Consider the following 57,671-nt stretch of genomic DNA (forward strand, 5'->3'; position numbering starts at 1 on the left):
GCCGCTGCGCCACTCGGCGCGGTTGAAGCGGAACGGGCCGCTGCCGATGGTCTCCGTCACCGGCTTCATCGGGTCGGTCGCCGCGTCGCTCTCGCGCATGATGACGGGGATCTGGCCGACCGCCGAGCCGAGCGCGAAGGGCACCATGCCGGTGGGCTTCCTGAGCTTCAGCGTGAAGCTGCGCTCATCCTCGGCCTCCAGCCCCGCGGTGTATTCGGCGAGCTTCAGCCCCACCGTGTCCCGCGCCATCCAGCGCTTCAGCGAGGCGATGACGTCGCGCGTCGTCACTGTCTGGCCGTCGTGGAAGCGCAGGCCGTCGCGCAGGCGGAAGCGCCAGGCGAGGCCGTCCTCCGAGGTGGAGACGCTCTCCACCATCTGCGGGTGCGGCTGCAGCTTCGAATCCCAGGCGAACAGCGTCTCGTAGATCATCAGCCCGTGCATCCGGGTGATGACGATGGAGCCGAAGACCGGGTCCAGCGTGCGCAGATCGGCATGCGGCGCCACCCGCAGCGTGCGGTTCGGCGCCGGCTGGGCCTGGCCCGCGGCGGGCAAAGCGAGGGCCAGGGGCGCGGCGGTAAGCAGCAGGCCGGCGAGGCGGAGGCGGGTCATGCGGCGGTCCCGGAATTGTTGCAGGGATGGAAATGCAACACCCGCGCGCGGTGGCTGGCAACCCGCAGCGACCCGTCCGGCTGCAGCCAGAGGCAGGGGCGGTGGGTCCAGGGGCCGTGGCTGAGGCTGGCCAGCGCCCGGCCGCCGGGCAGCGGCGTCAGCGCCGTCTCGCGCCCGAGATCGCCCGCCCAGGGGAAGCGCGCCGTGCCGTCGGCGCGGATCGAGAGGCCGGCGCCGAAGCTGGCCTCGCGCCACTCCCCCACCAGCGCCGGGTCCAGCGGCAGGCCGGGCGGCACGCGGTGCAGCCGCCGCGCCACGCCGCCGATGCGCCCGGCCAGCACATCCCCGCCTTCCGCGCGCAGGCGGATGTCGAGATAGGCCGGCAGGCTGCGCGCCTCGCCGGGCGTGCCGGTCTCCACCAGCGCCTCGTGCCCGCCCATGACGCTGAGGGCACCGGCGGTGAGCTCGGCCCAGAACGGCCCCTCCGCCGCCGCGAACAGGCCCGGCGCGGCGAGGGTGGCAGGCGGTGGCACCGCTTCCCCCACCAGCGCGGCCAGGATGCGCAGCGCCGGCTGCAGCGCGTCCTCCTCCCGGTTGGTCAGCAGCACCACGCCGCAGCCGAGGCCGGGCGCCATCAGCAGGTGGTTGCGGTAGCCGGGCAGGGAGCCGCCATGCGCCACCACCTCCACCGTGCCGAGCCGGGTGCAGACCAGGCCAAGGCGATAGACGCTCGGCGTGCCGTCGGCGAAGGCGCGGGGCGCGGTGAGGCGCTCCAGCATGCCCGCCAGCGGGCCGCGCCCGGCCAGCAGCGCCGCGCCCCAGCCCGCCAGCGCCGCGGCGCTGCCCGCCATGCCGCCCGAGGCGGAGAAGTGCATGCCGTAGCGCCCGCGCCGCCATGCGGTGCCGTCGCGCCAGTAGCCGGTGGCGAGGCCGGGCACCGGCTCCTGCTCGTCCTCCGGGAAATGCAGCGGCAGGCCGAGCGGCTCCAGCAGGCGGCGGCGCAGCGCCTCGGCGTAGGAGACGCCGCGCTGCGCCGGCAGCACCGACTGGCCGAGCCGCCAGCCGGTGTTGGAATAGGCCATTTCCTCGCCGGGCGGCGCGTTCACCCCCGGCAGGCGGTGGGCGACGGCCATCACCTCGGCGGCGGTGAGACTGGCGGTGTAGGGCACGCCCTGCTGCCAGAGCACCTCCATCATGTCCGGCAGGCCGCCGGTCATGTCCAGCGCCCGCGCCAGCGGCACGGCGCCGATGGCGGGGGGCAGCCCCTCCAGCAGCGTGCCGAGCGGCGCCTCCAGCGGGATTTCCTCCAGCAGCAGCGTGGCGGCCAGGAAGTGCTTGCTGATGGAGGCCAGGCGGTTGGTGGTGTCCGGCGTGAAGGGCAGGGCGTGCTCGAGGCTGGCGAAGCCGCCCGCCGCGGCGTGGCGGATGCCGCCGGTATCGAACAGCACCACCGCGCCCCCCGGCCCCTGTGCCTCGGACCAGGCCCCGGCGAGGGCGGCGGCTTCGGCGGTGGCGCGGTTCCAGTCGGGCATGGCGGGGCTCCTCCGAGGATTCGCCGGAAAGCTTAATCGTCTTCGGCGAAACGTCATCGCCGCCGCGCCAGGCCTATGTTAACGGTTGCATAACATTCGCAACAATGCACGCGGCCGGTTCGCACCGTCCGCCCGGAAGATGCCATGTCCCGAAAGCGCCTGACCGCCCTGGCCCTGGCCGATGCCCTTCAGGGCACGGAGGGGGATGACCTGCTGACCGGCACGGCCGGGGAGGACACGCTGTTCGGCGGCCTTGGCCACGACACGCTGCTCGGCCGCGCCGGGATGGACTGGCTGGAGGGCGGCGCCGGCAACGACACGCTGGACGGCAATTCCGGCGCCGATCGCATGATCGGCGGCGCGGGCGATGACCTCTACGTCGTCGACGACGCCGCCGATGTGGTGGTGGAGGCGAGCGGCGAGGGTACCGACACGGTGCGCAGCAGCCTCTCCTTCTCGCTGTCCAGGCAATACATCGAGAACCTGACGCTGACCGGAATCGACGCCATCAGCGGCACGGGCAACGCTCTCGCCAACACGATCATCGGCAACATCGCCGCCAACCGGCTGGTGGGCGGCGGCGGCAACGACGTGCTCGACGGCCGCGGCGGCGCCGACATCATGGAAGGCGGCACCGGCAGCGACACCTATCACGTGGATACGCCCGAGGACCGCGTGATCGAGGTGGCCGGCGAGGGCACCGATACCATCGTCACCGGGCTGCAGCGCTACTCCCTGGAGGGGCTGGAGACCGTGGAAAGGCTGAACGGCACGGGCACGGAAAATGGAACTTTCGTGGGCACCGGCAACGCGCTGGACAATGTGCTGGAGAGCAGCGCCTCCCATAGCCGCCTCTATGGCGGCGCGGGCAACGACACGCTGACCGGCGCCACGGGCAATGATGAGCTCTCTGGTGACGAGGGTGACGACACGCTGAACGGCGCCGCGGGCAATGATCGCCTCTATGGCGGCGAGGGCATCGATACGCTGCATGGCGCCGCGGGCGATGATTACCTCGATGGTGGGGCCGGCGCGGACAGGATGAAGGGTGGCGATGGCAACGACGTCTATGTCATCGACCATTCGGGCGATGTCATCGTCGAGACGCGCGGCGCCGGCACTGACCGTGTGATCGTCTCGATCGATTTCAGCATGAGCGGCCGCTACGTCGAAGCCCTGGAGATGAGCGGCAACGCCGACCTGACCGCCACCGGCAACGCGCTGGAAAACGAGATGCGGGGGAATGCGGGCCACAACACCCTGCGCGGCATGGAACGGAACGACATCCTGTACGGGGGCGAGGGGAACGACCGGCTGGATGGGGGCGAGGGCAATGACTGGCTGTATGGCGAGAACGGCAATGACGTGCTGTATGGCGGCGCCGGCAAGGACAAGCTGTCCGGTGGCGCCGGCATGGACCTCTTCCACCTCGACGGCGTGGGCGACAGCATCGAGGATTTCCGGCACGGGGTTGACCTGATCGTGGTCTCCGCCGCCTGGCTCGGCGGCGGGCTGGAAGCCGGGCTGGAGGTCGGCATCAACGGCTTTTTTGCCAGCGGCACGGCGGCGAGCGGCACGGGGCATGGGCAATTCGTCTTCCTGCCGGGGACCGGCTGGACCCACAACCCTCATTTGTATAACAGCCCGGCACAGCTGATCTATGACGCCAACGGTGCCGAGGCGGGCGGCGAGACCCTGGTGGCCACGCTGAACTACAATGCCGCCGTCACGGCATCGGACCTCGTCATCGTCGCCTGAGGCGAGGGCCCTCCCGGGGGGCATGCCCCCGGGAATTTCCCCGCTTCCCTCAGGCGGGCACCGGCTCCCTGAGCAGCCCCGCGACCAGCGGCATGCCGATGGTCCCCGGATCGGTCATCAGCGATTCCGGATGGAACTGCACTGCCGAGAGCGGCAGCGTGCGGTGCTCGATGCCCATGATCACCCCGTCCTCAGCCTCCGCCGTGGCGAGCAGCGCGGCCGGCAGCGCGACGCGCCGCGCGTGCAGCGAGTGGTAACGCCCGACGGTGAAGCGCTCCGGCAGCCCGGCGAGCAGCCGCCCGCCGAGGTTGCGCACGATGGAGGACTTGCCGTGCATCGGCCGCGCCAGCGTGTCCAGCGTGCCGCCGAAATGCTCGACCATGCCCTGCAGCCCGAGGCAGACCCCGAAGCCCGGCAGCCCGCGCCGGAGGATGAGGTCCAGCGTCTCGGACATGGCGAAGTCGGCGGGGCGGCCGGGGCCGGGGGAGAGCACCACGAGATCGGCGCCGCCACCCTCGCGCAGCGCGGCGCGGGCCAGTTCCGGCCGCAGGGTGCGCAGCTCCGCCCCCGCCGCGCGGAAATAGCCGCCAAGGGTGTGAACGAAGCTGTCCTCGTGGTCGACCAGCAGCACGCGCGGCGCCGGCCCCGCCGGGCGCGGCAGGGCGGGCAGGGTGGCGGCGGGGCCGGGCGCGTCGCCACGGAGGGCGGCGAACATGGCGCTGGCCTTCAGGCGGCACTCCGCCTCCTCGGCGGCCGGGTCGCTGTCGTGCAGCAGGGTGGCGCCGGCGCGCACCTCGGCCACGCCATCCTTCAGCCGGATGGTGCGCAGCGTCAGGCCGGTGTTCATGTTGCCGTCGAAGGTCATGCGGCCGATGGCGCCGCCATACCAGCGGCGGGCGGAGCGCTCCTCGGCCTCCACATGGCGGATGGCCCAGCTTTTCGGCGCCCCCGTCACCGTCACCGCCCAGGCATGGGAGAGGAAGCCGTCCAGCGCGTCGCGCTCCGGCAGCAGGGTGCCCTCCACATGGTCCACCGTGTGGATCAGGCGGGAATACATCTCGATCTGCCGCCGGCCGATGACGCGCACCGTGCCGGGGACGCAGACGCGCGACTTGTCGTTGCGGTCCACGTCGGTGCACATGGTCAGTTCGCACTCCTCCTTCTCGGAGTTGAGGAGCGCGCGGATGTTGGCCGCGTCCTCCAGCGCGTCCCGCCCGCGGCGGATGGTGCCGCTGATCGGGCAGGTCTCGATCCGCCTGGCCTCGACGCGGACGAACATCTCCGGGCTGGCGGCGACGAGGAACTCGCCCTCGCCCAGATTCATCAGCGCGCCATAGGGGGCGGGGTTCACGCGCCGCAGCCGGTCGAACAGCACGCTCGGCGCCTCGGCGCAGGTGCCGGCGAAGGTCTGGCCGAGCACCACCTCGAACAGGTCGCCCCGTGCGAAGGCCTGCTTCGCCCGCTCCACCATGGCGGCGTATTCGCCGGGGGCGTGGTCGCTCTCGGGCGGGGCGGCGCCCTGGCCGATAGGAGTGGGGCCAGTGCGGAACGGGTCGGCGCAGGTGGCGCGGGGCTGGCCCTGCGTCGTGCGGCCGAGGGCGGTGAAGTCGTAGCGGTGCAGGGTGGCGGCGCCGCGCAGATGGTCCACCACCAGGATCTCGTCCGGCAGGTAGAGCACCAGGTCGCGCTGGTCCGGCGCGCGCGGCAGGCGGAGCGGCACCGGCTCGAACTGGAACACCAGATCGTAGCCGAAGGCGCCGTAGAGGCCGAGATGCGGGTCCTCGGGGCTGGCGAAGAGGTCGCGCAGCGCCCGCAGCACCGAGAAGACGGAGGGCAGGCGGGAGCGTTCCTCCTCCGGCAGCGCCGCCTCCGGCGCACGGACGCAGAGGGCGATCTCGTCGGCGCTCTCGCTGAAGGATGCGAGTTCCGGCATCGGCCGCAGCGCGGCGGCGATGGCCGGCAGCAGCACCCCGCCCCGCCCGTTCAGCGCCAGGATGCGCACGGAGCGGCCGCGGGCCGTGACCATCAGCGGCGGGTCGGCGAAGCCCAGGTCCCAGCGCGTGTAGCGGCCGGGAAACTCGAAGGAGGAGGAGAGCAGCACGCCGCGCTGCCGGTCCAGCCGGCGGGCCAGGGCCTCGCGGGCGCCCTCGGCCTCGGCTGCCTCGGCGTGGTGGTGGACGGTGATGCCGCCCCGGGTCTGGTAGGGGGTGTGGTCTGCGGTCTGCATGGTCGCCTTCGGGCTTTGGGGGCCACGGGCTTCCGGAGGCAGGAGGGAGAGATCACGAAAAAGGCCGCCCGGAGATCCGTGGCGGCCGTGTGGAGAAGAATACGCGCGGGCCGCCTATTGCTGCGGCCACCACCAGGACTGGGCTGGAAAGCGCGTGATCATGGGGGAAGCCTAGCGCCGGGTCGGGCGGGGATGCAAGCACTGTCCGGCAGGGAGGGGCGCGGAGGAGATGCGCCGCTTGATTCCCCTGGCCGGGGAGTCTAGAACCCTGCATCCGGCTCTGTCCGGACCCTTTTGGTCGGCGCCTCCCGGAGAGGCCCGGCTCCGTCGCTCCGCGAAGGCTCGCGCAGCGGCGCGTTTTGTTATGGGCGGGCGGTTGGCCCGCATGGAAGGAAGACGGCGGCCACGATGTTCGAGGCTTTGTCGGGCAAGCTGAACGGGGTTTTCGACCGGCTGCGCCGCCGTGGCGCGCTGTCGGAGGCGGACGTGTCGGAGGCGCTGCGCGAGGTGCGCATCGCCCTGCTCGAGGCCGACGTGGCGCTGCCGGTGGTCAAGGACCTGGTCAACAAGGTGCGCGAGCGCGCCGTCGGCCAGGAAGTGCTCCGCTCCGTCTCCCCCGCCCAGCAGGTCGTCAAGATCGTCAATGACTGCCTGGTGGAAGCGCTGGGCGGCGGCGAGGGCGTCGAGTATGTCGCCGGGCTGGACCTGAACGCGGCGGCGCCGGTCGCCATCCTGATGGTGGGCCTCCAGGGCTCGGGCAAGACCACCACCTCCGGCAAGATCGCGCTGCGGCTGCGCACGCGCGAGAAGAAGAAGGTGCTGCTGGCGAGCCTCGACGTGCACCGCCCCGCGGCGCAGCTCCAGCTGGAGACGCTGGCGCGGCAGGCGGGCGTCACCAGCCTGCCCATCGTCCAGGGCCAGGGGCCGCTCGAGATCGCGCGCCGCGCATTGCAGGTGGCGCGCGGCGAACTGTACGACGTGGTGATCCTCGACACCGCCGGCCGCCTCTCGATCGACGAGGCGCTGATGGCGGAGGTGGCCGAGGTCAAGGCCGCCACCAAGCCGCATGAGAGCCTGCTGGTCGTCGACGCCATGACCGGCCAGGACGCGGTGAACACCGCGCGCATCTTCAACGAGCGCGTGGGCCTGACCGGCATCGTCATGACGCGGGTGGACGGCGATGCGCGCGGTGGCGCGGCGCTTTCCATGCGCGCCGTCACCGGCGCGCCGATCAAGCTGCTCGGCGCCGGCGAGAAGCTGGACGCGCTGGAGGATTTCCACCCCGACCGCATCGCCGGCCGCATCCTGGGCATGGGGGACATCGTCTCCCTCGTCGAGCGCGCGGCCGAGACGATCGACAAGGCCGAGGCGGAGAAGCTGGCGGCCAAGATGCAGAAGGGTCAGTTCGACCTGGAAGACTACGCATCGCAGCTGAAGCAGATCGGCAAGATGGGCTCGCTCTCGGGCATCCTGGGCATGCTGCCGGGCGTCGGCAAGATGAAGGCTCAGCTCGAGAACGCCAATCTCGACAACAGCATCCTCAAGCGCCAGGCCGCCATCATCGGCAGCATGACGCCGAAGGAGCGCCGCAACCCCGAGATCCTGAAGGCGAGCCGCAAGAAGCGCATCGCCGCCGGCTCGGGCACCACGGTGCAGGAAGTCAACCGGCTGCTGAAGCAGTTCGACGACATGTCCGCGATGATGAAGCGGATGAGCAAGCTCGGCCAGAAGGGGCTGATGCGCGGCGGATTGGGCGCGCTTCTCCCCGGTGCCGGGGGCAAGCGCCCCTTCTGAGAACGAAGAACGGCCGAAACCCCTTCTGATCAACCGAACCACACTAAGGAAGCCATAGATGGGCCTGAAGATCCGCCTCGCGCGCGCCGGTGCCAAGAAGCGCCCCTACTACCACATCGTGGTGGCCGACAGCCGCTCCCCGCGCGACGGCCGCTTCATCGAGAAGGTCGGCAGCTACAACCCGATGCTGCCCTCCGACCATGCCGAGCGCGTCCGCCTGCAGGACGACCGCATCAAGCACTGGCTGAGCAACGGCGCCGTGGCGACCGACCGCGTGGCCAAGTTCCTCGGCCGCGCCGAGCTGGCGCCGATGCCGGTGTTCCGCGAGCAGCCGAAGCAGTCCGCGCCGAAGAAGAAGGCGCAGGAGCGCGCCGCCGCCGCCGCCGCGGCCGGCTGAGCCAGCCTCCAGGCCTGAGCGTCGCACAGCCATGCCCGTGGAACGCATCCTGGTGGGGGAGATCGGCCGGCCGCACGGTGTCCGTGGGCTGGTCCGCGTCCAGTCCTTCACCGCCGAGCCGGCCGACATCGCCGCCTATGGCCCGCTCTCGGATGAGAGCGGGGGGATGCGGTACGCGCTGCAATGGCTGGGCGGCGGGCTGGCCCGGATCGAGGGCGTCGCCGACCGCGACGCCGCCGCGAAGCTGACCGGCACCCGCCTCTACGTGGCGCGCGACCGCCTGCCGCCGCCCGAGGAGGAGGAGTTCTACCTCGCCGACCTCATCGGCCTCGCCGCGCGCGATGCCGAGGGGCGGGAGATGGGGCGCGTCGCCGCCGTCGAGGATTTCGGCGCCGGCACCATCCTCACCCTGCGCGACGAGCAGGGGCGGGAGACGCTGCTGCCCTTCACCCGCGCCGTGGTGCCGGTGGTGGATGTCGCCGGCGGCTTCGTTACCGTGCAGCCGCCCGAGGCGGTGGTGGTTCCCCCCGGCGAAGGCGATGCCGAGCCGGAGGCCGCCCTGCCCGAGCCGGTCCGCCCGCTGCCGCGCCGGCAGGATGCGCCCCGGCGCACCGGCCCGCGCGGCGTGCGCGGAGGTGCCGCGTGAGCTGGCGCGCCACCGCCCTGACGCTGTTCCCGGAGATGTTTCCGGGCACGCTCGGCCATTCCCTGGCCGGGCGCGCGCTGCGCGAGGGGCGGTGGAGCCTGGACACGCTGCAGATCCGCGACTTCGCGACGGACCGGCACCGCACGGTGGACGACACCCCCTGCGGGGGCGGAGCCGGGCTGGTGATGCGGCCGGATGTGGTGGACGCCGCCTGCGCCGCCGCCCTGGCCGGGGGGCCGGACCGGCCCCTGGTCTACCTCACCCCGCGCGGGCGCCTGATGGATCAGGCGCTGGCGCGGGAGCTGGCCTCCGGTCCGGGCGTCGTCCTGGTCTGCGGCCGCTACGAGGGGCTGGACCAGCGGGTGATCGAGGCGCGCGCCATGCGCGAGGTCTCGGTGGGCGACTTCGTGCTGTCGGGCGGGGAGCCGGCGGCGCTGCTGCTGCTCGATGCCTGCGTGCGCCTGCTGCCGGGGGTGATGGGCGGCGCCGACAGCGCGGCGGAGGAAAGCTTCTCCGACCCGCGCGGGGCGTTGCTGGAATACCCGCACTACACCCGGCCGGCGGTGTGGCAGGGGCGGGCGGTGCCCGATGTGCTGCTCTCCGGCCACCATGCGGCGGTGGGGCAATGGCGGCGGGACCAGGCCGAGGCCGCGACGCGCGAGCGCCGGCCGGATCTCTGGCGCCGGCTGCGTGAGACACAGGATTGAACGGGCGGCCCGCGCCGCCTAAACGGATTGTCGAGAGGACCTTTAACAATGAACCTGCTGCAGCAGTTCGACGCGGAGCAGCTCTCCCGTCTGGTCGAGGCCCGCGCCGTGCCGGCCTTCGCCGCCGGCGACACCGTGCGCGTGATGGTGAAGGTGGTCGAGGGCGAGCGCACCCGCACCCAGGCCTATGAGGGCGTGGTGATCGCGCGCTCCAACAAGGGCCTGCACAGCAACTTCACCGTGCGCAAGCTCTCCTACGGCGAGGGCGTGGAGCGCGTCTTCCCGCTCTACTCGCCGAACGTGGCCGAGATCGCCGTGCTGCGCCGGGGCAAGGTGCGCCGCGCCAAGCTGTATTACCTGCGCGGCCGCACCGGCAAGTCCGCCCGCATCGCCGAGAAGGCCGCGCCGCGCGCCGTCAAGGAGTGAGCGGCCGGCGGGGGTGAAGGCCCCCGCCACCGTGGTCCCGGCGCCCTGCCGGGAGGAATTCGGCCAGGAGGGGTTTCCCCCGTCCTGGCCGCTTATAATATGTGAAGACCGGCGGTGGCCCGGCCGAGGATGACTCCCTCGCGCCCCACCGGAACCGGCGGGAGTTCCGGGGGATGCCTCCCCTCGTGACGCCAAGGCGCCCTCCGTGTGGCGCTGGGCCCCAAAGCCCCAGGCCATGCGGGTGTTCGTATCATCTGCCACGAGGACACCACCATGTCGGCCACGAAGCCGCGCACGCTCTACGACAAGATCTTCGACGCCCATCTGGTCGAGACGCTTCCGGACGGCACCGCGCTTCTCTACATCGACCGGCACCTCGTGCACGAAGTGACGAGCCCGCAGGCCTTCGAGGGGCTGCGCATGGCGCGCCGCCCGGTGCGCCGCCTGGACGGCACCATGGCGGTGGTGGACCACAACATCGCCACCGACGCCTCCCGCTACACCGGCATCGACGACCCCGAGAGCCGCGTGCAGGTCGAGACGCTGGAGCGTAACGTCGCCGAGTTCAACGTCCCCTACATCCCGCTGACCGATGCGCGCCAGGGCATCGTCCATGTCATCGGGCCGGAGCAGGGCCTCTCGCTGCCCGGCATGACCATCGTCTGCGGCGACAGCCACACCTCGACGCATGGCGCCCTCGGCGCGCTGGCCTTCGGCATCGGCACCTCCGAGGTGGAGCACGTGCTGGCCACCCAGACCCTGCTGCAGAAGCGCGCGAAGAACATGCGCGTCACGGTGGAGGGCGAGCTTCCCGCCGGCTGCACGGCGAAGGACATCGTGCTCGCCGTCATCGGCAGGATCGGCACGGCGGGCGGCAATGGCCATGTCATCGAGTTCGCCGGCAGCACCATCCGCGCGCTCGACATGGCCGGGCGCTTCTCGATCTGCAACATGTCGATCGAGGCGGGCGCCCGCGCCGGCATGATCGCACCGGACCAGACCACCTTCGACTATGTCAGGGGCCGCCCCTACGCGCCCCAGGGCGAGGCCTTCGACCACGCCGTGGAATGGTGGAGCACGCTGCCGACCGACGAGGGCGCGGCGTTCGACAAGGAGGTGTTCCTCGACGCCGCCGAGATCGTGCCGATGGTCTCCTGGGGCACCAGCCCCGAGGACGTGCTGCCCATCACCGCCGCGGTGCCGGACCCCGAGGCGGCCTCGGACGAGGCACGCCGCGCCCAGCTCCGCCGCATGGTGGAATACATGGGCCTGACGCCGGGGCAGAAGCTGACCGACCTCAAGGTGGATGTCGTCTTCATCGGCTCCTGCACCAACAGCCGCATCGAGGACATGCGCGCCGCCGCCGCCATCGCCCGCGGCAAGCGCGTGGCCGAGGGCGTGCGCGCCATGGTGGTGCCCGGCTCCGGCCTGGTGAAGCAGCAGGCGGAGCAGGAAGGGCTGGACGCCGTGTTCAAGGAGGCCGGCTTCGAGTGGCGCGAGGCGGGCTGCTCCATGTGCCTCGGCATGAACCCGGACAAGCTGAAGCCCGGCCAGCGCTGCGCCTCCACCAGCAACCGCAACTTCGAGGGCCGGCAGGGGCCGGGCGGGCGGACGCATCTCTGCTCCCCCGCCATGGCCGCCGCCGCCGCCGTCACCGGCCGCCTCACCGACGTGCGCGAGATCGCCCAGGGGAAGCACTGAGCCATGGACGCCTTCACCAAGCTGACCGGCATCGCCGCCCCCCTGCCGATGGCGAATGTCGATACCGACAAGATCATCCCCGCGCGCTTCCTCAAGACCATCGCGCGCACCGGGCTCGGCAAGTCGCTCTTCGCCAACCTCCGCTACAACGAGGATGGCAGCGAGAACCCGGATTTCGTGCTGAACCAGGAGCCCTACCGCCGCGCGGAGGTGCTCATCGCGCACGAGAATTTCGGCTGCGGCTCGTCGCGCGAGCACGCGCCCTGGGCGCTGCTCGATTTCGGCATACGCTGCGTCATCGCGCCGGACTTCGCCGACATCTTCCACAACAACAGCTTCAAGAACGGCATCCTGCCCGTGCGCCTGCCGCGCGCGGTGTGCGACCAGCTGATGGAGGATGCGCGCATGGGCGAGAATGCGCGCATCACCATCGACCTGGAGCGCCAGGTTGTGGTGCGGCCGAATGGCGAGGAGATCCCCTTCGAGATCGACCCGCTGCGCCGGCACCTGCTGCTGAACGGCCTCGACGATATCGGCCAGACCATGCAGCGCGCCCCCGTCATCGACGGCTTCGAGGCGAAGCAGCGCGCGGCGCAGCCCTGGCTGTACCGCTGAACCAAACTCCACCGGGAAGGGATGAGACGAAGGACATGACGGCGAACAAGAGGCTGCTGGTTCTGCCCGGCGACGGCATCGGGCCAGAGGTGATGCGCGAAGTGCGCCGCGTCATCGACTGGATGGACCGCCGCCGCCATGTGAGCTTCGCGCTGGAGGAAGGGCTGGTCGGCGGCGCCGCGCTGGAGGCCCAGGGCTCGCCCTGCCCGGACGTGACGGTGGAGCGGGCGCTGGCGGCCGATGCCGTGCTGTTCGGCTCGGTCGGCGGCCCGAAGTGGGATTCGCTCCCCTTCGACAAGCGCCCCGAGCTCGGCATCCTGCGGCTGCGCAAGGAGCTGGGCCTGTTCGCCAACCTCCGCCCCGCCCTGGTGCTGGAGCCGCTGGTCGATGCCTCCAGCCTCAAGCCCGACGTGGTGCGCGGGCTCGACCTGATGATCGTCCGTGAATCCACCGGCGGCATCTATTTCGGCGAGCCGCGCGGCGTGGAGACCATGCCGAACGGCAAGCGCCGCGGCGTCGACACCGAGGTCTACACCGAGGACGAGATCGCCCGCGTGGCGCGCGTGGCCTTCGAGCTGGCGCGCAAGCGCACCGGCAAGATGACCAGCGTCGAGAAGGCGAACGTCATGCAGTCCGGCCGCCTGTGGCGCGCCGTGGTCAGCGAGATCGGCGCCGCCGAGTTCCCGGATGTGCAGCTCTCGCACATGTACGCCGACAACTGCGCCATGCAGCTCTGCCTGCGGCCGAAGCAGTTCGACGTCATCCTGGCGAGCAACATCTTCGGCGACCTGCTCTCCGATCTCGCCGCGGCGGCCACCGGCTCGCTCGGCATGCTGCCCTCGGCCACGCTCGGCGCGCCGGATGCCTCCGGCCGCCGCCACGCGCTGTACGAGCCGATCCACGGCTCGGCGCCGGACATCGCCGGCAAGGGCATCGCCAATCCCTGCGCCCAGCTGCTCTCCTTCGCGATGCTGCTGCGCTGGTCCTTCGGCATGGAGGAGGATGCCGCCATGATCGAGGCGGCGGTGGAGAAGGTGCTGGCCGGCGGCCTGCGCACCGCCGACATCATGGGCCCCGGCACCGCCCGCGTCGGCACCAGCGTGATGGGCGACGCCATCCTGCGCGAGCTGGACAAGGTGGCGGCGTAACGACCACCGCGGATGCCTTGCCGGCGGGAAGGCCTCTGGCTAATTCCCGCCGGCTCGCTGGCTGGCGCCCGTAGCTCAACTGGACAGAGCACCAGACTACGGATCTGGGGGTTGGGAGTTCGAATCTTCCCGGGCGCGCCAGCCTTTCTCCTTGAGCGACAAGGAGAGTCCGAGAAAGCCCGGCCCCCGCGCCGGGCTTTTCGCGTCTGGGCGTCCCACGGACGTCCCACGGGAATGGACATGGCCATGCTCTGGACTTGGTTCGCGCCAGCGGGTGGACTGGGTGCCCCTTCCCGTTCCGGCGCTGACGACCAAATCCCGGCAGCACGAGAGGCGAGGCACCGATCACATGCCGCTTAAGCGGCGCACTGTCTGTCTGGTGCTGACGACCAAACTGGTGCGGCTGAAGGCGGCGGTTCTGGCACCGTGAAGCCCCGCCCGGGCTGCGCAGGCTGGGGGTGATGGCCGCCAGCAGCTGCTAAGGCGGCAGGATATTGCCGCCATGCATGCGTCGTGTCGCCTCACTCCAGCTTCGTGCCGGTCACGCGGACGATCTCGCCCCAGCGGTCGTAATCGTTACGCACCACCCGGGCAAATTCCTCCGGTCCCGCCGGGTCCACCACCGCGCCCATCTCCGCGATGGCTTGGCGGAAGGCCGCATCCGCCAGGATCTTTTCGACCTCGGCGTGCAGCCGCTGGACAATGGACGGTGAAAGGCCCGCCGGGGCGAGCATGCCGAGCCAGGCGCCACCTTGCACGCCAGGGTAGCCGGCTTCTGCGGTGGTCGGCACGTCCGGTGCGATCAGCACGCGGGCCTTGGTGCCCACGGCGATGGCCTGCACCCGGTCGTCCCGCGCGAAGGGCAGCGTGCCGATCATGGTGTCGAAGGTGATGTCCACCCGGCCGGCCATGATGTCGGTGACAGATTGTGCCGTGCCTCGGTAGGGCACATGCGTCATCTGCACGCCCGCCTCCTTGACCAGCATCGCCATCAGCAGCTGCGAGGTTGTCCCATTGCCGGTGGTGGCATAGGTCACCGCGCCCGGGTTGGCACGTGCCTTCGACACGATGTCATCCAGGCTGCGGAAGCCGGTGTGCTTGCCCGCGACCAGCATGTAGGGCAGCTGCACCAGCTGCTCGATCGGCGTGAAGTCCTTGCGGGGATCGTAGGCCAGGTCGGGATAGATGTGCGGATTGATCGCCTGCGGGGCGGAGGCGCCGATGGTGAGAGTATAGCCGTCGGCCGCCGCGCGGGAGACGATCGTGGCGCCGATCGAACCGCCCTGGCCGCTGCGGTTTTCGATGATGAAGCGCTGCCCGAGGCTGCGCGAAAGCCGGTCGGCGAGCAGGCGGCCCACGCTATCCGTGGCCGTGCCGGGTGGGAAGCCGATCACGATGGTGACGGTGCGGTTCGGCCATTCCTCGGCGCGGGCCGGCGCGGCGCGCCAGGCCGCCAGGGCGGCCAGGGCTGTGCCCGCTGCGGTCAGGCCGCGGCGGCGGGTCAGGTGCTGCATGGACTTCTCCCCAGTCTGGCCCTGCGCCTGTGCCGGCGCATCGGGCCTGTTTGTTCAGTTCGCGCGGCCCAGCAGGCCACGCGCGATGACCTGTGCCTGGATTTCCGCTGCGCCCTCGAAGATGGACAGGATGCGGGCGTCGCAGAGCACGCGGCTGATCGGATATTCCAGCGCGTAGCCGTTGCCGCCATGGATCTGCAGCGCGCCGTCGGCGTTGGCGAAGGCGATGCGCGCGGCGAGAAGCTTTGCCATGCCGGCTTCCATGTCGCAGCGGCGGCCGGCATCCTTCTGCCGCGCGGCGAAGTAGCTGAGCTGGCGCGCCATCATGGCCTCGGTGGCCATCATCGCGAGCTTGGCGTGCACGCGCGGGAAGCCGAGGATCGCCTTGCCGAACTGCGCCCGCTCCCGCGCATAGCGTAGGCCGAGCTCCAGCGCGTTCTGCGCCACGCCGAGCGCGCGCGCCGCGGTCTGGATGCGCGCGCTCTCGAAGGTTTCCATTAGCTGCTTGAAGCCCTGGCCTTCGACCCCGCCGAGCAGGTTCCCCGCCGGCACCTCGAAGTCGTCGAAGGAGATCTCGTATTCCTTCATGCCGCGATAGCCGAGCACGGGGATCTCCGTGCCGGTCATGCCGGGGGCGGGAAAGGGGTCGGCCTCCGTACCGCGCGGCTTCGGCGCCAGCAGCATGGAGAGGCCGCGATAGCCGGCGGCCTCCGGGTCGGTGCGCACCAGCAGCGTCATGAGGTCCGAGCGCGCGCCATGGGTGATCCAGGTCTTGGCGCCATAGACCTTGTAGACATCGCCCTCGCGCACGGCGCGGGTGCGCAGGCTGCCGAGGTCGGAACCAGTATTGGGCTCGGTGAAGACGGCGGTGGGCAGGATCTCGCCGGTCGCAATCCGCTCCAGCCAGTCGGCCTTCTGCTGCGCCGTACCGCCCAGGCGGATCAGCTCGGCCGCGATCTCGGAGCGCGTGCCGAGCGAGCCGACGCCGAGATAGGCCCCGCTGAGCGCCTCCGAAACCAGGCACATCGCCACCTTGCCGAGGCCGAGCCCGCCGAATTCCTCCGGCACGGTCAGGCCGAAGACGCCCATCTCGGCTAGCTTCTCCACCAGCGGCAGCGGGATCAGCGCGTCACGCGCGTGCCAGCCCTGGGCATGCGGCACCACTTCAGCGGCGGCGAAGCGGAGGAACTGCTCCCGCATCGCCTCCAGCACGTCGTCATACAGCCCCAATGCGCCAAAGCGGCCCTCGTCCAGCTCTGTGGCCAGGGCGCGGCGCGCCGCCTCCAGTGCCGGGCGGGCGGCCAGCGCGGCGAGTGCCGGCTCGGCGGCGTAGCGGGCGATCTCCGCCTCCGGCACACCCATTTCGGCCGGGCGGATAACTTCCGACTGGCTCATGGCGATGCCGCCCGCGAACTGCGCGCCGTATTCCGCGAAGCCGAGATGCAGGATGGCGCGCTCGGCCACGCCCAGGGCGCCTTTGGCCTCCAGCGCCCGGGCCCAGGCCAGGGTCTGGCGCAGCGCCTCGACATAGGTGGCCTGCCAGGAGAGGCCATGGGCAGCGTATTGATGCGTCTCCAGCCTGGCCGCGTCGGTCTTGCCGCCGGTGGTCACCAGCGCCGCCAGGGCATGGCGCGAGGCCTCGTGCAGGCGCTCGGCCGCGCCGAGCAGGGCGGCGCAGTCGGCCAGCAGCGTGGGAAGGATGGGGGTGTCCGGCATGGGCGTCCTCACCGTGCCTGAGGGATATCGAAAGGCACGGGGCCGGCGACGGTGCCGGCATCGTGCAGCTTGCCGATGGCGGCGGCGGAAAGACCCAGCACCTCGGCCAGTACTTGGTCGGTGTCCTGGCCCAGCATGGGCGCGGGTCGCGGCGGCAGGCGCTCCATGCTGGAGAAGCCGAGCGGCCCCGCCGGGGCCAGGATGTTGCCAATCCCCGGCTGGTCGATCCGCCCGAACATCGGGTTTGTCTCGGAGCAGCGCGGGTCCTCCGCCAGGAGCTGGCCGAAATCCTGGTACGGACCCCAGAGCACACCGCTGCTCGCGAAGGCGGCGGCGATCTCGGCCAGGCTGCGCGCCGCGCACCAGTGTTCCAGCAGGGCGAAGATGGCGCCGCGTGCGTAGAAGCGGCCGCCCTCCGTATCGAGGTCCACCTCCATCATCGGCCCGATCATGGCGAACTTCTCGGCTAGCCCGGTGGCCTGGCCGACGGCGCGCCACTGCCGGTTGGAAATGGCGACGATCATCACCGAGCGCCCGTCGCGCGTCGTGAAGTCCCGCCCCAGCGCACCGTAGAGGTCGTTGCCCATGGGCGGGCGCACCGTGCCGTTCACCTGCACGTCGGCCAGGTAGCCGAGGTTGCCGACACTGGCGAGCATCACGTCGGACAGGGCGAGCGTCACCTCGCGGCCCTGGCCGTCCTTCCGCCGCGCGCGCTCGGCCGCCAGCAGGCCGGTGGAAAGATAGAGGCCGGCCGCGATGTCCCAGGCCGGCAACACATGGTTCACCGGCGCCGCGTCCCGCCCCGTGGCGACCGGGAAGCCGGAGGCGCAGTTCACGGTGTAGTCCACCGCGCCGCTGCCGTCGTGGTTGCCGGTCAGGCGTAGCATGATCAGATCCGCCCGGTGGCTGGACAGGGCCGCATGGCTCATCCACCCGGCGGCGGGCAGGTTGGTCAGCAGGATTCCGCCTTCCCGCCCGCCGGCTCCATCCGGCCGGGTGATCAGCGCGCGGGCGATCTCCTGCCCTTCGGGCCGGTTCAGCGCGAGGGCGATGGAGCGCTTCCCGCGGTTCAGGCTGGTCCAGTAAATGCTGCTGCCCGAGGGGGCCAGTGGCCAGCGCCGGTAATCGATGTTGCCGCCGATGGGGTCGATGCGGATCACCTCCGCGCCGAGCTGCGCCAGCGTCATGCCGCCGAGCGGCGCGGCGATGAAGGCCGAAACCTCGACGACGCTCAGCCCCTCCAGGATGCCCCCGCTCATGCCGCACGGCTTCCCGTGAGAGCGGCGGCGAAGGCCTGCTCCAGGATGGCGTCCTGCTCCTCGTCATGCGTGCCGTGGAAGCTGCCGGCGGGCGACGGTGAAGCCGAACGGCCGACATAGGCGAGGCGCGGGTGCCGGCAGCCCGCTTCCGTCGCGATGGTTTCAAGCTGACGGTCCAGCCATCGCCAGGCGCCCATGTTCTCCGGCTCCTCCTGCACCCAGAGCAGCCGGGCGCGTGGCCAGCGGCGGAGCTGCGCGGCGATCTCAGCGGCGGGCAGCGGATAGAGCTGTTCCAGCCGCAGGACGGTCACTCCGGCTGCCTCGCGGGCGGCGCGCATCGCCTCCAGCTCATAGGCGATCTTGCCCGAGCAGAGCAGCACGATCTCCACAGCCTCCGGTGGCCCCTCTGGAGCGAGGGCTAGGAGCGGGCGGAAACCGGTGCCGGGCAGGAAGTCGGCCAGCGGGGAGAGGGCCTCGGGCAGGCGCAGCAGCTTCTTCGGGCTCATCACGACCAGCGGGCGGTCGTGGTGGCCGAGCGCCTGCTCGCGCAGCAGTTGGAAGTAGTTGGCCGGGGTGGAGGGCTGCATGATCCGCAGGTTCTCCCCCGCCGCCAGTTGCAGGTAGCGCTCCAGCCGCGCCGAGGAATGCTCCGGCCCCTGTCCCTCCAGCCCGTGCGGCAGCAGCAGCACGAGGCGCGAGGGGGCGCACCACTTCGCCTCCGCGGCGGCGATGAACTGGTCGATGATGATCTGCGCGCCGTTAGCGAAGTCGCCGAACTGCGCCTCCCAGATCACCAGGGCGTCCGGCCGCTCCAGGCTGTAGCCGTATTCGAAGCCAAGCACGGCATACTCGGAAAGGGGGCTGTTGAAGGCCTGGAAGCGCGCCTGGTTCGGCGCCAGGGCATCCAGCCCCACATGGCGCGCGCCGCTGGCGGCGTCGGCCAGGGCGAAGTGGCGGTGGGAGAAGGCGCCACGCACCACGTCCTGGCCCGAGAGCCGCACCGGCACGCCCTGCCGCAGCAGGCTGCCGAAGGCCAGCGCCTCGGCCAAGGGCCAGGGAATGCCCGCCGGCTCCAGCGCCCGCTGGCGCAGCACGCGGCCCATGCGCGGGTGCAGCGCCATCCCCTCCGGCGCTGCCGTCAGGGTAGCGGCGATCTCCTCCAGCATGGGCGCGGCGACGCCGGTCTCGGCGGCCCGGCGCGGCGGGCGGGGCGGATAGCCGCTTTCATTGCTGCGATAGCCCGCGGCCTCCTCGTAGCCGGCCTGGAAGCGGGCGCGCGCCGCCTCGGCGAGTGCGGCCACCTCCGCCTCCGTCACCACGCCCTCGGCCACCAGCCGGGCAGCGAAGGCGCGGGCCACCGGCACCTGCTCGGCGATGCGGGCATAAAGGCGCGGCTGGGTAAAGCCGGGCTCGTCGATCTCGTTATGGCCGTTGCGGCGGTAGCAGACGAGGTCCACCACCACATCACAGCCCTGGCTCTGGCGCCAGGCGAAGGCGATGTCGGCGGCACGGGCCACGGCAACAGGGTCGTCGCCGTTGACATGCAGGATGGCGCTGTCCACCGCCTTCCACGGCCCGGTACAGTGGCGCGAGGTACGCGCCTCCTGCGGCTCGGTGGTGAAGCCGATCTGGTTGTTGATGATCAGGTGCACCGTGCCGCCGACCGAATAGCCGGCAGGGCCGCCAAGCTGGATGCACTCGGTCACCACGCCCTGGCCCACCACGGCCGCGTCGGTGTGAATGATGATGGGTAGCACAGTGCCGGGACCGCCCGCCGCATCCTGCGCCGCGCGGGCGCGGCCCAGCACCAGCGGATTCACCGCCTCTAGGTGCGAGGGATTGGCGAGCAGGGTGACGGTGATCGGGTACCCGTCCAGCACCAGCTCCGCCTCCTGGCCGAGATGGTAGGGCACGTCGCCCGGCCGCGGCGGGTCGGCGGGGAAGGGATGCGCGCCCTTCACCTCAGCCACCAGCCGGGCGAGGGCGCGGCCCAGCACGTTGGCCATCAGCGACAGCCGGCCGCGATGCATGGTGCCGATCACCGCGCGGGACACGCCCTCGGCCGCCGCGCGGGCGAGCACACGGCGCAGCAGCGGCAGTACGGCCTCCGCCCCCTCGGCGCCGAAGCGCTTCTTGGTCGGGAACTTCCGGCCGAGCAGGGTCTCGAACTCCTCCGCCGCGATCAGCTCCGCCAGCAGCGCACGCGGATCGGCCGGCAGCGGCAGGCCCGTGCCCTCCTCGACGGCGTCGCGCAGCCAGGCGCGGCGCGCGGCATCGTCGATATGCGCCGATTCCACCGCCAGCGTGCCGGCATATAGGGCCTGCAGCGGCTCGGCGGGCAGCGTCCGGGGCGCCAGCGGGTCGAGCTGCGCCCGCAGGTGCCCTCGCTCGCGCCATTCCGCCGCCGCCAGCGCCCGCGTGGCCGCGCCCTCGCCGGCCGATACCTCCGCCTCGGCCAGCACCTGGAGAAGGATGCGCCAGCTTGGCTCCACCGAGGCAGGGTCAGCCTCGAAGGCGCGCTGCATCGTCGCGAGGTAGGCATAGCTGATGCCGGACAGGGGCGATGACGGCATGGACGGTCCTCAGAAGCGTTCGCCGGTGCCCACGGGCCCGGCGTTGTGGCCACGATACCATCGCGATTTTGGCAACCCATGCGCAAAACCATATAAAAGCTATAACCCAGACGTTGGATCTGGCGAGGCAGGGGAGGCCGGAGGCATGGATCTGCTGGAGATTCGCTATTTTATGGAGGTCGCCGCCGCCGGCAGCCTGTCGCGGGCGGCGGTGCGGCTGGGGGTGAGCCAGCCCGCGCTGAGCCGGCAGATCGGCCGGCTGGAGGCCGAGCTGCGCGGCCCGCTCCTCTACCGGCACGGCCGTGGTGTCTCGCTGACCGCGGCGGGGCAGCGCTTCCTGGAGGTCAGCCAGAGCGTGGTCCAGCAACTCTCCGACGTGCGGGAGGAGCTGGCCGCCGGCGCGCCCGACGCGGTCGGGCAGGTGACGCTCGGCATCCCGCCATCGCTCTCGGCCAGCATGGGCGCCGACCTAGCGCTGTGCTTCGCCGCCGAGTTCCCGCGTGCCCGGCTGCGCATCCGCGAGGCGTTCAGTGCCGTGCTGCTCGAATGGACCGAGGCGCAGCGCATCGACCTCGCCGTGCTCTACGACGCCCGCAGCAGCCCGAGCCTGATCGCCACGCCGCTGCTGCTGGAGGATCTGTTCCTCGTTGAGCCGCCTGCCGCCGCCGGGCCGGAGGCGGCGCCCGGGCCGCCGGTGCGGCTGGCCGAGCTGGCCGGGCGGGACTGCGTGCTGCCCGGCCCCGAGAACGGCCTGCGGCGCGTGCTGGATTCCGCCTGCGCCGCCGAGGGCGTGCGGCCGCGCGTGCTGACCGAGGTCGATTGCGTCGCCGCGCTGAAGCAGCTTGTGGAGCGCGGCGTCGGCACCACGGTGCTGCCCTTCGGCGCCGTGCACCGCGAGGTGAAGGACCAGCGGCTGCGCGTGCGCCCCTTCGCCTCGCCGGCGATGCGCGCCCTGCTGGTGATCGCCACGCCCTCCAACAAGCCGGTGACGCCGCTGGTGCGCGCCGCCGTGCGCATCATCCAGGCGGAGGTGGAGCGGCTGGTGCCGCTCGACGTGCTGCGCGGCGTGACACGCAACCTCGACGGCTCGCCGCTGCGCCCGCGGCAGGGTGGGGTTGAGGAGGGCGGCGCCGCCCCCGCCGCTGGCGCGGCGCCCTGACCCCGGCCCCGCCAGGCCGGTTATAGCTGATATCAGGCCACCCCGGATGGGAAGCGCCGGCGGCGTTCAGGATGATGCCCGGCGCCGGGCCCCGCCCTCCCTCCCTGTGGCGGGCACGAAGGAAGGGGAGGGGCGCCGCAGCGGCGCCCGCCCCGTGAGGAGGAGCTGACGAGCCATGCCGGACACCATCCCCGCGCCGCCTGCCGGCCGGCCGCGCCGCAGCCTGACGACCGATTCCGCCCGCTTCGCGCGGGAGGTGCTGGAGCCGGTGCGCGCCATCGTGGGCGAGCGCGGCCTCCTCACCGACCGCGACGCCATGCAGCCGCTGATGGTGGCTTGGCGCGACAACTGGGAAGGGCGCGTGCCGCTGGTCGTCATGCCCGCCAGCACGGAGGAGCTAGCCGCGGTCGTGGCGGTCTGTGCCCGCACCGGCACGCCGATCGTGCCGCAGGGCGGCAATACCGGCCTGACCGGCGCCAGCCAGCCGCATGGTGACGACACGGAGATCGTCATCTCCACGCGGCGAATGAACCGCATCCGCGCGATCGACCTCGACAACGACACCATCACTGTCGATGCGGGCGTGGTGCTGCAGACGATCCAGGAGACGGCGCGCGCGCAGGGGCGCCTCTTTCCGCTCAGCCTCGGCGCGGAGGGGAGCTGCCAGATCGGCGGCAATCTTTCCACCAATGCCGGCGGTGTGCAGGCGCTGCGCTACGGCACGGCACGCGCACTGGTGGCGGGGTTGGAAGTGGTGCTGCCCGATGGCCGCGTCTGGGATGGTCTGCGCGGCCTGCGCAAGGACAATGCCGGCTACGACCTCAAGCAGCTCTTCATCGGCGCCGAGGGCACGCTCGGCATCATCACCGCCGCGACCCTGAAGCTGCTTCCGCTGCCCACCGCCTCCGCCACCGCCTTCCTGGCCACGGCCTCGCCCGCCACGGCGGTGGCCTGGCTGCGGCGCGCCAAGGCGCTGCTGGGTGAGAGCATCACCACCATGGAGCTGATGGAGCGTCGCTGCGTCGACATCGCGATGCGTCATAACGGCGCCATCCGCGACCCGCTGGCCGATCGCCACGACTGGTACCTGATGGTGGAGATCGCCGACCAGGGCGAGCAGGCACCGCTGGAGGCGCGGCTGCTCGCCGCCTTCGAGGCGGGGCTGGAGAATGGCGAGCTGCTGGACGGCACGATCGCCGCCTCGGCCGAGCAGGCAGCCGGCATCCGCCGCATCCGTGAGGGCGCGCCGGAAGGGCAGCGGCTGGAGGGTGCCTCCTACAAGCACGACGTCTCCGTGCCCGTCTCGCAGGTGCCGCGCTTCATCGCCGAGGCAGACGCGGCGCTGGCGGCGCGCTTCCCCGGCATCCGCTCCTTTGCCTTCGGCCATCTGGGCGACGGCAACATCCACTACAACCCGATCCAAGCCGAGGGTGGCGACAAGGACCTCTGGCAATCCTTTCTGCCGGAGGTGAACCTGATTGTGCACGATATCGTGGCGCGCCTCGGCGGCTCCATCACCGCCGAGCACGGCATCGGCCGGCTGCGCATCAACGAGGTGCCGCGCTACAAGAGCGCGGTGGAGATGGAGATGATGCGCCGGCTGAAGCGGTGCTTCGACCCGCAGAACCTGATGAACCCGGGCAAGCTGCTGCCGGACGCCGGCTGAACGGCCTTTATTCCAGCCGCAGCCCCGCTTCGCGCACCACGCGTGTCAGGGTTGCCACGTCCTGCCGCGCCATGCTGTCCATCTCCGCTGCCGTCAGCGGCTTGAGCACCACGCCGGAGGCGGCGGCCACCTCCCGCACCTTCGGGTCCCGCGTCGCCGCGCGCAGGGCGGCGTTGACCTTCTCGATCACCGCCGGCGGCGTGCCGGCGGGCGCGAAGACCGCGAACCAGGCATCCACCGTGTAGCCGGGCAGCCCGGCCTCCGCCGTTGTCGGCACCTCCGGCAGCGCCGGCAGGCGGGCGTCGCTGGCGACCGCCAGGGCGCGGAGCTGCCCGCCCTTGAGCAGCGACATGGCGGAGGAGGGCGTGGTGATGAAGATGTCCACGCGCCCGCCCACGACATCCTGCAGGGCCGGCGCTGCGCCGCGGTAGGGCACGTGCAGCATCGGCGCGCCCACGCGCTGCGCCAGCTGCAGCCCGGCGATGTTCTGGATCGAGCCGGTGCCGGCGGAGGCGTAGGTGACGCGGCCGGGATTTTCCCGGATATGCGCCACCAGCTCGGCTAGGCTTCGGACGGGGATACCGGGGCCGGAGAAGATGACGTGCGGCGCCAGGGTGGCCATGCCCACGGCGGCGAGGTCGCGGTTCGGGTCCCAGCCGATATCCGGCGTCAGGGCCGCATTGGCGCCATGGTAGCCGGAATACTGCAGCAGCAGGGTGTAGCCGTCCGGCTTGGCGCGGGTAACGGCCAGGATGCCCACATTGCCATTGCCGCCCGAACGGTTCTCGATCACCACCGGCTGCCCCAGCGCCTGGCCCAGCGCCTCCTGGAACAGCCGGGCGGCGAAGTCGGTGCCCCCGCCAGGCGGGTTGGGCACGACGAGCGTGATGGACCGGTTCGGCCATCCGGCCTCGACCTCACTCTGGGCCTGCGCCTGGCCCGCGGCAGCAAGCCCCGTCGTCGCCAGAAGCAGGCGGCGTGTGATCTCCATGATGCGTTCCCCCAATTTTTCTTTGTTCAAGGCGTCGTCGGAAGGCAGGGCGTCGTGTCAGCCCGGTGCCGGCTCGAGCAGGTTGATCGGCCGCCCGGCCTCGAAGGCCAGGATCTGCTCCACCGCCGTATCGTAGAGCGTTTCGTAGGTGGCTTCCTCCACATAGCCGAGATGCGGCGTGCAGAGCGCGTTGGGCAGGGCCAGCAGCGGGTGGCGCCCGCCCAGCACCGGCTCTTCCTCATACACATCGACCGCCGCGCGGCCGGGCCGGCCCTGGCGCAGCGCCGCTTCCAGCGCGCCGGCCTCGATGATCGGCGCCCGGCTGGTGTTCACCAGCAGCGCGCCGGGCTTCATCCGCGCGAGGTCGGCGGCCGTCACCACGCCCCGCGTGTCCGGCGTCAGGCGGATGTGCAGGGACAGCACGTCGCTTTCCGCGAAGAAGCGTTCGCGGCTGTCGGCCACCGCGTAGCCGGCGGCGGCGGCGCGCTCCCACGTGCCCTCGCGGCCCCAGCACAGGATGCGCATGCCGAAGGCCTCGCCCACCCTGGCCACGCGGCCGCCGATCCGCCCCAGCCCGTAGAGGCCCAGCACCCGCCCCGACACGCCGGTGCCGAGGCTGCCCTGCCATTGCCCGCTGCGCAGCCGCTGCACCTCCTCCGGAATGTGCCGCAGCGCCGCCAGGATCAGCGCCCAGGTCAGCTCCGCCGTCGCCTCCACCCCGCCGCCACCACCGGCGCAGACGGTGATGCCGAGCGCCCGGCAAGCGGCGATGTCGATATGGTCGACGTTGCGTCCCGTCTGGCTGATCAGCCGCAGCCGGGGCAGGCGCTCCAAGATAGCGCGGGGCAGGGCGGTGCGCTGCTGGGTGAGCAGCACCGCCTCGGCCTCCGCGAGGCGCGCGGCCAGCTCGTCCGCGTCGCGCGGCGCGTCGTGGAAAATGTCGAGCCGGTGGCCGCCCAGCTTCGCAGCGCAGCGCAGATTGGCGAAGGCGCGTGAATAGTCGTCGATGATGGCGATGCGCATGCTGGTCGCCTCAGCCCTGCGCCGCTTCGCGCGGCAGCACCGCCCGCAGCGAGGTGCGCACCACGGCCACCAGCGGCCCCGGCGCGCGCAGCGCCGCCTCCAGTGCCGGCATGTCGGCCTCGCTGTCCACCCGCAGCAGCGGCGCGCCGAAGGCTGCGCACCAGGCGCCGAGGTCGGGGTTGGCGAGGTCGGTGCCCGAGACGCGGCCCGGATGCTGCCGTTCCTGGTGGATGCGGATGGAGGCGTAGCTGCCATTGTCGGACAGCAGCAGCTTGATCGGCAGGCCGCGCGCCATGCCGACGGCCAGCTCGCTGCCGGTCATCAGCGCACCGCCGTCGCCCACCGCGCAGATCACCGCGCGCTCCGGGTGGCGCAGTGCCGCGGCCACCGCCGCCGGCACGCCGAAGCCCATGGCACCCGAGATCGGCGCCAGCAGGCGCTGCGGCGGGCGCCAGGACAGCTTGCGGTAGAAGGGTGCGGCGAAGGTGCCTGCATCGAGCGTGACGATGGCATCCGCCGGCGCGCACGCGCCGACGAGCTGCGCCACGCGCAGAAAGGGCAGCCCGTCCGGAAAGCCCTCGACCGTGGCGCGACTGTCCGCCTCTTGGAGCTGGCGCAGGCGCTGGTTCCAGGCATTGCGGCCGGGCGGGGCGGCGGGGGGCTCGGCGGTGAGCGAGGCCAGCACGGCGGGGGCCTCGGCGGCGATGGCCAGCTCCGCCGGGAACAGCCAGCCCAGGAAGCGCGGGTCGGCGCAGACATGCACCAGCCGCTGCCCCGGCGCGGGCCAGCTATACCCTTGGGTGGTGATGTCGGTCAGCCGCGTGCCGAGGGCGAGCACGAGGTCCGACTCCGCGAAGGCGGCCCGCTGCGCGTCCGGGTTGCGTAGGCCGAGATCGCCCGCATAGAGGGGATGGTCGTTGGGGAACAGGTCCTGCCGGCGGAAGGAGACCGCCACGGGAAGCCGCCACGCCTCGGCGAAGGCCAGCAGCGCCTCGCGCCCCCCCGCAACGTCCAGCCCATGGCCGGCCAGCAGGATGGGGCGCTCGGCGCGCCGCAGCAGGCCTGCGAGTTCCGCGGTGGTCGCGGCTGGCAGCGCGGCGCCGGCGAGCCGGGTTGGCGGCAGGGCAGGGACGGCGCAGGGCGCGGCCAGCACATCTTCCGGGAGGGCCAGCACCACCGGTCCCGGCACACCCTGGGTCGCCATGTTCCAGGCGCGGGCGATCAGCTCTGGCACCTCGTCCGGATGCGTGGCCTCGCCGACCCACTTGGCGATGCCGCCGAACATCGCGGCATAGTCGATCTCCTGGAAGGCGCGGCGGCGCAGGTCGCGCTTCTCGATCTGGCCGACCAGCAGGATCAGCGGCACGGCATCCTGCTCGGCGGTGTGCAGGGCGATGGCGGCGTTGCAAGCGCCCGGGCCGCGCGAGACCAGCACAATGCCGGGGCGGCCGGTGAGCTTGGCATCGGCCACCGCCATGAAGCCCGCGCCGCCCTCGTGGCGGCAGGTCACGAGGTCCACGGAAGGGTGCGCGTGCAGGGCGTCGAGCAGGGCAATGTAGGATTCCCCCGGCACGCAGAAGGCGCGGTCTGCCCCCCGCGCGGCCAGGGTGTCGAGGAGGATCTCGGCGGCGGTCTTGGCGTTTCCCATGCGGCATGAATAGCGCGACGGGGCATGCGCTGGCTTGCAGTATCAGCTATAGCGTCAGGCTATGGATCAGACGCGGCTCCGCTCCCTGCTGGCGATCGCCGAGCATGGCGGCTTCGGCCGGGCGGCGGCCGCGCTCGGGCTCGCACAGCCCAGCCTGTCACGCCAAGTTGCGCTGCTGGAGCAGGAGATTGGCCGCCCGCTCCTCTACCGCCACGGCCGAGGCACTCGGCTGACCGAGGACGGGCAGCGTCTGGTCGATGCGGCGCGCCCGCTGCTCGCCGCCCTGGCCAACCTGCCCGCCGTGCTCGACGACCCGGTGCCGCGCGGCCAGATGACGCTGGGCGTGCCGACCTTCATGTCCGTGCATCTGGCCGAATCGATCTTTGGCGAATTGCGGCAGCGATATCCGCAGCTGCATATCAGGCTGGTGGATGGGTTCAGTGGCTTCATCAACCAGTGGCTGACGGAGGGCCGGCTGGACGTCGCCATCCTCTACGACAGCCAGCGCAGCCGGGCGATCCTGGCGGAGGTGCTGGCCGAGGAGGACCTGTTGCTCTTTGCGCGGCGGCGCCGGGCCCGCGACCTACAGGGAGAAGGACCCGTGCCCGTCTCGGCGCTGGCGCGGCTCGACCTTGTCCTGCCGGACCGACAACACGGGCTGCGCCGGGCGCTGCAGCGGGCAGGAGCGCGCCCTGATTCAGCGCTCCTGCTGGAGGTCGACAGCCTGACCGCCATCCGCGCGCTGGTCGAGCGTGGCATCGGCTGGAGCGTGCTGCCGCGCGCCGCGCTGACCCGGGAGGCGGCGGACCAGCGCTACATCCTGCGTGGCCTCGGCACACCGCCGCTGCGCGCGCGGCTGATGGTGGCAGTCAGCCCGGCGCGGGGTATGACGCCGGCTCTGCGCGCCGTCATGGCGCATCTGCATCTCATGGTCGCCCGGCTCCAAGGCCAAGGCATCATGACGCCGCCGACCGGCGTGCCGCGGCGCTGAGACGCGGCCCGGAGGACAGGGAGATGCCTGGGCTTCCTGCCCGGCAGCCTGCAGGACATCACTGCGGCTCATCCTGGGCCGTTTCCTCCTCCGGCTTTGGATGCGCCCAAAAGGTACTGGGTCCGGGCGAGGCCGCGCAGCGCTGGGTCAGCCGAAGAGGCAAAATGACCTCTTTGTCCGGTTTTATTTGCCGATGCCGGGCCTGTCTCCCGTGCCGCCGGGCCGGCAACGTCGTGTCCATCGTCGCCACGGATGGTGTGTCGTTGGGGCATTCTGAGTGTTCCTGCTGAGGCGCCGCTGTTGCTGGCTAATCCGCCGACGGTGGTGGCGGGCACAGGGCGTTCCGGCTGAGTGTTACGTACTTTAGACTTATCGCGGGCAGCTTGAGCTGGGACACATCCAGCGTCCATTCCTCATAGGACATGTCGGGCAGCTACGACTTGCGAGCAGCTATGCTCGCAAGCCTGTCATGTCCGCCCGCTTGTCCATCAAGCCTCGAGGGCGGAGCTCCGAATCAGGAACGGATGCTCCTGAGCAGGTCGTTGTGCCACGCGATGCATGCGTCGCGCTGCTCGAACGCCGTGGCCTCGACCCCCTCGACGTCCATGGCAGCCTGGCCCGTCCAGATCTCAGGCACATGAAGCGCCGCATCCAATGCGCAGGACCACGACGCACTCGCCAACTCCGGATAGAGCTCCACGGCAGGGCTCTGGCTGATCCACGGGGCGAGCGCGTCCAGAAAGGTGTAGACGCGCTCCCACTCAAGCTTCTGGCGCCCGTTCTCGTGCGATCCCACGGCAAGCTGGACTGCGAACTCCGTGTCCTTCGCCGAGACAAGACTGCCCGTGCGCAAGTCCACCTCAATCCCGAGGAACGAAGCCGCAATCGAATTGGCCTTCTCCGCATCAGCCTCGGGCATCCCAGCCTTCCGCTTCCTCCACGGGATCAGCGTCTCCAGATGTTCCGACAATTTGGGGAAGCCGGCGGCAAAGGCGCGAACGTGGTCTCGTGTCACGCCGCCGCTGACTCGGGGCAGGTCATAGGCTTTCGGTTCGTACGTGCGCACAAGCACACGGTTAGAGGTTCGGGTGTACCAGGAAGGATCGCATCGCATCCTGAACAGAACGCGCAGCAGATCCTCGCGATGAACCCAGTAGTCGATCGTCGAGGGAACATTGAGGATCGGCAGGACCTGCCAGAAGGCGTAGCTCTGACCAATCATCATCGCCTCGCAGGCGACCTTGTCGCCGAACGCCTCGATGATCCTCCCGTAGGTCTCGCCACCCATCAGGATGGGATCAATGTCATCCGAGAGAGCCGAGAACGGGATGCCCCGATCAAGCTGGGCAGGCCGTGCGAAGGCCCTCAACGCCGCGGCATACGCTTTCTTCGGGATGCCATTCCTCCTCGCCTCTGCGAGAGGCAGACCCACGCCTCCGAGAGGAATGGTTTCGCTCTCTGGGTCCAGTTGGGCGCGTTCCTGAGGCGGGTGCTTCGATGTCGCCTGCTTCGCCATCCTCCTGGGCTTCCGCCGCGAAGGGCAAGGGAGGGTCGCCAGCTTGGTGGCGCAGGACAGCTCATTCTTTGGGTCCACAATCATCTCCTGCTGTGGGAAGCCGAGGGGGCATGGAAGAGGGAGAGGAGCAGCGACGCCGCCCATCCTGAGGTGCCGTCGATGTCACGCGAGCATCACGACGGTGGCCTTGAGCCGCTGATGGGCGGCTTTGTCCGGCGAGACAGGAATCACCGGTGCCGTCGGCATGGTGCCTCCGGGTCTCCTGTCTTCTCGATGCGATGCGGAGTGCGCTGCCGCCCGTTTCGGCGGGTCGCTCGTCAGCGGTCAGGCAGAGCGGGGCCGGACTTCGCGAGGCGGATTCGAGACTCAGCTCATCGCGGTGCTGGCGACGATCCGGTCACTGATGAATGTCTCGAGGTCTTCGTGGCGGTAGCGGACGGTCTTGTGCCCGAGGCGCACGAAGCGCGGCCCGTCGCCCGTACAGCGCCAGCGCTCCAGCGCCTTGCGGCTGACGCCGAGCCGGGCGGCCACATCCTCGGGTGTCAGCAGGGGAGGGTGATGCGGCGTGGGCGCGGCAGCACGAATGGCCAGCTTCGGCTGTTCCATGGGGTGTCCTTTCGGTGTGGTCAGAAAAAAGCGGAGGCGCGGAGGGGAGGACGGCGCGGCCGCCCTCCGGTCAGGCTGTCTCCGGGGATGCGTCGTCGGCTGGCGGTGCCGGCTGGCCGATACGGCCGACGGCGTTCGCGGCCTCGACCAGGCGCTCCTGGCTGAGGTGCGCATAGCGGCTGGTGGTGGCGACCTGCTTGTGCCCGAGGATGCGGCCGACCTCGTAGAGTGAGTGGCCGCGGTTCGCGAGCGCGCTGGCGAAGCTGTGGCGCAGGTCGTGGAGGCGCAGGGTGGGCGAGAGCCCTGCCGCCGCCTTGGCCCGCCCCCAGGCGCCACGGACGCTCTCCATCGGCTGGCCCCGCCGCCGGGCCGAGGGAAAGACGAAGGGGTTGCCCGGCGCCCGCCGCAGGCCGCTGAGCAGCGCCAGCGCCGCGTCGGAGAGCGGGATGTGCCGCCGCTCGCCGTGCTTGGCCAGCGGCACCGTCATGACGCGCCGCCCGAGGTCGACATGCTCCCAGCGGGCCCGCAGCACCTCGTTCTTGCGCGCGCCGGTCAGGGCCAGCAGGCGGATGGCCTCGGCCGCCACGCGGTCGGGCTCCTCGGCCAGCACGGCCAGCAGCCGGACGTGCTCGGCGTCGGAGAGGAACTCCTCGCGGTGCCGCTCCGGCAGCATGCCCGGGCGCTCGGCCGGGTTGCGGCCGTCATAGGCGCCCCAGCGCAGGGCCAGGGTAAAGATCCGGCGCAGCACGGCGAGGTGGCGGTTCACCCGCGGGTTCGACAGCCCCTCGGCGAGGAGCCGGCGGCGGAACTCCGCCACCTCGCCGGGCTCCACCCGGTCGAGCGGCTTGCGCCCGAGCGCGGGCAGGATCCGCTTGCGGCACATCGCCTCGTAGTCCCAGGCGGCGCGCAGCGTGTCGCGGATCTGCGGCAGGTACTTCTGCTCGACGAACTCGGCGAGGGTCGGGACGGCGCGCCGCCGGTCGCGCTCGCCGCCCGGGTCGCCGCCGAGGGTGACGGCGGCGCGGAGCTGCTCTCCCTTCTGGCGCGCCTGGTCGAGGGTGATGTCGCCGAGGCGGCCGAGGCGCACCTCCCGGGCGCGGCTGCGGTCGTCTGCGTAGCGCAGCCAGAAGGTGATCTGTCCGCTGGCTCTGACCTCCATGATGAAGCCGCGGAGACGGGTGTCGAAGATGCGGAGCTTCCGCGCCCCCGGCGGCACCGGCGGCGGTGCCTTGGTGAGGGCGCGTGTGATCAGTTCGGTGGCCATGCCAGGCCGCCTTTCATCCGGTCGTGAGGAGTGGGGGATGGGTCCCGGCCGCACCGAATGGCGGGCACCGGGGCTCAAGAGTGTGTTCGCGGCGTGACTTTGGCGCGCAAAGGGGAAATTGCGGGTGAGTGGCGAGAATGCCGCCCGCCCGCGCCGTGACCGTCCTCCGGCAAGCTGCCTTGGCGTTGCTTCGCGCGCCTCAGTCAGCGGTCAGGCTTGGTGCTGCCGGCGCGCCACCTCGCAGCGCAGGGCCGTGGTGGCGTGCGAGCTGGCAAGGGCGATCAGGCTGTCGGCTGGCCGCGCCAGGGCCGCATCGATCAGCGTCTGATCGAGCACCAGCAGCAGCAGGCTGGCGATGATGCCGGGGCTTCGGCCGGCAGGGTCTGAGCTCAGGATGATGGGGCTGCGCGTGGCGCCGCCGCGCTGGGCGATGTCCCAGGGGTAGGGGGAAGGCCCATCGCCCGGGCGGAAGCTCAGCGGGGCCGCCATGCCCTGACCGGGGCGGGCGCCGAGGGCCTCGACCGCCTTCCCGAGATGGTCGGCGGACTGCAGGGCCATGAGGCTCGGCTTGCGCCGCGCCTCGGCCATCTGCCGCTGTTGGGCCACGCCTGCGATGTCGCGAGCACTCCAGGCACCACCCGGCCCGGAGTTCTCGTCCAGGCCGAGGCGCAGCGTGGCCTGGGTGCCATCGCCGGCGTCGAGCACCGCGAGGTGCCAGGGCAGAAGGCAGCCCGCGGGCATGTCGGTGCGGATAAAGAGAGCATAACGCCCGGTGACGTCGCGGCGCAGGGCCACGACGTCCGGGTGCGGAGCGTCGGTCATGGGGTCTTCCGGGAAGGTGGATGACATCCGCCTGCGGGCCCGTGGGGCTCAGCAACCTGGCGGACGCAATGCCATGACATATGACCGGGAGCGGAGGTTGCTTCTCTCGGCGGGACTCAGGGCCTCAGATCCGGTGCGCGTCGCCAAGCCGGATGAGGCCCAGAAGATGGTCAGGTCTCCAGGTGCTCGTCGAGGCGATCGTCACGGCGGCGCGCCGCCCGGAGTGCCTGCCGCGCCTGCTCGAACTCCGGCCGCAGGCCGAACACGGTGGGCCTGTTGTCGAGCCGTCGCAGCAGGCCGGCCCGTTCCATCTCGACCAGGGCGTCGCGCAGCTTTTCCGGCGTTTCCCGGGTGGTGGTGGCGCAGCGGCCGGACCAAAGGAGCGTCTCCAGCGCGCGGCGCGCCTGCCGCGGCGTCGCCTCTCCGGTGGGGCGGCCTGCTGCTCCGGCGGGCCGGGGTTCGGGCGCAGCCAGACGCAGGAGCGGCATGAGGCCGAGCAGGAACTCGGTGCCGCACCGTGGGTAGACCTCGTAGAGCTCGTTGACCGTCTGCCACATCTCGTCGAGCAGCGGCACGGCCGCTTCGGCGAGCGCCGCGACGACCGCGGCAGCCGTCTGACCTGAGAGGTTGTCCTCCCTGGGCATCGGAGAAGGTGCGGTCGCCAGCAGGGCGCGGACAGTCTCGCGGTCGGGCAACTCAATCTCCGTCCGCAGCAGGTCGGCCCGCTTGGCGTAAGCCTTCCGGCCGGGCGCGGTGTGAGTGCTCGGGCGCCAGCGGACCACCAGGCGGTCGCCCTCGTGGTCCTGGATCGACCGGATGGTCTGCTGCGCGCCGCCCATGAGTGAGCGCTGCGCCAGATCCTGGACAATCGTCTCGGCCGCCTGGACCGGATCAGGGAGGTCCCGGTAGATCTCGCATTGCTGAACCCACAGCCGACCCCGCAACTGCGCGGACGGAAGTCCGGCCGCCTCGGCCAGTTCGGCAACGAGGGCATCAATGCCATTCCGGAGGTTCGCGAGCTCCTGACCGAGGAGATATGTCCAGTCGTCCCCATGAGCGCCTACCAGATTGGTGGCACCACCCGTTGCCGGCTCGCCAGGATCCTCGAGCTGCGACCGCAGCGCGCGCAGCAGACCGGGGCGAAGCCGGCTCCGGTTGGTGATGCGAAGGCGCCCGGCATCGTCTGCGCTGAGGAAGATCTCGCCGGTGATGGTCATCTCTCCACCCTCCGGCAGGTCAGGGACGACGAACAGGACGGCGAGCTTGTTCTTGAGGCATTGGCCCGGCTTGGGCGCAGCCTTGATGATCCCGGCCTGGTACAGGCGGGCGCAAAAGCCCTCTGCCTCGTCAACCAGCAGATGCGGCAGGGCAACATCGAGGCCGAACTGGATTCGATCAATCAGGACATCAGCCTGCGGAGCGCAGGACAGCAGAGGATCGGAAGCGGTCGCATCAATGGCTGGCAGTTCGCGCACGGTTCCCGTTCCTGAGCAGAGAGGCAGGGAGATGTCTGGGAAACGGGCATGAGGTCAAGGGCGCTGGCATTTCCCCACATTCCCGGGGCTTGTCAGAGGGGAGGCGGAATGGCGCCGCAGCGTGGGGACTGCCTCTGATGACCTGTCCTCTTGGCTCGATTTTGGGTCATGCCCCATCGCGTGGTGTAGGAGCTATGGTGTCGGTGGGTCGGGTGGCCGGGATCATGCTGGCACGGCGGAGAGCCTGATGGGACCAGTATCGCTGACTGCGGCGACGGTCTCCAGCGTCATGTAGCGCGACCGCTGGATGGCCTATTCGTCGGACTGTTCGAGGAGGATGGCGCCGACGAGCCGCACGACGGCAGCCTCATTCGGGAATATGCCGACCACATCGGTAAGGCGCTTGATCTCGCCATTGAGGCGCTCGATGGGGTTGGTGCTGTGGAGCTTGGCACGGTGCGCGGCCGGGAATGTCATGTAGGCGAGGACATCCTCCTAGGCGCCATTCATGAGGGCAGCGAGCTTCGGGACCTTCGGCCACAACTGGTCGGCTACCACTCTCCACTGCCGCTTGGCGCCCTCTGCATCGGGCTCCGCGTAGGTGGTGCCGATCCAGGCCGAGACGATGCGGCGCTGCGCTGCGCCTTCCCGGCATGCGCCAGCAGAGTGCGGGCAAAATGAACGCGGCACCTTTGCCAGGTGGCCCTGAGCACCTTCGTCACGGCGGCCTTGAGGTCCTCGTGGGCATCCGGAGACGACGAGCTTCACGTCCCTGAGGCCGCGGCGGGCGAGGCCGCGCAGGAAATCGAGCCAGAACGGCTCCGCTTCGGACCTGCCCACCACCATGCCGAGCACCTCGTGCCGCCCGTCAGCGTTGACGCCCACAGCAACGGAGACGATACGCCCTGCGTCGCGCACCTTTACGTAGGTCGCGTCCAGCCAGAGATAGGACCAGTCGCCCTCGATGGGGCGGGCCAGGGAGTCGCCCATCCGCTCGTTAATCTCGGCGCAGAGGCGGCTGGGCTCTTAGAGGCCCCTTCCAGGCCCATGGTGCGAACCAGATCGTCGACCGAGCGCATCGAGATGTCCTGGAGATAGGCCTCCTGGATCACCGCTATCAGCGCTTTCTCGGCGGTCCGCCATGGCTCCAGGAAGGCGGGGAAGTAGGAGCCGCGCCGTCAGTGGGGTCCCGTTTGGACGCTGATCACCCCTCTAACAGGGTTCCTATTCCACGCCGATCCACAGCTGAAAGCCTGCAAGTTGAGCCGTATTGGTGAATTAGCCAAGAATCTCTGGCTGCACCCGTTCCCCTCCCCAATATTTCTTCATAAGCTCAGGCTAGCCAACTGAACCCCGGGCGCTGTTGCGGTGCGGATTCTACCCACGACTGTCTTGAACCCGAATACGCCGGATGGCGAACGCTATGTGCGATCGCTGCTGGCTGCAGCACCTGCATCTCCCGGCGCCTTCGTTACTCACTCGGTGAACCTGCCCGAGCATGCCTATAAGCGGTACGGAGAGGCCGACTTCGTCCTCGTTGACCGGCGAGGGCTCCTGGTCATCGAAGTAAAGGGGGGAATTGTCCGGCACTCGGGGGGCGTCTGGAGCTTCGAAAACGGACGAGGGCAGGCAAGGCGGCGCTCCGAGGGCCCGCATAGGCAGGCCGAGTCAGGCATGCAGGCACTCCTCCGGACGCTCGCGCGCGCCGACGCCCCGCCGATCGGCATTTTCGGTTGGGTGGTGGTGACACCCTTCACTTTTTGGGCCGCGCCCCACCCCGAGATCCCAGTCCCGCTGCTTCTCGACCGTTCGGCCTGCACCTCGCCTTTTAGTTTCACCGAGGCTCTGGACCGTGCCTTCCAGTGGTGGCGCGATAGGGCGGTCGCGTCAGGCCGCGCCACCCATCCGCTGGACTCTGCCGCCCTGGAGCGCCACCTGCTCCCGGAGTTCCAGTACGCCCCAGCCCCTGCGCGGTGCGCGGAGGCTGTCGAGGGGGACGTCGTCCGCCTGACTGAACGGCAAGCGGAAATACTTGAGGGGCTCTCGGGTAACACGCGGCTGCTTGTCGAGGGGGGAGCCGGGACAGGCAAGACGCTCCTGGCGGCAGCGTCCGCGAGGCAGGCCGCGGCCTCAGGGAGCAGCGTAGGCCTGATCGTCGCCGCGCCGGTCCTGGCGGCTTACCTCGCCGCCGAGATGCCCAGGGTGACAGTGGTCGATCCCGCGACGATGCGGTACCTGCCCGCACGATCCCTTGATGTCCTCGTCGTGGACGAAGGGCAGGAACTGGCTAATTCTGAGGGGCTGCACCAAGCCGGGCGCCTGCTCAGGAAAGGGCTGGACGCCGGGTGCTGGCGCTGGTTCATGGACCCTGCCAACCAAGCGCTCCACTCGACCATTGAGCAGGGCAGCCTCGCGCGTCTACGCGCGATGTCAGCCTACTACCGCTTGACCCGGAACGTCAGGTCGACGCGCAACATCGTCAACTTCGTCCGAGGCACCGTCGGCGCCGACGTGGGCATCTCTGACATCGATCCCAGAGGTGTCCTCCCGCACATTGAGCACGTGCTCGGCCCCGCAGCCGCCGCCCTCGAGGCAGCTGTTAGACGGGCACGCGAATGGATCGACACCGGCGTCGCACCGGGCGACATCGCGCTACTCGCGGCGGAGCAGGACGTGACTTCCCTTCTCGAACTGGCGCGCCGGAACCTCGGCGACGACGTGGCTCTGCTGGCCGCTCCCGCTGCACTCGACGCGGCCCGCACGCGCGCCGCAGTGAGCGATCCCTCGACCTTCCGGGGGATGGAGCGGGCGTGGGTAGCGGTTGCGTGCACGCCTAGCTTCGCGGAGCAGCCGAGAAGCGAGCGGTTTCTGTACGTCGCCATGACCCGCCCGAGAATTGGGCTTGCGGTGTTCTTGGCCGATGGCGCGGACGCTTGGTTTAAGGGCCTCCAGGCCGAACAGGAATCACGGGCGCAGGAAACGACCCAATGACCCGCATGACCGAATCCTTGCCCGCTCCGAGGTCTGCCAGCCCGCCGCTCACCACCCGGGAGAAGCGCACAGCCCGCGACCGGCTGGTTGCCACGCTTCGCGGTGACCTCATCGGCCCGTCGCACGGCGACGCTGAGGAACTGCCAGAGCGACCGGACAAGCGCTATCTCATGAGCATGCTCTTCCCGCGGAACGCCACGGCCGCGCCCGTCGTGGAGGAGGAGGAGACATCGGCGCCAGACGCCGGTGCAGGAGGCAGCAACGAGGACGAAGCCACAGACGGCTTCGAGGCGCCGACCGACCTGCTGTTCCAGCGCCTGCCCGCCTCCGTCGGCTTCTCCTTCGCAGTGCCGGCCGGGCACCCCTTCTCCGTGGAGATACGGGCCGGGGCCGGCACCTACCGGAAGCGGGTCACGGTGCAGGAGGGAGCGGCTTCCGGAGTCCCGCCACAGCGAGGCGGAAGCCAGCGAAGGAGGGCATCCTGGGTCCGCTCCGGCCTCTTCCATCCGGCATCCGGCCAAGAGGAACGGGTCGACATATTGTCTACGGGGGCGGTACGGCGTGGTGCGTTCGGCGGCTGGGCGCAGATCCACGTCTCTACGCGCAGCGGGCCGGAGGATTCCTGGATTGTGACGGTTAGCCTCGTAAACGAGAGGACCGTTACGGACGAGAACGGCCGCTACGACCCAGAGGACTGCCTCTACCAGGTCTCGCTTGAGGCCGTGCCTTCTGTGGCCGTGCTGCCGTGGCCGTCCCCCGAACGGCTCACGGTCGACCCCGAGGAGGACGAACTCGCGCTACAGTACCGGGACCGACCCGCGCTCGCCGTCGGGCACGGCTGTGCCGCTGACTGGAGTCCGACGGGCAACGGCAGGACGCGGATACGGGTCGAGTTCTTGCCATCTATCGAGGTCGCTCCGGTCACGACGCGGATCCGTGACCTGGACGAGCGCGCGAGCCGGGCGCTCAGCCTCCAGCGCCTGCAGTCCGAAGCCGTGGCCGTGGACGACCTCCTGGGCCACCTGCGGGCCCTCGTGGAGGCGTATGCCGCTTGGCGCCGGGGTCTCGACGCCGTCCCCACGGATGACCACCCACCCGAGGCGCGCACCCGAATCCTCGACAGGATCGACGATGGGCTCCGCCGCATGCGGGACGGCTGCGACCTGCTGGCGCGGGATGCTGACGCGCTCCGGTGCTTCCGCCTCGCGAACCGGGCGATGCTCGTCCAGATGGCCTACTCAGGGCGGGTCAAGTCGGCCGAGAGGGGTGGACGCCCGGCCGTCGGGCGCGTCGACCCCGACGACGCGATGCACGCCGCCTACGAGTGGCGCCCCTTCCAGCTCGCCTTCCTGCTGCTGGTCCTCCGGAGCATGTGGGAGGAGGGCGACCCATTCCGCGACGTCGTCGACCTGATCTGGTTCCCGACAGGCGGCGGCAAGACGGAGGCGTACCTCGCCGCCGCGGCGTTCGACATGCTACGGCGGAGGCTGCGGGATCCCGGTCGCGGCGGCGGCACCGCAGTCATCATGCGCTATACCCTGCGCCTGCTCACGCAGCAGCAATTCCAGCGCGCCGGCCACCTCATCTGCGCGCTCGAGAGCCTGCGGATGCAGGATGAGCGCAGTCTGGGGGGCGAGCCGTTCTCGCTGGGCCTTTGGATCGGCTCCGGCAACGCCCCGAACGCGCTCTCCGATGCCGCGGAGAAGTTCGACCGCCTCATCCGGCAGCGGCCGGGCCCAGTGCGGAACCCGTTTATTCTCCTGCGCTGCCCGGCCTGCGGCAGCCCCGTCATCTCCCCCACGCGGCAAACCGACGGGGACGAGGATGTGGGTATCCGTTGCACGCCCGCGGCCTTCGAGTTCTTCTGCCTGGAGCCGCGGTGCGAGTTCCACCGGAGCATCCCGGTTCAGATCGTGGACGAGGCGCTCTACCGCGCGCCGCCGACGATGCTGCTGGCGACGCTCGACAAATTCGCCATGATGGCGTGGAAGGAGAACGCTGGGCGGTTTTTTGGGGCGGGCACGCGCAACGCGCCGCCGTCCCTCGTCATCCAGGACGAACTCCACCTTATCTCGGGCCCCCTCGGCACGGTCGCCGGGGGCTACGAGGCCGCCATCGACGCGGTGATCGCCCACCGCGGCGGGCGCCCGAAGGTCATCGCCTCAACCGCCACAATCCGGCGCTCGGCCGACCAAGCGCTGGGCCTCTTCGCCAAGGAAGCGGCGGTGTTCCCGCCCGCCGGGCTGACGGCCGGCGAGACCTTCTTCTCCCGCCCGGACCCCGACGTGCCCGGGCGCCTCTACCTTGGCGCCATGGCGCAGGGCCACACGCCGACCTTCAGCAACGTGCTCGCCTCAGCCTCCCTGCTGACCGCCGTGCCGAGGCTCGGACTCTCCGATGCAGTGGACGACTCTTGGTGGACGCTCGTCGTGTACCACAACAGCCGGCGCGAGCTCGGGCGAAGCCTCACCTTGGCCCGCGACGACATTCCCTCCCGCATTGCGGCGCTCCACCCGCCGGGCACGTCCGGCGCCAGGGCGCTGCGCCGGGTACAGGAGCTCTCGGCCAACGTGAAGGGCGAGGACATCCCCAACGTGATCGAGGAGGTCTCCGCCGGTAAGGGTACCCCCCGCGCCATTGACTACCTTGGCTGCACGAACATGCTGTCCGTCGGGGTGGACATCGACCGGCTCGGCCTGATGATGGTGCTCGGGCAGCCGAAGACGGCGTCGGAGTACATCCAGGCGACGTCGCGCGTCGGCCGCGACGGAACACGCCTCCCGGGCGTCGTGCTCGCTTTATACTCCCCCACGAAGCCCCGGGACCGCTCACACTACGAGAACTTCCGGCCCTTCCATGATGCCCTCTACAGGTTTGTGGAGCCGACGAGCGTCACCCCCTTCGCGCTCCCGGCGCGGGAGCGGGTGTTCCACGCCGCCATGATCAGCGCGATCAGGATGGGGACCGCCCTGTCCGGCAACGCCGATGCGGCACGCTTCTCGACGGCAGACCCGCAGGTTCGGGCGCTGGCGGACCGCCTCTACGAAAGGATGAGGCGGGCCGACCCGACTGAGCGCCGGGGCATCGACTCGAAGGCGGCGGAGGTGGAGCGGTGGTGGGAGACGCGGCTCGCGCAGAACCTCAGATACGCGATGCCGCCGCAGGCCATGAATTTCCCCGTGCTTATCAAGCAGTTCGGTGAGCAGGCCCATCCGGAGGCCCGCGAGACGCTTCAGTCCATGCGCCACGTGGACGTCGGCGTCCGGGTTTGGATCAGGGGCGCAAGGCCGTCCGATGCGCCTTCGGGCGGCAACCCGCCCACCCTGAGACCATGGGGCGGGGCCGCCCGGCGGAGGAACGGTACGTGAGTACAGGCAAGAACTACGAACTCCGTCGCACCCAGCTCGTCGGCGCCGGGGGCATCGGCGCTGTCATCGACATCGGCGACGAGTCCTTCGTTGTCTGCGACGCGGTGGATTGGGGCTCGCCCTCGGAGTACGTCCGCCTACAGCGGATGGAGCAGCGGCTCCGCCGCGACCTCAGGAAGCCGCCCGCGGACCGCCCGGGGTCGCCGGGGCGCGTGCTCTTGCACCGCTTCCCCGAGGCCATGTTCTGCAACAACGCCCGGTGCCGCCGCATCATCCGATGGCAGGAGGCCCGGCACGGACGCCCTGGACTGCCGATGAGGTGCCCTCAGTGCCAGCAGGAGGGCACGCTGGTACCGATGCGGTTCGTGGTCGCCTGCGAGGATGGCCACCTGGACGACGTGCCATGGCACCTGTGGGCCCACAAATCGAGCCGGGGCGGCTGCCGCTCCCATGAGCGGTTGAAGCTGCTGGTGGACGAGACCGGGACGGGCGGCCTCGAAACGCTGAAGATCCTCTGCGAGGACTGCGGGTCATCCGAGTCGCTCGACGGCATCACGTCAAAGGTGTCCATGAAGTCTGTCGGGGTGCGCTGCCCATCGTGCCATCCCTGGCAGGCCCGAACGGGCGGGTTCACCTGCACGAAGGAGCCTTCGATCCTCCAGCGCGGCGCCACGAACCTGTACTACCCCGTCACCGCGTCCGCCCTCTCGCTGGGGGATGGCAGCGGTACCTCGGCGCATGACGCGGCGGTGGCCAGGATGCTGGCCTCGACCACCTTCGAGATGGCGAAGGAGGTTGCAGCCGATCTTGCGTCGACGGGCAACGTACCCCACCCGAGGATCGCCCGGTTTGCCCAGATGCTCGCCGACGAGTTCGCGCTGCCCGTCGAACTCGTCCTGGAGCACCTTCGTGCATCTGCGCCTGTCGGTGGGGCAGCATCCAGCGCCGCGGAGGACGGCGATCCGGATTGGGATGCCGAGGACATCCTGGCCGAGGAGTGGCGCTTCCTGACATCGGCCGAGGCCGCCGACTTCGCGTCAGGCGATCTCGTCTGCCGGGAGACACCTCCTCCGACAGTCGGGGGGGGCGCGCCGTTCGCGCGCGTCCTGCTCGCGGATCGGCTCCGGGAGGTCCGGTCCTTTCTCGGCTTTAGGCGCATCAAGCCGGACGGGGCGCTGGTGCGGCCTGAGGCCGGCCGCGCCTTTCCCCCCGGGGTTCGCCCATGGCTGCCCTCGGTCGAGGTATTCGGCGAAGGCATATTCATTGCCTTCGACCTCGACTTCGTCTCCCGGTGGGAGGTGGTGGTCCGGGCGGACCGCGACGAGTCCGCGCGGCTCGCCGAACTCGAGCGCCACTGGCAGGACCAGGGATACTGGTTCCTGCCGAGGCCGACGCCGAGGTTGATCGCCATCCACACCCTCTCCCATCTGCTGATGAGGCAGCTCGTGTTCGAGTCCGGCTACTCCTCCTCTGCCCTGCGCGAGAGGATCTATGCGGGCCCCGACATGGCCGGGCTGCTCATCTACACGGCGGACGGCGACTCCGAAGGCTCCCTCGGCGGCCTAGTACGGCAGGGGCGGCCGGACAGGCTCGGCGACCTCATCAGGGTGGCCCTGGACCGCGGGGTGTGGTGCTCTGCGGACCCGGTGTGCCGGGAGACCCAAGGGCAGGGACTCGGCGGCTTCAACCGGGCCGCCTGCCATGCCTGCTCCCTTGTCCCCGAGACCTCTTGCGTGCTCGCCAACACGCTGCTCGACAGGAGCCTCCTTCTTGGACGCGGGTCGTCCCTCCCGGGCCTGCTCGAGGGCGTGCTGGCGGGCTCGCCATGAGGCTGCCGAACGCGCGCGACCTGAACGAAGAGCAGGAACGGGTCTATCTGTACGCGCCCGAGGACGGCCGCGTCCTCGTCTCGGGACCGCCCGGCACGGGAAAGACCGTACTCGCGGTGTTGAGGGCTATGGAGGCGGCGAAGAAGGGCCGACGGACCGCCGTGGCGATGTTCAACAGGATGCTCGAGGCATACGCGTGCCGCCTCCCGGACGGTATCGGGTCGCTCGAGGCTCAGGGAATCCAGGTGCAGACCGTGCGCCAGCTCTTCAGGGATCTGTGGTTCGGCTTGCGGGTTCCACCGGCCGCGAACGCAGCATTGATTCTCCTCGACACTTCTTTCGATGAACGTGAGAAGGTCAAGAAGCTTGGTGCTAAGTGGAAGCCTGCGATCTGGGCACCCTGGAGCCGGAAGAATGGCAAATCTCGTGGCTACAGTTGGACGGTGGAACCCGACGAGTACTGGCAGAATCCCGGTGCGTTCAGTAGATGGTCTCCCACGTCTGATCTTCCTGCCTCCGAGGAAAATGAGTTCGCTGTCGACTGGGACACTGTTACCCGGCACCTCCTGAAGCACCAGTCCGTCGCCCGCTGGGACGCTCTGTCCATTGACAAGCTGATCATCGACGAGGGCCAGGACTTCCCACCGGAGTTTTTTAGGCTGCTGCGGTTGATGTCCGAGGGAGTGATTGGACCGGAGGGGCGACCACTAGCGGTAATGGTGCTGGCCGACGAGAACCAGCGCCTCAGCGCCAAGCAGCACTCGACCATATCGGACATTGAGACGGCCCTGGCGATCCCGGCTTCGCGCCATTACCATCTGCGTACCAACTTTCGGAACACAAGGCAGGTCGCGCTCGTTGCGCAGCACTTCTTCGCCGGAGCGAACACGGGCATCCCGCTGCTTCCTGAGCGAAGGGGACCGACTCCGGAAATGCGGCGCTGTGAGAACGTGCAGGCGGCTGTGGAGCAGATCGTTACGTACCAACGCAACAACCCGAAGCATGAGATCGGGGTGCTCATACCCGACGACGACACTGCCCGCCGGGCCTACTTCGACGCGCTGCGTACGGCGGCCGCTCCTTCGAGCGTGCGCGTCCAGACCTATGCCTTTCGAGACCCGGAATTCAACCAGCCGAAGCGGCACCTCGTCTTCGACGAGCCTGCTGTGACGGTGTTGAACCGTGCCAGCTGCAAGGGACTGGAGTTCGATGCAGTCTTTGTCGTCAACATCCATGCAGCCCGGATCGAGGAGGGCCAGGAGGACTTCTTTAAGATGGGCATGTACGTCATGTCGGCGCGGGCCCGTCGAAGCCTTGCTCTCCTGTGGGTCGGCGGGCCCTCGGATAGGCCCCCAGTGCTCGGGTTGATGCCGCGAGCACCTGCCATCAGGATTCTGGCATGAGTTCGGACAGTCCTGTTCCCCATCTTGTCTCCAATTTCCGAGAGTCCCTGTCGATTCTGGAAAGCCTTCGTGCCTCTGCCCGACCCGGCAGGGGAATGCGGCACCTTACGAGGCGGCCGGTGGTGGACGCGTTGCGGGAAGCGGAGCTGACGGCGGTGACGGGGGGCCTGGACGGTGAGTTCCCAGTGCTATGCCGCGTCGAGGTGTCCGCCGGGCCCATCGGCGACACCCAGGCCAACTGCGTTCCGCTTGGGCGAATCGCGGCGTTCGTCTTCCGCACGGGGGACGAACGCGACCAAGTCGCGGGAAAGATGTTCGAGAACATCAGCACCGACGGGTTGAGCATGGAGGTCGCGCCCGCACTCTTCAGTCGGGAGGGGCCATCTCGTTTCAACGCGGAGCCCACCGATGGAGCGGCAGGCGAGGCGCAGGACTGGATTCGGGCAGATGCTCTGGCAGGCGCTGTCGGCACTGTACTATCACTCGCACACCGACGCCTCGAGGCCGCAGCCGAGGCGGGCGCCTTCCTCGACGGCGCCGGGGGCCTCCCAGTCGACCTGCCCGCCTTCGTCAACTCCCTGCTCTCGCCAGACGGCCCATGGGAGACGCCGGGCACCGCAGTCGCCGCAGTCACGTCCAGCCTGCGCGGGCTGCCGGGGCAGGATCCCCTTGAGCTGGTTGACCTTTACGCAGAGGCGCTCAGGGCCTGCGGTTATTCCTCGGACAACCTCGACAGGTTCAGGAACTTCGTTTCTGACGTCATCACATCCCGCAGGGCGAGGCGCCCACAGGATCTCGCCGACGAGGGCGACCTGCTGCTCCGGGCGCTCCTTCTCGTTCTACAGAGGGATCGGATAGACGATATCCTAGACGATTCGGCCGATGGCATGCTTCCGGGACCGGCTGTCCACCTCACGGCCGCGGCACTCGCTGGCTTCCGCGAGGGCCTCGCGAGGATGCCCTCGGCGATCAAGCAGCCCTTCCGCGACGTCCTCGGCGAGTTTGCCTCCGCTGTCGAGGCCAACCCATCGGTCCGGCTGGAGGATCTTGCTGCGCCCTTGAAGGCGCGACTGCCGGCGGCTCCCGCCACCGCGCCGTTGACCTCGACGCTCCAAGACGGCGCGATCCTGCCAAGCGTCGCTGCCAGCGGTGATCTTGAGCCCGCACTGGTCCGGGAACTGCAACTCGTAGCTGAGTCCCTGGGACTCTCGCAGGCACGGCCCGAGGAGGGCATGCTGGGAACCTGCGCCCAAACCCGCGTGGCGGTCCTGGTTTCCCCTTTGAGGGACGATGCAGCCCAAGCCCCAACGCTCTGTCTCCGTGTTGTTATCGGCAACATTGCGGGCGGGGCGCTTGTTCGCGCGGCGCTCTCGGACGCCCTGAAGGCGGAGCCCGGTTCGGTGCTCTGGCTCGCTCCGGGTTCGAACGAACTGGAGTTGGTGCTTCCGATCGGCGCTGCCACGGAGCAGAACCTGCCGCGCGTGCTCAGCCACCACGTCGAATTGGCCCGCCGCTGGCATGCCGCTGCCGCGTCCACAGAGCGGCCCGCCAGCGGCGACGCACCGGCAGAGACCGCGAAGGCCCTGCCGAAGCCGAGGGGCGGGGGTGGCCGCAAGCGACTGGGGCCGTCCTCCACAGGCCAGGGCGCTGGGCCTCCCGATGCGGATAAAGCATTAGAAGCTCCGCAGGACGGCTTGAGGGCGACTGGAGGCGGGGAGACGAAGCCAGCCCCGCGGCGCCGGTTGAGGAAGGGCGGTGCCGAAGAGGTCGAGGGCGAGGCAGCAAAGCCATCTCCGAAACGTCGCTTGCGGAAGGAAGGCGTCGGCCGGGATCGACCCGCCACGAAACAAGTCAACTTCCTCGGGCCGGTGTCGGACCCGGTGCAGGGCGCCGAACCCGAGGCGGACGCCGAGAAGGCGAGTGCCGATCCACCGCCGGAGGACGGCACTGCCTGATCGGGCCGGGCGCCGGCATTCGCGTCAGTCGAAGAGTTCGGGCAGCCTGGACGGCGGTTCCGGCAGGTCGACTACGCGGACCTGCTCCCAAGCGTCGTCGCGCTTGCACCATTCGGTGACATTCCGCGTCCCGGCGCTAGAGACAAGCGCTTCGTGTAGCGGTCGAGCCCACGACGCGAAGAGCGCCTGGATCTCGCTGGAGGCATGCTGCGCCCGCCAGACAGTGTCGAGGTCGAATTGGCCGCCGAAGTCAGCGGCGAGGCGGGCAACCATGAACGCCACAACGTTGGCTCCGTACGACCCGAGCTCCGCCGCCCTGACTGCGGATTGGGCCGACCTGAACAGAATCGCGAGCGACACCGCTTCGCGATAGAACGCGGGGTCCGGCTTCCATCCCCGCTGAAACTTGTCCGGAAGCTCGGACATGAAGATGGCGAAGTTCTTCTGCGCGCCCCGACTGACGGTCTGCGGACGCTCCCACCAGCACATGAGGAACTTCGCGAGGTCGGTCTTGCTGAAAACGTTGCCCTTTGGACACACCGCATCGAACTCGCGGCGTTTCGCCGCGGTCGAGCCGAACCGCGCGCGGGCTACTTGGTAGGCACCCCGGGTTCTCTCGTAGAACCAGCGCGTCCGCTCCCCGGGGCACCACAGCTGCTCGGAGAGCCGCTCGAGTTCGATGTGGAAATCACTGTTGGCAGATAGGTCAGCCACCTGGATTACGTTCTGCGTGTTGGCGTATCGCGAGATCAAGGGCACGAACTCGGAGAGGCGACCGGCCTCCACCCGAGTCAGCTTCATGGCCACGGCAACTTGGCTGACATCCATCCGGTCGACCTTCTTTGCGCGGTGGATGGAGGCGGTGGTCTGGGCGCCATTCACGATCTGGAGACCCCTGACGCGGCGGATGACCGTCTCGCCGTGCCAGGAGCCGGCGTCAATCTCGTCAGCCGTGGCGGTGATGCCGTTGTTGTATGCCAGGAAGCGGCCTGACTCCTCGGCAATGGTCCTCCGGATGCCCTTGTTCACGCCCCCCTTCGCCTGCAGGAAGGATCGGACGTTGAACTCGAACAGCCTTGCCCCGTATCGCTCGTAGAGGGCGAAAACTAGGTCGCCGGGAAGGATTGCGAGGAACGTCTGGTACTCGCGGGGAGGCGGCCTCATCTCCAGGCATGCCAGCGGTCTACCAAGCATCTCCACGAAGTCGATCTCGATGCGCTCCCGCGTGACCCCCTCGGCGGCCGCACGCTTCAACCGCTCCGCATCCCAGACTTCGAACTCCACTCGGCGCCCGTGGATTTCCATCGGCGGGATGTCTGCCCCCCTGACCACAGCATCGGTCAGCACGTGGACGCGCACGTCCTCAATGCGCGGCAGCTCGGCCGCGATGCGGCGCGCCGCGGCATCGGCGAGGGCGCTTCCAGCGAAGCGGGTCAGGTCGCCCCTCGCCGCGTGCTCGAAGAAGCGCGCCGCCGCCGCCCCTATGCGGACGGTCTCGCTCCGCGGCAGCGTGGCCTCGCGGTCGTCCGGCCTGCGGTAAGCGGTAAAGATCTCCAGCCGAGAAGCCTCATCCGGGAGGGAGTAGGCAGCCACGCGACAGCGCGAGCGGCCCGAGGCGTCCTCGTGAGGGCAGAGGTCGTGGGACGCGACGGAACCTGCTTCCTCAAGGTAACCGAGCATGACCTCGGCGAGCGCCACATGCTCCGCGAGTGGCGTCTCCGGCTCGATCTCACCGAGCCGGTCATCAGTCTCCGTACGCAGGTTTGAAAGGAATTCTGCGAGCAGTTGGTCCTCAAACAAATGCCTTCTCCGGCTTCTCCGCGGCCTGCCCTGCCGGTACTGCTACGGCCTGGAGGCGAGTTCCATAGCTTTAGGCTCTGGAATACTCCCGCCGCCCTTTCCGAACCCGGGAACCGTCGGATTTTCCGGGTAAAGGTGAGGCGGTCACCCCTATCAAACTCCGGAGATGTCCGGCGCCGCGGTGCCAATCCGGCGCCCGTCTCTCCGCCGAGCTCCACGCCGCAGAGATGGCCAGGGCCGTCGCGGTCGGAACCACTTCTCCTTTCGGGCGCTAATCCGTTCGACGGTCGCGTCAGAACCCGGCAGAAGGGAAGTGACCCAGCTTGACCCCACGTGCGACACAATAGATCCTTGGTGGAACGGTGCAAGACGAAGATCTACCTCTAAAGGGCCTTGGCGGGACGCCGCCGCCGGCGCGACGGCATCGGGGGGACATCATGTCCCCCGAGAAGCGCAGCGCCGTAATGGCCCGCATCAAAGGAAGGGACACTGGTCCCGAACGCGCCGTCGCCGAGGCGCTCCGCGCCAGAGGCTGGGATTTCGAGACCCACGCGCGCGACCTGCCAGGACGCCCAGACATACTGTTCAGGGAGGCCGGGGTGGCCGTTTTCGTGGATGGCGACTTCTGGCACGGATGGAAGTTTCCGCAGTGGAAGGACAAGCTCTCCGAGAAGTGGGAGGCCAAGATCGAGGCGAACCGGCAGCGGGACGCTCGGAACTTCCGTCGGCTCCGCCGCGCGGGGTGGCGCGTGGTAAGGATCTGGGAGCACCAAATTGGCCGGGATCTTCCCGCCTGTATCGCGCGGATCGAGTCCTTGCTGCCACCATGCGACGGTGCCTGCATCGGCAGCGTCACTACACGCGGGTGAGGATTAAGCCTGGCCAAATGCCTCCAACCCGTTAGTCTCGCGCATCGTGCGAATCCGAACTCTAGATCTCTTCTGCGGCGGCGGCGGCAGCAGCTGGGGCGCCCAGGCTGCTGGTGCCGAGATCGTCTGCGGCGTTGATGCCTGGGACCTCGCGGTTCGGGCGTACGCGAGCAACTTCTCGACGGCCAAGGCGGTCCACCTGCGGATGACGCCGGAGAGTGGCCCCGCCGACCTCGGCGACATCGGCGAAATCGACCTGCTGCTCGGCTCCCCCGAATGCACTCACCATACCTGCGCGCGCGGGAGTAGGCCCCGGGACGAGGACAGCAAGCGTACTGCTTTCTACGTCACCAACTTCGCCCGGGACCTCAGCCCGAGGCCGCGCTGGGTGGTCATCGAGAACGTTGTCCACATGCGCGGCTGGCACGGCTACGAGCCGCTTCTCACCGAATTGCGGCGCCTCGGGTACAGGACCGAGGTCTACATCCTCGACGCTTCCCGTTTCGGGGTTCCGCAGAGCCGGCGGAGGGTCTTCATCGTCGGCGACCTCGCTGCCCAGCCGCCGTCGGAGGTGCGGGGGCAGCGGGGACGCGCCCCCTGGGTGAAGGGCATTATTGCCGCAGAAGACGAGGGCCATCGCTCCCGTCTGCTCCGGTCGGAGGGTCGCGCCCCCGCCACGCTGGAGCGCGCCAAGCGGGGCATCGCCGCGCTCGGCGAGGGCACCCCCTTCCTCATCGTCTACTACGGCTCGGACGGCGCCGGCGGATGGCAGCCGCTCGACCGGCCGCTCCGCACCATCACGACGCTAGATCGCTTCGGGCTGGTGACTTGGCGCGGCAGCACACCGATGCTGCGCATGCTCCAGGTGGACGAACTCATGGCCGCCATGGGATTCTGGGGTGGGTACAACCTCGATGGGATCGGCCAGCGGCGGGACCGCATTCGATTACTCGGCAACGGTGTCTGCCCGCCGGTAATGGCCGCTATTGTCGGGTCTCTGACGCGCGGGGCGGCGCAGACAGCTTCCTGGGCAGAGGACGAGGAAGCTCCGCACGACTCCCCTGGTCCCCTGTTCCTGGCGGCTGCCGAGTAGAAGGAGGCCGGGGCCGCGACGTTTGCCTCTGTGAGCGTCATGTGCGAATCTTTTTCCATGACGGACTGCAGCCGTGAACGGCGGTGGCTCATCCTCAGCGAGGACGGCCGCCATGTCTGGCTCGGGCGCTACTCTGACCCGAGCGAGGAAGAGATCGCTTCGGCCGAGGCGTCTCTCGCCGCGCAATCACTTGGGGGCTACGTGGCCGTGGCCGAAGGGGACTATTGGTCGCGGAAAGCCCGCATGACCCTTCTGCCAGTCCGTCCTCTGGCAGGACCAAGGATTCCTTTCGAGCAGGCGTCGGCCGTCTTCGAGGCGATCAGAGCGAGGAGGCTGTCGGAGCTGGCCTGACCTGACCTGCCTCCGGTTATGGGGGCGCCCGGTCCAGGAGGGGTCAACCGGCCTGTTGTTGTCCCCAATACTCGGATAGGGGTCTGCGTGGAGAAGGCGAAGGCATCTCCAGATGCTCGATCGCGTCCGGTGCCACGTGTATGACAATCTGCTGCCCGAAGGGGAGCCAGATCGCGGCACGGGCAAAGTTGCTGCTCGAGTTGTCCCCCGTCCCACGCTAGTCCCACGGGGAAATGAGGGGGGGCGAGGGAGATTGTGGGCCAGGAAGGCACCATCGGCCGCACCGAAAACCACGGGAAGCCAACGAAATACCTCTGATCTCCGCCTTCAGATCAGCACTTCCGTAATCTACGGATCTGGCGGTTGGGAGTTCGAATCTTCCCGGGCGCGCCAGTCTCCTCGCGGAGCAAGGAAGTTCGGAAAAGCCCGGCCTCTGCGCCGGGCTTTTCGCATCAGGCTCCGGTGGCTTTGTTTCAGCGGGCGAGCGCCGCCTCCAGGAAGTCCAGCCGGTCCTGGCCCCAGAAGATCTCGCCCTCCAGCACGTAGCTCGGCGCGCCGAAGACGCCGCGCTCCAGCGCCATCTGCGTGTCCGCCGCGCGCCGTTCCGCCCAGCGCGGCTCCTCGGCCAGGCGCAGCACCGCGCCGCCATCCAGCCCGACGCCGGCGGCCAGCTCGGCCAGCGTCGCGGCATCCCCGGTGTCGCGCTCCTGCTCCCACAGCGCCTTCAGGATGGCATGCGCCAGGGCGATGGCCGGCGCGTCGCCGAAGCTCTCCCGCACGGCGATGGCGGCATGCGCCGGCAGGGCCTCGCGCGCCGGGAAGAATTTCGGCTCGAGCTGGATCGGCACGCCCAGCCGCTCGCGCCAGCGCCGCAGCTCCATCATCCGGTAGGCCTGGCGCTGCGGCGAGCGCTTGGGCAGCGGCAGCCCGCCCGAGGCCGCGAAGATGGTGCCGAAATCCACGGGGTAGACACGCAGCGCGGCGCCATGGCGTGCCGCCATCGCCTCCAGCCGGGCCGCGCCCAGATGCGTCCACGGCGAATTCAGCGAAACATAGTAGTCGATCTGCGCACCCATCGGCGTTCCCCCGGTTGCTTCGGAAGCGGATCCTGCGCGGCCCTGGGGATACGCACAAGCGGGGCCGGAGGAAGCGGCCGGCTGCGCGCCGGCCGCCCATCGGAGAAGGCCATGCCGACCGTTTCCCGGGCTGCCGCGTTCTCCTGGAGGTCCGCTCCGCGACTGGGAGCAAGCAGGGAGTCTCCAACCGAACATGGCACGGCCGATCCTTCTCTCGCTGGGCAGCGTGAATGCGGATTTCCAGGTCCGGGTGCCAGAGGCGCCCGATCCCGGCCGCACGCTGCCGGCCACGGATTTCACCCGGCTCAGCGGCGGCAAGGCCGCCAACCGGGCGGTCCTGGCATGCCGCCTCGGCCATCCCGCCCGGCTCCTGGCCAGGGTCGGGGATGACGATCTGCGCGAGCAGGCCCTGGCGCCGCTGCGCCGGGCGGGCATCGACCTCGGCGGCGTGTCGGTGGCCGAGGGGGTGGCGACGGCCGTGTCGATGATCGCCGTCCTGCCGGACGGCAAGAAGAGCATCGTGCTGGCGGGCAACGCCAACGATTCCTGGCGGCAGGAGGATGGCGAGGCCGCCGCCGCGGCCATCGCGGCGGCGCCGGCGGGCTCGCTGCTGACGGTGGATTGCGAGATCCCGCCCGATGTGGCGGCGCGCGCCATCGCCGCCGCCCGCGGGCGCGGCCTGGCCGTGGTGCTCGATCCTTCCCCGGCCGACCGGGTGCGGGACGCCATGCTGGCCCAGGCCACCGCCGTCACCCCCAACCCCTCCGAGGCGGAAGGCCTGACAGGGGTGAGGGTGGACGGGCCGGAGGCGGGGGCGGAAGCCGCCCGCCGGCTGGCGGGGCGCGGCGTGGCCATCGCCTGCGTGAAGCTGCAGGATGGCGGCTGCGTGCTGTGGCAGGATGGCCGCGCCACCCACATCCCGGCGGTTCCGGTCGAGGTGGTCGACAGCACCGGCGCCGGCGATGCCTTCGCGGGCGCGCTGGCCGTGGCGCTGCTGGAGGGGCGGCCAGTGCTGGAGGCCGCCTGCTTCGCCGTGGCCGCCTCCCATCTCGCCGTCACCGCCTTCGGGTCGCAGGAAGCCTATCCCGGCCGCGACCGGATCGAGGCCCTCCTGCCGCGGCTCGCCGCCGGGCAGCGCGCCCTGGCAGGGCGCTGAGATGCCGCTGCGTCCGCCGGCGAGCTTGGCCTATGACGATTTCGACCCGCAGGATGAGGGGCGCCGGGAGGCCCTGCTCACCCTGGGCAACGGCGTCCTGACGGTGCGCGGCGCGGCGCCCTGGAGCACGGCCGATGCCGTCCACTACCCCGGCACCTACCGCGCCGGCCTCTACAACCGGCTGGCGGACGTGATCGAGGGCCGGCGGGTCGAGAATGAATCCCTGGTGAACCTGCCGAACTGGCTGCCCCTGACCTTCCGGGTGGAAGGCGAGGCGGCCTGGTTCTCGCTCGAAGCCGTGGAGATCCTCGAATACCGCCACGCGCTGGACGCCACGCGCGGCGTCTCCACGCGCGAGCTGCTCTTCCGCGACGGGGCCGGCCGGCGGAGCTGGCTGCGGGAGCGCCGCCTCGTCAGCATGGCGCAGCCCGGGCTGGCGGCCCTGCGGCTGGAGATCGTGCCGCAGGGCTGGTCCGGCATCCTGGAGGTGCGGTCGGGCATCGATGGCGGGGTGACGAATGCGCGCGTGCCGCGCTTCAAGCCCTTCGACAAGCAGCATCTGGAGGCGGTGCGCGGCGAGGCGGTGTCGCCCGGCCTGCTGCTGCTGCGCTGCCGCACGCGCGGCGCCCGCACCGGCATCGGCACGGCAACCCGCACCGCCCTGGAAGCCGGCGTGCTGCTGGCGCGCGAGGACCGGGCGGAGGCCGCCTCCATCGCCGAGCATCTGCGCTGCGGCGTGGCGCCGGGGCGGCCGCTGGTGCTGGAGAAGACCGCCGCCATCGCGACCACGGGCGATGCGGGGGTGCGGGAGGCGGGCGAGGCCGCCCTGGCCCTCCTGCGCGACGCGCCCAGCTTCGCGGCGCTGGAGGCGGCGCATGCCGCGGCCTGGTCCCCATGGCTCGCCCGCATGCGGATCGAGGCCGCTGTGCCGGAGCAGGGCTGCGCCGCCCGGCTGATGGGCTTCCGCATCCTGCAGACCGCCTCGCCGCACTCGGCGTGCCTGGATGTCGGCTTTCCCGCGCGGGGATGGCAGGAGGCCTATCGCGGCCACATCTTCTGGGACGAGACCTTCGTCCTGCCCTTCCTGATGTTCCGCGCGCCCGGGATCGCGCGGGCGTTGCTGCTCTACCGCTGCCGCAGGCTGGAGGATGCCCGCGCCGCCGCCAGCGCGGCGGGGCAGCGCGGCGCCATGTTCCCCTGGCGCTGCGCCAGCGACGGGCAGGAGCAGACCCCGCGCCTGCAGTGGAACCCGCTCTCCGGCCGCTGGATGGAGGACCACACGCGGTTGCAGCGGCATGTCGGCGCCGCCATCGCGCTCAATGTGTGGCGCTACTGCGAGGCCACCGGCGACGAGGACTTCCTGGCACGGCACGGGGCCGCGCTGATGCTGGAGATCGCCCGCTTCTGGGCCGGCGCGGCGCGCCACGACCCGGCGACCGACCGGTACGACATCCTCGGCGTGGCCGGGCCGGACGAGTACCACACCGCCTGGCCCGGCGCGGCGGAGCCGGGGCTGCGCAACAACGCCTACACCAACGTCATGGCGGCCTGGACGCTGCGGCGCGCGCGGGAGGCGCTGGAGCGCCTGCCCGCCGCCCGGCGCCAGGCGCTGTGCCAGGCCATGGGGCTGGAGGGGCGGGAGCTGGCCCATTGGGAGCACGTCTCCCGCCGCCTGCGCCTGGTCTTCCGCGACGACGGCACGCTGCTGCCCTTCGAGGGCTTCGACCGCCTCCGCCCGCTGGACCTGCAGGCCATGGCGGAGGCGCATCCCGGCCAGCGTCTCGACTGGGTCCTCGAATGCCAGGGCGGGAGCACGAACAGCTATCAGGTGATGAAGCAGGCCGACACGCTGATGCTGCCCTTCCTGCTTTCATGGCAGGAGCTGGCCGGAACGCTGGAGGGCATGGGCTATGCCATGACGGCGGAGCAATGGCGGCGCACCGCCGCGCACGACTTGGCGCGCACCACGCATGATTCCTCCCTCTCCAACCTGGCCTTCGCCGGTGCCCTGGCGCGCCTCGACCCCGCCGCCTCGCTGCGCTTCTTCAAGGCCGCGATGAAGCCGGAGCACGATCCGTCCAGCGCCTCCTCGGTGGCCGAGGGGCCGCATCTCGGCGCCTATGGCGGGGCCTTCCTCGTGCTGCAGCACCACTATCTCGGCCTGCATCTGGAGCGGGACGGGCTGATGCTGGACCCGGCGCCGCCGCCGGGCCTCACGCCCGTCCGGTTCGGGCTGGATTGCCGCTTCGGGCGGTTCGCGCTGGCATGGACCGGGTCCGCCCTGCGGCTTTGCGCGGACCCCGCGAACCGCGCGCCCGTCCGCGTCTCGCATTCCGGCGGCGTGCAGGCCCTCGCCCCGGGCGCCTCCCTCCTGGTGGCGCCGGGCGGCGCGGCCGGGCCTTGGCGGGAGGCTTCCCCCGGCCTTCCCGGCGGGCAGGCGGCGGCCGGGGCGGGGTGACGAGGGCGGGCGGCGGGCCGCCGGGCGCGCCCGGCCTCTCAGGCGGCGGGGTGCCGCACCAGGGCGGAGCCGTCCAGCCCGTCGAGCCCCGGGCAGCCCATCAGCGCGAGGGTGAGGTCCAGCTCCGCGGCGAGCCCCTGGAGCACCGCGCGGACCCCGTCCTCCCCCGCCAGGGCCAGCCCATAGACATAGGGGCGGCCCAGCAGCACCGCCGAAGCGCCCAGGGCGAGCGCCTTGACGACGTCGGAGCCCGTGCGGATGCCGCCGTCGAACAGCACCGGAACCCGCCCCGCCACGGCCTCGGCCACCGGCGCCAGCATGTCCAGCGAGGCCACGGCGCCATCGACCTGCCGCCCGCCATGGTTGGAGACGACGATGCCGTCCATGCCCGCATCCAGGGCGCGGCGCGCGTCATCGGGGTGCAGGATGCCCTTGAGCAGGATGGGCAGCCGCGTGGCGCGGCGCAGCCGGGGCAGGTCGGCCCAGGTGAGGTCGGGGCGGGAGTAGAGGGCGATGAAGCGCTGCACCGCCTGCATCACCTGCCGCGGCGCGGCCAGGGCCTGCAGCGTGCCCCCCGGCCAGGCGCGCAGCAGCGCCAGGACCGAGGGCAGGGCGCCCGGCCCGAGGCGCGGGCGCTCCCCCGGGTCGGCCTCGGGCGGCGGCAGGCCCTGGAAGACGGGGTCCGAGACGTAGTTCGCGATGCCGCGCCCGCGCAGGAACGGCAGGTGGCCGCAGTCGAGGTCGCGCGGGCGCCAGCCCAGCTGCGTGGTGTCGAGCGTGACGACGATGGCCTCGTAGCCGGCGGCCTCGGCGCGGCGCAGGAAGCTCTCCATCAGCGCGTCGCTGGAGGACCAGTAGAGCTGGAACCAGCGCGGGCCCGTGCCGCAGGCGCGCGCGATGCTCTCCAGCGGCACGGAGGACTGGCTGGAGGCGATGAAGGTCAGGCCCTCGGCCGCGGCGGCGCGGGCGGCGGCCAGGTCGCCCTGGCGCCAGGCCATGTCCAGCACCCCGATGGGCGCCAGCAGCAACGGCAGCGGCAGGGTGCGGCCGAAAAGCCCGACCGAGAGCCGGCGCGCCGAGACGTCGCGCAGCACGCGCTGAAGGATGCGGTGATGGTCGAAGGCGGCGCGGTTGGCGGCGGCGGTCCGCTCCAGCCCGGCCGCGCCGGCGATGTAGGCCCGCGCCTTGCCGCCCATCCGGCGCAGCGCGGCGCGTTCCAGGGCTTCCGCCGAGCTGGGGACGACCGGCCGCCGCCCGGCGAAGCCGGCGGTGAAGATGCTGGCCTGATGCCGCCGGCCCAGTCCCGCCATGGAAATCCTGCCGTGCCGGCAGCCCCGCCCGATGCCGCGTGCCAGGATGCCGCAGATCGGGCCCCGCCCGCAACGCGGCGCATCGTGCCGCGCCCGCCCATCGGCCCCTTGCGGGGTGTAACCCCGGGCGTTACACGCTCGCCCATGCCGCGACGCCGAACGATCGGACCCGGGTTTGACGGCGAGGGCCACCCCGGCAGGCTGTTGCGGCGGCAGATCCTTCCCGCGCTCAAGCTGACGATCAGCCAGGCGGCCCAGGATCTGGGCATCACCCGGCAGAGCTTGCACCGCATCCTGGCCGGACGGGCGGCGATCACGCCGGAGATGGCCCTGCGGTTCGAGCGCCTGTGCGGCGTGTCATCCCGGTTCTGGCTGGAGCGTCAGCACGCCTACGAGCTTCTCCGTGCCGAGGCCGCGATGGAAAACGCGCTCTCGCAGATCCCCCAGCATCCCCTTCCGGAGAACATCATGGCCGAGCTTGACGTGAAATGACGCGCCCCGAGGCCAGTCCGCCGGAGAAGGCGCGGACCGGGGTGCCGGGACTCGACGACATCCTGTCCGGTGGATTGTCCCCGGGGCACATGTTCCTCCTTGAAGGAAATCCCGGCACGGGCAAGACGACCATCGCGCTGCGGTTCCTTCTGGAAGGCGCGGCGAGAGGGGAGCAGTGCCTCTACATCACGCTTTCGGAAACCGCGCGGGAGCTGCGCGAGGGCGCCGCGTCGCATGGCTGGTCCCTGCCCGACGAAGTCTCCGTCTTCGAGCTGGTGCCGCCCGAGAGCCTGCTCGATTCCGCGCAGCAGCAAAGCCTGCTCCATTCCTCGGACCTCGAGCTCGGCGAGGCCACGCGCCAGATCTTCGAGGCGTATGAGCGCGTGCGGCCCACCCGCATCGTGCTGGACAGCCTCTCCGAGATCCGCCTGCTGGCGCAGGGCTCGCTCCGCTACCGCCGGCAGATCCTCGCCCTGAAGCACTACTTCGCCCGGCTCGGCGGCACGGTGCTGCTCCTCGACGACCTGACCTCCGACACCTTCGACAAGACGGTGCACAGCGTCGTGCATGGCGTGATCCGGCTGGAGGCGCTGTCGCCCAGCTATGGCGCCGAGCGCCGGCGCCTCCGCATCTCGAAGTATCGCGGCCAGGCGTTCCGGGGCGGCTTCCACGACTTCACCATCCAGAGGGGTGGCGTGCATGTCTTTCCGCGGCTGATCGCGGCCGAGCACCGCAGCGGCTATGAGCGCGCGCGCATGACCAGCGACATTCCCGCGCTGGACGCGCTGCTGGGGGGCGGCATCGAGCAGGGCTCCAGCACGCTGCTCCTCGGCCCCTCCGGCACGGGCAAGAGCATCCTGTCGCTGCAATTCGTCACCGCCGCCATACGGCGCGGCGAGAAGGCCGCCATCTTCGTCTTCGACGAGGAGATGGGCCTGCTGCTGCGCCGGGCGGCGGAGATCGGCTTCGATCTGGAAGGGATGCGGAGGCGCGGCGCCCTGCTCATCGAGCAGGTCGATGCCGCCGAGCTGTCTCCGGGCGAGTTCGCCCACCGGGTGCGCGAGCATGTCGACAAGGCGCAGGCGAAGACGGTCGTCATCGACAGCCTCAACGGCTACCAGGCGGCGATGCCGGACGAGAACGCGCTCATCCTCCACATCCACGAGCTGCTCCAGTACCTGAACCGCCAGGGCGCCACGACCTTCCTGACGGTGGCGCAGCATGGGCTGGTGGGCGACATGAGGTCGCCGGTCGACGTGACCTACCTCGCCGACACGGTGATCCTGCTCCGCTACTTCGAGGCCGTCGGCAATGTCCGGCGCGCCATCTCCGTGATCAAGAAGCGGACCGGCGCGCACGAGAACACCATCCGCGAGTACCAGATCAGCCGTGGCGGCATCGGCCTCGGCGAGCCGCTGCGGGATTTCCAGGGCGTGCTGCGCGGCGTGCCGACATTCACCGGCGACACGGCGCCGCTGCTGGACAGCTTTCCCGCAAAGTGATGGGCAACGCTCCCGCGCACGCGCTGACGGTGCCGCTGTACACGCCCTATGGCCGTGACGCGACGATCGCCGCGGCGCTGCTGCGCGAGGCCGGCGCCACCGCGGCGGTGTGCGGCGATTTCGCCAGCTTCGAAGCCGCGATCGGCGACGATGCCTGCTTCGCCGTGGTCACGGAGGAGGCCCTGCGGCATGTCGACCTGGCCGGGATCTCCGCCAGGATGGCGCGGCAGCCCGC

The 57,671-nt window shown here is 70.4% G+C and carries 44 protein-coding genes, 1 tRNA gene and 1 pseudogene (2 of these 46 only partly in view); 26 read left to right on the top strand and 20 right to left on the bottom strand.

Annotated features, from left to right (window positions below; genetic code table 11):
- Both CR165_RS10460 and CR165_RS10465 read right to left on the bottom strand, forming a co-directional pair.
- Positions 1 to 609, bottom strand: partial view of an ABC transporter substrate-binding protein gene (locus CR165_RS10460; protein ID WP_109516918.1) — the beginning only. 981 nt of this gene lie to the left of the window's left edge; 609 of the gene's 1,590 nt are visible here — the first part of the coding sequence; the start codon lies at positions 607 to 609; the stop codon falls past the left edge of the window.
- A complete protein-coding gene (locus CR165_RS10465) occupies positions 606 to 2,141 on the bottom strand; it encodes a serine hydrolase domain-containing protein (RefSeq protein WP_109516919.1) in 1,536 nt (511 codons plus the stop codon). The genes CR165_RS10460 and CR165_RS10465 overlap by 4 nt, the downstream gene beginning before the upstream one ends.
- Before the next feature lie 144 nt (positions 2,142 to 2,285).
- Between CR165_RS10465 and CR165_RS10470 the strand changes: the two genes are divergently transcribed.
- Entirely contained in the window at positions 2,286 to 3,899 is a 1,614-nt protein-coding gene (locus CR165_RS10470) for a calcium-binding protein (RefSeq protein ID WP_109516920.1), read from the top strand.
- A 49-nt stretch (positions 3,900 to 3,948) separates the two neighbouring features.
- Here CR165_RS10470 and CR165_RS10475 read toward each other — a convergent pair whose 3' ends face one another.
- Positions 3,949 to 6,126, bottom strand: coding sequence for an anthranilate synthase component I (locus tag CR165_RS10475; RefSeq protein ID WP_109516921.1), 2,178 nt, complete (start codon positions 6,124 to 6,126; stop codon positions 3,949 to 3,951).
- A 408-nt stretch (positions 6,127 to 6,534) separates the two neighbouring features.
- Here CR165_RS10475 and ffh point away from each other — a divergent pair, with 408 nt between their 5' ends.
- The 9 genes from ffh (at position 6,535) to CR165_RS10520 (ending at position 13,701) form a co-directional block, all read left to right on the top strand.
- Entirely contained in the window at positions 6,535 to 7,920 is a 1,386-nt protein-coding gene (ffh, locus tag CR165_RS10480; RefSeq protein WP_109516922.1) for a signal recognition particle protein, read from the top strand.
- A gap of 58 nt (positions 7,921 to 7,978) precedes the next feature.
- Positions 7,979 to 8,317, top strand: a complete 339-nt coding sequence (gene rpsP / locus CR165_RS10485; RefSeq protein ID WP_109516923.1) for a 30S ribosomal protein S16 — start codon at positions 7,979 to 7,981, stop codon at positions 8,315 to 8,317.
- Positions 8,318 to 8,348: 31 nt separating this feature from the next.
- Complete coding sequence (gene rimM, locus CR165_RS10490; RefSeq protein ID WP_109516924.1) at positions 8,349 to 8,963, top strand: ribosome maturation factor RimM; 615 nt, start codon at positions 8,349 to 8,351, stop codon at positions 8,961 to 8,963.
- Positions 8,960 to 9,670 (top strand): tRNA (guanosine(37)-N1)-methyltransferase TrmD, encoded by a 711-nt coding sequence (gene trmD / locus CR165_RS10495; RefSeq protein WP_109516925.1) that lies wholly within the window; start codon positions 8,960 to 8,962, stop codon positions 9,668 to 9,670. Before rimM ends, trmD begins: the two co-directional genes overlap by 4 nt.
- Positions 9,671 to 9,718: 48 nt before the next feature.
- Entirely contained in the window at positions 9,719 to 10,096 is a 378-nt protein-coding gene (gene rplS, locus CR165_RS10500) for a 50S ribosomal protein L19 (RefSeq protein ID WP_109516926.1), read from the top strand.
- A 273-nt stretch (positions 10,097 to 10,369) separates the two neighbouring features.
- A complete protein-coding gene (gene leuC, locus CR165_RS10505) occupies positions 10,370 to 11,797 on the top strand; it encodes a 3-isopropylmalate dehydratase large subunit (protein WP_109516927.1) in 1,428 nt (475 codons plus the stop codon).
- A 3-nt stretch (positions 11,798 to 11,800) separates the two neighbouring features.
- Positions 11,801 to 12,412, top strand: a complete 612-nt coding sequence (leuD, locus tag CR165_RS10510) for a 3-isopropylmalate dehydratase small subunit (RefSeq protein ID WP_109516928.1) — start codon at positions 11,801 to 11,803, stop codon at positions 12,410 to 12,412.
- A 35-nt stretch (positions 12,413 to 12,447) separates the two neighbouring features.
- Positions 12,448 to 13,560 carry a 3-isopropylmalate dehydrogenase gene (leuB, locus tag CR165_RS10515; protein WP_109516929.1) on the top strand — a complete coding sequence of 371 codons (1,113 nt, stop codon included), beginning with the start codon at positions 12,448 to 12,450 and terminating at the stop codon, positions 13,558 to 13,560.
- Positions 13,561 to 13,624: 64 nt separating this feature from the next.
- Positions 13,625 to 13,701: transfer RNA gene (locus CR165_RS10520), tRNA-Arg, on the top strand.
- Between the two features lie 380 nt (positions 13,702 to 14,081).
- Here CR165_RS10520 and CR165_RS10525 read toward each other — a convergent pair.
- From CR165_RS10525 to CR165_RS10540, 4 genes are read right to left on the bottom strand one after another with little or no spacing between them, the layout of a single operon-like run.
- Positions 14,082 to 15,074 (bottom strand): Bug family tripartite tricarboxylate transporter substrate binding protein, encoded by a 993-nt coding sequence (locus tag CR165_RS10525; RefSeq protein ID WP_109516930.1) that lies wholly within the window; start codon positions 15,072 to 15,074, stop codon positions 14,082 to 14,084.
- Positions 15,075 to 15,128: 54 nt separating this feature from the next.
- Positions 15,129 to 16,790 (bottom strand): acyl-CoA dehydrogenase family protein, encoded by a 1,662-nt coding sequence (locus CR165_RS10530; protein WP_109516931.1) that lies wholly within the window; start codon positions 16,788 to 16,790, stop codon positions 15,129 to 15,131.
- An 8-nt stretch (positions 16,791 to 16,798) separates the two neighbouring features.
- On the bottom strand, positions 16,799 to 18,049 hold the full coding sequence (locus CR165_RS10535; protein ID WP_109516932.1) for a CoA transferase: 1,251 nt from the start codon (positions 18,047 to 18,049) through the stop codon (positions 16,799 to 16,801).
- A complete protein-coding gene (locus CR165_RS10540; protein ID WP_109516933.1) occupies positions 18,046 to 20,622 on the bottom strand; it encodes a 2-oxoglutarate dehydrogenase E1 component in 2,577 nt (858 codons plus the stop codon). The genes CR165_RS10535 and CR165_RS10540 overlap by 4 nt, the downstream gene beginning before the upstream one ends.
- Positions 20,623 to 20,767: 145 nt before the next feature.
- Between CR165_RS10540 and CR165_RS10545 the strand changes: the two genes are divergently transcribed.
- Positions 20,768 to 21,781 carry a LysR family transcriptional regulator gene (locus tag CR165_RS10545; protein WP_109516934.1) on the top strand — a complete coding sequence of 338 codons (1,014 nt, stop codon included), beginning with the start codon at positions 20,768 to 20,770 and terminating at the stop codon, positions 21,779 to 21,781.
- Between the two features lie 175 nt (positions 21,782 to 21,956).
- Entirely contained in the window at positions 21,957 to 23,447 is a 1,491-nt protein-coding gene (locus CR165_RS10550) for an FAD-binding oxidoreductase (RefSeq protein WP_109516935.1), read from the top strand.
- A 7-nt stretch (positions 23,448 to 23,454) separates the two neighbouring features.
- Here the strand turns inward: CR165_RS10550 and CR165_RS10555 are convergent, their stop codons facing one another.
- Genes CR165_RS10555 through CR165_RS10565 form a run of 3 tightly spaced genes read right to left on the bottom strand, consistent with a single transcriptional unit; the run spans position 23,455 to position 27,109 of the window.
- Positions 23,455 to 24,438 carry a Bug family tripartite tricarboxylate transporter substrate binding protein gene (locus tag CR165_RS10555; protein ID WP_109516936.1) on the bottom strand — a complete coding sequence of 328 codons (984 nt, stop codon included), beginning with the start codon at positions 24,436 to 24,438 and terminating at the stop codon, positions 23,455 to 23,457.
- A 57-nt stretch (positions 24,439 to 24,495) separates the two neighbouring features.
- The gene (locus CR165_RS10560) at positions 24,496 to 25,461 is read right to left on the bottom strand and encodes a D-2-hydroxyacid dehydrogenase family protein (protein WP_109516937.1); all 966 of its coding nucleotides are present in this window, start codon (positions 25,459 to 25,461) and stop codon (positions 24,496 to 24,498) included.
- Positions 25,462 to 25,471: 10 nt separating this feature from the next.
- Positions 25,472 to 27,109, bottom strand: coding sequence for a thiamine pyrophosphate-binding protein (locus CR165_RS10565; protein WP_109516938.1), 1,638 nt, complete (start codon positions 27,107 to 27,109; stop codon positions 25,472 to 25,474).
- A gap of 61 nt (positions 27,110 to 27,170) precedes the next feature.
- Here CR165_RS10565 and CR165_RS10570 point away from each other — a divergent pair, with 61 nt between their 5' ends.
- Complete coding sequence (locus CR165_RS10570) at positions 27,171 to 28,100, top strand: LysR substrate-binding domain-containing protein (protein ID WP_109516939.1); 930 nt, start codon at positions 27,171 to 27,173, stop codon at positions 28,098 to 28,100.
- Between the two features lie 514 nt (positions 28,101 to 28,614).
- Here CR165_RS10570 and CR165_RS10575 read toward each other — a convergent pair.
- The 7 genes and pseudogenes from CR165_RS10575 to CR165_RS26275 all read right to left on the bottom strand — a co-directional run bounded on the left by CR165_RS10575 (position 28,615) and on the right by CR165_RS26275 (position 34,934).
- Positions 28,615 to 29,616, bottom strand: coding sequence for a hypothetical protein (locus tag CR165_RS10575; RefSeq protein WP_109516940.1), 1,002 nt, complete (start codon positions 29,614 to 29,616; stop codon positions 28,615 to 28,617).
- 366 nt (positions 29,617 to 29,982) lie between these two features.
- Positions 29,983 to 30,222: a helix-turn-helix transcriptional regulator gene (locus CR165_RS10580; protein WP_109516941.1), complete on the bottom strand. Its 240-nt coding sequence runs from the start codon at positions 30,220 to 30,222 to the stop codon at positions 29,983 to 29,985.
- 70 nt (positions 30,223 to 30,292) lie between these two features.
- Positions 30,293 to 31,486 carry a site-specific integrase gene (locus tag CR165_RS10585; protein WP_109516942.1) on the bottom strand — a complete coding sequence of 398 codons (1,194 nt, stop codon included), beginning with the start codon at positions 31,484 to 31,486 and terminating at the stop codon, positions 30,293 to 30,295.
- Positions 31,487 to 31,696: 210 nt separating this feature from the next.
- On the bottom strand, positions 31,697 to 32,308 hold the full coding sequence (locus CR165_RS10590; RefSeq protein ID WP_109516943.1) for a hypothetical protein: 612 nt from the start codon (positions 32,306 to 32,308) through the stop codon (positions 31,697 to 31,699).
- Between the two features lie 170 nt (positions 32,309 to 32,478).
- Entirely contained in the window at positions 32,479 to 33,783 is a 1,305-nt protein-coding gene (locus CR165_RS10595; RefSeq protein ID WP_109516944.1) for a hypothetical protein, read from the bottom strand.
- A gap of 312 nt (positions 33,784 to 34,095) precedes the next feature.
- Positions 34,096 to 34,773 (bottom strand): annotated as a pseudogene (locus tag CR165_RS10600) (transposase).
- Positions 34,704 to 34,934, bottom strand: a complete 231-nt coding sequence (locus CR165_RS26275; RefSeq protein ID WP_456316315.1) for a hypothetical protein — start codon at positions 34,932 to 34,934, stop codon at positions 34,704 to 34,706. Before CR165_RS26275 ends, CR165_RS10600 begins: the two are co-directional and overlap by 70 nt.
- Before the next feature lie 274 nt (positions 34,935 to 35,208).
- On the opposite strand from CR165_RS26275, the gene CR165_RS10605 reads away from it, so the two are divergent.
- The 5 genes from CR165_RS10605 (at position 35,209) to CR165_RS10625 (ending at position 45,329) form a co-directional block, all read left to right on the top strand.
- Positions 35,209 to 36,774 carry a nuclease-related domain-containing protein gene (locus tag CR165_RS10605; RefSeq protein WP_181378091.1) on the top strand — a complete coding sequence of 522 codons (1,566 nt, stop codon included), beginning with the start codon at positions 35,209 to 35,211 and terminating at the stop codon, positions 36,772 to 36,774.
- A complete protein-coding gene (locus CR165_RS10610; RefSeq protein WP_109516946.1) occupies positions 36,771 to 40,142 on the top strand; it encodes a helicase-related protein in 3,372 nt (1,123 codons plus the stop codon). Before CR165_RS10605 ends, CR165_RS10610 begins: the two co-directional genes overlap by 4 nt.
- Complete coding sequence (drmB, locus tag CR165_RS10615; protein WP_181378092.1) at positions 40,139 to 41,971, top strand: DUF1998 domain-containing protein; 1,833 nt, start codon at positions 40,139 to 40,141, stop codon at positions 41,969 to 41,971. Before CR165_RS10610 ends, drmB begins: the two co-directional genes overlap by 4 nt.
- Positions 41,968 to 43,374 carry a DEAD/DEAH box helicase gene (locus tag CR165_RS10620; protein WP_109516948.1) on the top strand — a complete coding sequence of 469 codons (1,407 nt, stop codon included), beginning with the start codon at positions 41,968 to 41,970 and terminating at the stop codon, positions 43,372 to 43,374. Before drmB ends, CR165_RS10620 begins: the two co-directional genes overlap by 4 nt.
- A 119-nt stretch (positions 43,375 to 43,493) precedes the next feature.
- A complete protein-coding gene (locus CR165_RS10625; protein WP_146201872.1) occupies positions 43,494 to 45,329 on the top strand; it encodes a hypothetical protein in 1,836 nt (611 codons plus the stop codon).
- A 24-nt stretch (positions 45,330 to 45,353) separates the two neighbouring features.
- Here the strand turns inward: CR165_RS10625 and CR165_RS10630 are convergent, their stop codons facing one another.
- The gene (locus CR165_RS10630) at positions 45,354 to 47,129 is read right to left on the bottom strand and encodes an AIPR family protein (RefSeq protein ID WP_109516950.1); all 1,776 of its coding nucleotides are present in this window, start codon (positions 47,127 to 47,129) and stop codon (positions 45,354 to 45,356) included.
- A 437-nt stretch (positions 47,130 to 47,566) separates the two neighbouring features.
- On the opposite strand from CR165_RS10630, the gene CR165_RS10635 reads away from it, so the two are divergent.
- From CR165_RS10635 to CR165_RS10645, 3 genes are read left to right on the top strand one after another with little or no spacing between them, the layout of a single operon-like run.
- Complete coding sequence (locus CR165_RS10635; protein ID WP_109516951.1) at positions 47,567 to 47,998, top strand: very short patch repair endonuclease; 432 nt, start codon at positions 47,567 to 47,569, stop codon at positions 47,996 to 47,998.
- Between the two features lie 46 nt (positions 47,999 to 48,044).
- Positions 48,045 to 49,091, top strand: coding sequence for a DNA cytosine methyltransferase (locus tag CR165_RS10640; RefSeq protein ID WP_109516952.1), 1,047 nt, complete (start codon positions 48,045 to 48,047; stop codon positions 49,089 to 49,091).
- Positions 49,092 to 49,148: 57 nt separating this feature from the next.
- A complete protein-coding gene (locus CR165_RS10645) occupies positions 49,149 to 49,442 on the top strand; it encodes a hypothetical protein (protein WP_146201873.1) in 294 nt (97 codons plus the stop codon).
- A 473-nt stretch (positions 49,443 to 49,915) separates the two neighbouring features.
- On the opposite strand, the gene CR165_RS10650 is transcribed toward CR165_RS10645, so the two are convergent.
- Positions 49,916 to 50,518, bottom strand: coding sequence for a 2-hydroxychromene-2-carboxylate isomerase (locus CR165_RS10650; RefSeq protein WP_109516954.1), 603 nt, complete (start codon positions 50,516 to 50,518; stop codon positions 49,916 to 49,918).
- 193 nt (positions 50,519 to 50,711) lie between these two features.
- Between CR165_RS10650 and CR165_RS10655 the strand changes: the two genes are divergently transcribed.
- Entirely contained in the window at positions 50,712 to 51,674 is a 963-nt protein-coding gene (locus CR165_RS10655) for a ribokinase (RefSeq protein WP_109516955.1), read from the top strand.
- A gap of 1 nt (position 51,675) precedes the next feature.
- Complete coding sequence (locus CR165_RS10660; protein WP_109516956.1) at positions 51,676 to 54,132, top strand: glycoside hydrolase family 65 protein; 2,457 nt, start codon at positions 51,676 to 51,678, stop codon at positions 54,130 to 54,132.
- A gap of 38 nt (positions 54,133 to 54,170) precedes the next feature.
- On the opposite strand, the gene CR165_RS10665 is transcribed toward CR165_RS10660, so the two are convergent.
- Positions 54,171 to 55,442, bottom strand: a complete 1,272-nt coding sequence (locus tag CR165_RS10665) for an alpha-hydroxy-acid oxidizing protein (protein WP_109516957.1) — start codon at positions 55,440 to 55,442, stop codon at positions 54,171 to 54,173.
- Positions 55,443 to 55,586: 144 nt separating this feature from the next.
- On the opposite strand from CR165_RS10665, the gene CR165_RS10670 reads away from it, so the two are divergent.
- The 3 genes in view from CR165_RS10670 to CR165_RS10680 are tightly spaced (each overlapping or abutting the next) and all read left to right on the top strand, a layout consistent with a single transcriptional unit that may run on beyond the window.
- A complete protein-coding gene (locus tag CR165_RS10670) occupies positions 55,587 to 55,934 on the top strand; it encodes a HigA family addiction module antitoxin (RefSeq protein WP_109516958.1) in 348 nt (115 codons plus the stop codon).
- A complete protein-coding gene (locus CR165_RS10675; RefSeq protein ID WP_109516959.1) occupies positions 55,931 to 57,436 on the top strand; it encodes an ATPase domain-containing protein in 1,506 nt (501 codons plus the stop codon). Before CR165_RS10670 ends, CR165_RS10675 begins: the two co-directional genes overlap by 4 nt.
- Positions 57,436 to 57,671, top strand: partial view of a hybrid sensor histidine kinase/response regulator gene (locus tag CR165_RS10680; RefSeq protein WP_109516960.1) — the 5' portion only. Its footprint extends 1,846 nt past the window's final position; the window shows 236 of its 2,082 coding nt (coding positions 1-236); the start codon lies at positions 57,436 to 57,438; its stop codon lies beyond the right edge, outside the window. Before CR165_RS10675 ends, CR165_RS10680 begins: the two co-directional genes overlap by 1 nt.

The sequence above is a fragment of the Teichococcus aestuarii genome (assembly GCF_003116135.1).
GTDB lineage: Bacteria > Pseudomonadota > Alphaproteobacteria > Acetobacterales > Acetobacteraceae > Pseudoroseomonas > Pseudoroseomonas aestuarii.

Coding starts and splice junctions, on each gene's coding strand:
- CR165_RS10465 (WP_109516919.1), bottom strand. CDS start 2,141: ATGCCCGACTGGAACCGCGCCACCGCCGAAGCCGCCGCCCTCGCCGGG.
- CR165_RS10470 (WP_109516920.1), top strand. CDS start 2,286: ATGTCCCGAAAGCGCCTGACCGCCCTGGCCCTGGCCGATGCCCTTCAG.
- CR165_RS10475 (WP_109516921.1), bottom strand. CDS start 6,126: ATGCAGACCGCAGACCACACCCCCTACCAGACCCGGGGCGGCATCACC.
- ffh (WP_109516922.1), top strand. CDS start 6,535: ATGTTCGAGGCTTTGTCGGGCAAGCTGAACGGGGTTTTCGACCGGCTG.
- rpsP (WP_109516923.1), top strand. CDS start 7,979: ATGGGCCTGAAGATCCGCCTCGCGCGCGCCGGTGCCAAGAAGCGCCCC.
- rimM (WP_109516924.1), top strand. CDS start 8,349: ATGCCCGTGGAACGCATCCTGGTGGGGGAGATCGGCCGGCCGCACGGT.
- rplS (WP_109516926.1), top strand. CDS start 9,719: ATGAACCTGCTGCAGCAGTTCGACGCGGAGCAGCTCTCCCGTCTGGTC.
- leuC (WP_109516927.1), top strand. CDS start 10,370: ATGTCGGCCACGAAGCCGCGCACGCTCTACGACAAGATCTTCGACGCC.
- leuD (WP_109516928.1), top strand. CDS start 11,801: ATGGACGCCTTCACCAAGCTGACCGGCATCGCCGCCCCCCTGCCGATG.
- leuB (WP_109516929.1), top strand. CDS start 12,448: ATGACGGCGAACAAGAGGCTGCTGGTTCTGCCCGGCGACGGCATCGGG.
- CR165_RS10525 (WP_109516930.1), bottom strand. CDS start 15,074: ATGCAGCACCTGACCCGCCGCCGCGGCCTGACCGCAGCGGGCACAGCC.
- CR165_RS10530 (WP_109516931.1), bottom strand. CDS start 16,790: ATGCCGGACACCCCCATCCTTCCCACGCTGCTGGCCGACTGCGCCGCC.
- CR165_RS10535 (WP_109516932.1), bottom strand. CDS start 18,049: ATGAGCGGGGGCATCCTGGAGGGGCTGAGCGTCGTCGAGGTTTCGGCC.
- CR165_RS10540 (WP_109516933.1), bottom strand. CDS start 20,622: ATGCCGTCATCGCCCCTGTCCGGCATCAGCTATGCCTACCTCGCGACG.
- CR165_RS10545 (WP_109516934.1), top strand. CDS start 20,768: ATGGATCTGCTGGAGATTCGCTATTTTATGGAGGTCGCCGCCGCCGGC.
- CR165_RS10550 (WP_109516935.1), top strand. CDS start 21,957: ATGCCGGACACCATCCCCGCGCCGCCTGCCGGCCGGCCGCGCCGCAGC.
- CR165_RS10555 (WP_109516936.1), bottom strand. CDS start 24,438: ATGGAGATCACACGCCGCCTGCTTCTGGCGACGACGGGGCTTGCTGCC.
- CR165_RS10560 (WP_109516937.1), bottom strand. CDS start 25,461: ATGCGCATCGCCATCATCGACGACTATTCACGCGCCTTCGCCAATCTG.
- CR165_RS10565 (WP_109516938.1), bottom strand. CDS start 27,109: ATGGGAAACGCCAAGACCGCCGCCGAGATCCTCCTCGACACCCTGGCC.
- CR165_RS10570 (WP_109516939.1), top strand. CDS start 27,171: ATGGATCAGACGCGGCTCCGCTCCCTGCTGGCGATCGCCGAGCATGGC.
- CR165_RS10575 (WP_109516940.1), bottom strand. CDS start 29,616: ATGGCGAAGCAGGCGACATCGAAGCACCCGCCTCAGGAACGCGCCCAA.
- CR165_RS10580 (WP_109516941.1), bottom strand. CDS start 30,222: ATGGAACAGCCGAAGCTGGCCATTCGTGCTGCCGCGCCCACGCCGCAT.
- CR165_RS10585 (WP_109516942.1), bottom strand. CDS start 31,486: ATGGCCACCGAACTGATCACACGCGCCCTCACCAAGGCACCGCCGCCG.
- CR165_RS10590 (WP_109516943.1), bottom strand. CDS start 32,308: ATGACCGACGCTCCGCACCCGGACGTCGTGGCCCTGCGCCGCGACGTC.
- CR165_RS10610 (WP_109516946.1), top strand. CDS start 36,771: ATGACCCGCATGACCGAATCCTTGCCCGCTCCGAGGTCTGCCAGCCCG.
- CR165_RS10620 (WP_109516948.1), top strand. CDS start 41,968: ATGAGGCTGCCGAACGCGCGCGACCTGAACGAAGAGCAGGAACGGGTC.
- CR165_RS10635 (WP_109516951.1), top strand. CDS start 47,567: ATGTCCCCCGAGAAGCGCAGCGCCGTAATGGCCCGCATCAAAGGAAGG.
- CR165_RS10645 (WP_146201873.1), top strand. CDS start 49,149: ATGACGGACTGCAGCCGTGAACGGCGGTGGCTCATCCTCAGCGAGGAC.
- CR165_RS10650 (WP_109516954.1), bottom strand. CDS start 50,518: ATGGGTGCGCAGATCGACTACTATGTTTCGCTGAATTCGCCGTGGACG.
- CR165_RS10655 (WP_109516955.1), top strand. CDS start 50,712: ATGGCACGGCCGATCCTTCTCTCGCTGGGCAGCGTGAATGCGGATTTC.
- CR165_RS10660 (WP_109516956.1), top strand. CDS start 51,676: ATGCCGCTGCGTCCGCCGGCGAGCTTGGCCTATGACGATTTCGACCCG.
- CR165_RS10665 (WP_109516957.1), bottom strand. CDS start 55,442: ATGGCGGGACTGGGCCGGCGGCATCAGGCCAGCATCTTCACCGCCGGC.
- CR165_RS10670 (WP_109516958.1), top strand. CDS start 55,587: ATGCCGCGACGCCGAACGATCGGACCCGGGTTTGACGGCGAGGGCCAC.
- CR165_RS10675 (WP_109516959.1), top strand. CDS start 55,931: ATGACGCGCCCCGAGGCCAGTCCGCCGGAGAAGGCGCGGACCGGGGTG.